We start from the raw sequence: 57,671 nt of genomic DNA, 5'->3' as shown, positions 1-57,671 counted from the left end.
ATGCAACCAGCAACGTCATGAGCGATCACGCCGATCGAATCCAGTGAGGGCGACAACGGCAGCAGACCGCGACTGTCGATACGACGGGCGGTGGGTTTATAACCGGTCAGGCCGCAGAAGGCCGCCGGAATACGTACCGAGCCACCGGTGTCGCTGCCTATCGCACCAAAGCACATGCCATCAGCCACCGCGACTGCCGCACCGGAAGACGAACCGCCGGGAATCCGGCGTGCAGAGCGATCCCAGGGATTGGCAGGCGTGCCGTAGTGGGGATTGATCCCCAGCCCTGAATAGGCAAACTCGGTCATGTTGGTTTTCCCGATGACCACCGCGCCAGCCTGCAACAACCGCACCACCACGGCAGAATGGCGGTTAGCCACCGGCGCGTCGGCCAGCACCCGTGATCCGGCGGCGGTGGCTTCCCCGGCGACATCAAACAGGTCTTTGACCGACACCGGCACGCCGTCCAGCGCCGACAAGGGGGTTCCTGCTGCACGCCGTCGATCGGCCGCCAGTGCCTGCTGCTGTGCCCAGTCGCTATAAACATAGGTAAAAGTGCGTGCGCCCTCTCCCTGCTCGTCAGCAATTTGCGCCAGCGCAGCGGCAGTCAACTGCACAGCCGTTAATTCACCCTTGGCCAACCCGGTGGCGACCTGCGTTAAAGTCAGCTTTTCCATCACGCCACCACCGGCAGTTCTATGCTGCGATAGCCGTGGCTGATGGTACGTCCCAGCACCTCGTCCACCAGTTCCATACGGAATTCGGTCGCCGGTCGGATACCGCCAATCGCCGCCACCGTGCCGCAGGCCATCGCCAGACCGTCACGCGGCTGAGGTACCGTCAGCCCGCCCTCGGGCACCTGCTGACCACTCAGATAACGATCCAGCAGATCGCCAGGCGTGCGAAGACTGGCAAGGTAACCCTGCTGATAAAGCCGGAACTCACCGTCCTCTTTGATCCAGGATCGCAAGATCAACGAATCCCAATGTGCGATCACTTCCCGCAGGGGCCACGCGGCGCGAGCTACCGGTTTGACGCAAATTTGTTTGGACAGCGCTACGCTGTGCGCCTCCAGTTGACGATCGGTATGATCCGAGGCCAGCGAAACAAACAGCTCGCCGCGATGAGTGAAGATCAGCGGTTCCGCTTCGCCGGAGCTGGCATTGCCAATCACTTCAATGCAATCGCTCTGGCTAAGCTGATTAACGGCCACCCGATAGAACAGAGGGACTGCACTGGGTTGGGGCACACCCAGCTCCGCCAACTCCCTAATGTGGTGCAGGATCGCCTCACGATCGCGGCCGGTCCAGCCGGCGATCACCAGATGATCAATCTCAACATCCAGCCCCCCGGCACCGCTGGATTCAGGTAAAGTGAAGGTCAGTCTCATGGCGTTTGTGCCTCTTTGGTTAAAATACTGTGAAATTTCACTATATCTTTAGTTACCAAATAAGCGATTTCCATGCCATGTTTTTGTGTACTATGTCTAAAAACTTTCTTCTTGCAGGAGCAGAACGTGATGACCCTTGACGCAGAGAGCCAGGAACTCCCGACGGCAGAGGAAGCCGGAATGTCACTGAATGAACTGGCCTATCGGCGCTTTAAGCAGGCGTTGGTGACGTTAAGCTATAAACCTGGTGAATACCTCAATACTGCTCAGGTGATGAGTGAGCTGGATATGGGCAGAACGCCGATCAATCAGGCGATCCACCGGCTGGCCAATGAAGGGTTACTGCAGGTGATCCCGCGTAAAGGGGTGATGGTCTCGCCGCTGTCGATGGATGACGCACTGGAACTGATTGAAGTGCGGTTGGCCAATGAAATGCTGTGTATGCGGTTGGCGAGCAAGCGCATTACCGAATCACAAGTCGCCGCACTGACGGCCCTCAATCAACAAATCGAAGCCGCCAGCCAGCGCCGTGACCGGGTACAGATGATGACGCTGGACCACCAGTTTCACCAGCAACTGGCGCAGATCGCCGGCAATAATATGCTGGCGGACATTCTGAGCGTGCTGCACGCCAGAGCGCAGCGTTTCTGGGCCAGCACCTTGTCACGCGAAGGTCATATGCGGGAGGTTATCGAGGAGCATCGGGCGATTATCGCCGCACTGGCCGCACAGGACGACGACGCCGCGGCCAATGCGGCAGAGGCGCACATTCTGTCTTTCCGCAGTGCGCTGCTGCATGAGGGCTGATTGGAGAGAGATAATGCCGCACCAAAAACCCGGCGCCTCTAAAGCTACCGGGTTTTAAACTGTGGGTAGATAATTTTACTCTTCGAGCTCTTGGCCTTTCAACATAGCGGCACGCAAGACCGCGTTCAAACGCTTCTGGTAGCCCTTACCTGGCCTCTGCAGCCATTCCAAAATGTCAGTATCGATTCTGACCGTTTTTGATACCTTCATCGGTTTGTAGAACCGCCCCTGTAATGCCGTTCCCCATTGCTCATCGCTAAGCGCGGGGGCGTCACCATAGTCAATCCCATCATCCGGCATAACCCTCAAGGAGGCTATCTGCGCTTTTTGCTCCTCCGTCAGGGGAGGAAGCACGCTATGTTGCACATTCCTAACCGAATTTTTGCGTTTCATACTTCCCCCTTTCTCGTGCATCCGCTTTGCGGGCTGAAATGATACGGATAACCTCAATAACGTCGCCGTCAGCGGCCGCCAGAGGCCTCGATAAAGCTGCCGGTGACGTAAGAAGCAGCATCGGACAGCAGCCAGGCGATGGCTTCCGCCACCTCTTCCGGCGTGCCACCACGCTGCATCGGCAGATTGCTCTTCACCCGATCAACACGGCCCGGCTCACCGCCGCTGGCATGCATCTCGGTGTAAATACACCCCGGCCGCACCGAGTTAACGCGAATACCCTGAGCTGCCACTTCCAACGCCAGCCCGGTGGTCAGCGTGTCGACCGCCCCCTTCGAGGCAGCGTAGTCGATATACTCCCAGGGTGCCCCTAAACGAGAGGCGGCGGAAGAGACGTTGACGATAGCCCCGCCCTGCCCACCATGACGCTGCGCCATGCGCTTCACCGCTTCGCGGCAGCAAAGGAAATAGCCGGTAACGTTGGTGCTCAGCACTTTATTGATACGTTCGGCAGTCAGTTGCTCGATGCTGGTCTGCTGAAACAAAATGCCCGCATTGTTGACCAGTGCACTAATAGGGCCGAGGGTGGCATCCAGTCCGGCAAACATCGCGACCACCTGGCTTTCGTCACCGATATCAGCCCGCAACGCCAGCGCCCGGCCGCCCAGGGAGGTTATCTCTGCGACCACCTGCTGCGCCGCAGCCTCATCCTTAAGATAGTTAACGCCCACCGCGTAGCCCTGACGGGCCAGCAGCAGTGCCGTGGCGCGGCCAATACCCCGGCTGGCACCGGTGACCAATGCAACTTTAGTCATGCTGTTCCTTTCTCTGGTTAGGAAATCAGAAACGGTAGCTGGCGCTCAGGAAAGCCACCCCAGCCACCTTTTTCTCGACGATCGGGCTGTTAGCCGCATCGCCCAACAGAGTATAGATACCGACTCCGCCCTGGAAAGCGATTTCCCGCGTCAATTGATAATTCAGCGCCGTGTTGAGCATCACCTGTTTAAAACCGCTGCCTGGCCGATAAGCTTCGAAAGCGCTTTGCTGTGCCTGCTGCTGGGTAACACCAAAGTAGCCCCGCTGATAGCCGCTGTTGGCCCAGGTGGTGGTCAGATCGGCGGAGAGGCTAAGAGCATCGGTTAAGGGATACAGCGCTGCCACACCCAGATCGACATAGGCGGTATGCCCCAAATCTTCATCGCCGTAGCGACGCGCCTTGGTCGCCTGCATGCCCCTGACATAAGCGCGGAAAGGCTCAAGTTTATAGCTCAGTTCAATGCCGGCCTCAAACGCACCGTCCAAATCGCCCATACCTTTCAGCCGATTGTTGTGCCCTCTCAGCGTTTTCACTTTCTCGTCTCTTCCGCCGTCATAACCGGCTAATAAGGCGATGCCAAACGGCCCCGACAACGGCAATTGCCAACTGGCGCCCCCCAACCCAATACCGAAATCGCCCCAGGCCGCCCCATCGTAGCTGGCCTGCATATCGTACAGCGGCACGGCGCTATAGGTAGACGCCCCCTGATACAGCGGCGCTACCGCCATACCTCCGCTGAGAGTCAATGAAGCTTGCCCGCCCTCTTGTGCAGACCCCTGCAGGGGAAATATTGTCAACAGCGCCGCCACGGAATAACCCAGAGTATTTTTCAACTTGTCTGCCTTATTAAATTAAATGTTGTAGCTGCACCAGACGACGCAGCTGTTTTTTAATGCGGGGTTTTAAGCTTTTATAAAAAACCGGAGGTTCGGCATGCTGAATAAACGGCAGGGGCGATGAGAGTGAAATGACATGTTTGCCACCTTGCGTGCCGACAGGGGAAGGCAGCGTAGCCAGCACCAAAAATAAAATCGCGACAGTGCAAATAGCCACCGTTGAAAATTTATCTACTCGCATTTTTCCCCACCCAAATGATTAGTGCAGGAATTAGCTTACAAGAAACAAGTCGAAGCTCCCTTAACGCCAAATTAATGCCAGATTAAGGTTTGCTTAAGAACGGGTGAGCAAAAAGGATGACGCCGTTGTCTTCACCTGATGGTTGTAGTTATATAGCCGTCGACACATCGATATTAATCGGATGGCACGTGAACATACTGTTGGTGGAAGATGACCTGCAATTAGGCAAGGCCTTATGCCGCGCATTGGAGCTGGCGGGTTTTGAGTTGTGCTGGGTGCGGCTGGTCCATGATGCCCAAAGTAAACTCTCGCAAGCCAGCTTCGATTTAATGCTGCTGGACCTGACCCTGCCTGACGGCGATGGATTAAAAAAACTGGTCGAGTGGCGGGCCGCCGGACAAAATATCCCGATCATTGTTCTGACCGCCCGCGACCGGATTGAGAGCCTGGTCAATAGCCTGGACTCCGGCGCGGACGACTTTCTGGCCAAACCTTTCGCCTTGCCTGAGCTGATATCCCGAGTGAAGGCGGTGAACCGCCGCATGGCCGGATTTGCCTCCCAAACCTGGAGCCTGGGTAATCTGTATCTGGACCCAATGAACCACCAGGTGACGCTGGATGGTGAACTGCTGCTGTTATCGAAAAAGGAGTACCGGTTGCTACATGAACTGATGCGCTGTGCCGGCACCGTGGTGCGCAAAACCGCACTGGAGCAAAGTCTTTTCGGTCATGGCGACAGCGTGGAAAGTAACTCGCTGGAGGTACATATGCATAATTTGCGACGCAAGATAGGTAGGGAGCGAATTATTACCGTGCGTGGCATCGGTTATTTATTAAAAAAAGAGACGCTGGGATGATAAGTTTTAAATCCTTTTTTATGCGCACCATTATTTTTCAGGTATTAGCCATATTACTGCTGTGGGGCGTATTGATGGGCTGGGTAAAATATTTTTATTACCCCGATGCCGAAAAATATTTGGATAATCAGCAACGAATTGTCGCTCGCGGCATTGCCAATATTCTTGATAAGACCGATGTCAACGACCACAATTTTATTGAGGTAATTAAAGACATCGAAATAATGTATATCGATTCGATCAAAAACGGTATGCAGGATGAAATAGACTATCGCCCCTTATTTGTGGTTTACGATCATAACAATCAGATGCTTTACGCCTCGCCAGCGCAGGAAAAACCGCTGTTCCTGCCGCCTTCCGTGCTGTCCGGCACCATTAGCTATGCCAATATGAACTGGCATATCGCCGGCAGTTGGAGCGATAAACAGCAATTTAGGGTGATCGTCGGCGAATCCTTTGACAATCGCACCACTATTTTCGGCAACCCGGCGGAAAGTACCGCTATCCCACTGCTGCTAACCCTGGCGGCAACCATTGCCGCCCTGCTGATCACCGCCTATTTCAGCCTGAGACCGCTACGGCAAATCGCCAGAATGATCTCTGACCGCAAGCCTGGTACTTTGTCACCGATCAATGCAACCGAGCAATATCAAGAAATCCGGCCAATAGTGTTGGAAATCAATAAATTGATGTCACGTATCGATGCAGCCAATCAACGTGAGAAGCGCTTTATGGCTGACGCGGCGCATGAGCTACGCACGCCGATCGCTGCCGTACTGGCACAGCTGCATCTGCTGACCCAGGTGGCGGATAAAACCGAACGACAGGAAATCATTGAAGACATGCAGCAGGGGCTGGATCGCGCCGCATCACTTTCGCGCCAGCTGATTGACCTGGCCAAGCTGGAATCAGAAGACTTTCCGCTGAAGATTGAAACCGTGAATATTCACGCTGAAATCAGCAAATGCATTGCCCAGCACGTGCCCTACGCGCTGGAAAAGAACGTCGAACTTTCGCTGGATGGCAGTGAAAATGTGATGATTGATACCGATCGCCAATCACTGATTACCATCTTCACCAACCTTTTGGAAAACGCCATAAAATACGCACCGGTGAATGGGCGAATCGAAGCCAATATTCGCTCGCTGTCACCGCTGGGTTGCTACATTACCTTGCGCGACAATGGCCCTGGCATCGGCCAGGAATACCACAAACGGTTGTTCGAGCGCTTTTACCGCGTGCCGGGCACCCTGCAGATCGGCAGTGGTCTGGGGCTGGCGATAGCCAAAAACCTGGCCGATAAAATCGGCGCGCAGCTGCGGATCACCGAAGGGCTTGATGAACGCGGTATCGGGTTTGTTATCGATCTGCCTGAGAATTACCTGATGCCACCAGAAAGTTAAACCAACATGAAAGCCGCTATTTTACTGCCGCGGTATCGGCTTGATTGACTGTGACAGATCAATGGGCAAAAACGTGTTTGCCCATAAACCTGAGAACAGTTATCCGGCAATACGGATCACCGATCGCACATCGCTTTTCTTGTTCAGATCCCACACTTCGGCGATCTCGGATAAGCCGTGCTCCTGAGTTTCAACCGAGATCTGACCTGCGGCCGCCAACGCCAGGATCTCACTGGCATATCGCTGCATCTCAGCCACCGGGGGGAAATTGCCAGTACCGCTGCCCAAAATCTGCAGCTGGTTGCTGCGCAGTACCGCCGCCGGCAAGCGGATATCTGGCCCAGCCATTGAACCTACGTTGACCAGGCGAATACCGCGCCCACCGGCGTAGGATGACAGGTCGTGGTTGTTCAGTGTGGCCAGCAGCGCTTCGGTAGTCGTACCCCAGATGTAATCGACAATCACCTGATAGCCGTTCGGGCCCGCAGCGGCAGCAAAAGCCTGTACCAGTGCATCGCCTTCCAGGCTGAGGTCCACCGTAGCATCGACGTCCAGCGCATCCAATACGCTCTGCCGACGCCCAGCTGCGACAATCCGCCCCGCACCCGCCTGACGAGCAGCCGCCACCGCCAATTTGCCCGAGGTGCCTGTCGCGCCAATAATCAACACCGTTTCACCCGCCTGCAGCTCGGCGCGCCAGTGCAGCGGCAGCCAGGCGGCAAATGCCGGATTAATCAAGGCCGCTGCGGTGGCATCGTCCACGCCTTTCGGCACCGGCACGCTCCAGGAAGCGACGGTGCGCTGCGCCAGTGCACCGTGCGGCTGCCGGAAAGAGGCGAAATAAACCCGCTGACCGTCCGGTGCATAGCCAACGCCATCGGTACCGGGCACGATCGGTAACACCTTCGGGCTGGAGTAATGGGTTCCCGCCACCATGGCGCGATCCAATTGTTTGATTCCGGCGACAATCACTTCGATCAGGGTCTCCCCTTCTCTGGCTATCGGCTCATCCACATCACCGACTACGGGTGCCTGGCCTAACGCGTTAACTATTGCAGCTCTCATCATTGCTCCTAATTCCGTTGGGGATGTTGCTGTTCAGCGGCAGTAAAAAAGGGACACTGCATCATGCAGTGTCCCTTGATAGTACGCTTTGCCGAACGTGTTATTGATATTAACTCATCGGCTTTTTGTTGGAGAAATCAGAACCGCCAGCTCACAGACATATTGCCCTCTAATGAATTACTGCCCTGGCGGAACAGCTCGCTGGAAAGGCCAGCCCCGACAGAAACATCTTTATTGATCTGATACTGCACACCCGCCTGTGCCGCCAGCCCATCACGCCCAGCCAAGGTGCTTTTGCTATCAAAAGCCGAGGAGTCATAACCGACGAACTGTGCACGCTGGGTAACATGGTTGCTCAGCAGCTCATGTTGCCAGCCAAGGCGCAGGCTGGCGGATAATGCCGACGTTCCCTGGTACAGCGCTTCTACGCCCAAGGTGCTTTGCAGCGAGTCGGCATAATGGCCCTTAATCTGCATCGGTAAGGTGCCGGCACCGGACTCTTTGATCGTACGATGGGTGGTGGCGGTATAATCCAGTGCCGCTACCGGGCCAAAGCTGAATGAATCGGTTAACGCAAAATGATAGCCGCCACCCAGGGTTAATGAACCGTTCCAGGCCGTCCAGTCGCTCTTGCTGGTGCCGCTCACACCGGCAACATCAAACTGACGCTTCATATGATTATCCTCCGCGCCCACCCGGCCCAGACCATAAGCAAACGGCCCAGCCATGACGTCCTGTGCAAAGTTGAACTGCAGACCGAGATCAAATGAAGTGCTGTGCGTCCGTGCCCGATCGGCACTTTTGGCATTGACGGTTTGTCCGCCCACCGCCGCGTGGAAACCGGTGGTCAACCCTGGCACCAGCACATTACGTTTCTCTGCGCCAAACAGCACACCATAACGCGATGCGTTGTAACCGGTGATATTACCCGAACTACGCTGCCAGTTACCGCCGCCATAAGGCAGGGCAAAACTGATCCAATCTTGCTCGTCGTCGACCGGGGCCAGCGTCAGATTGCGTTCCGCTGCCGTCAACGTGCGGGTTAACTGACGTTCGCGATCGAATGAGGCCTGGATCAGGCTGTTATAGGCCGACGGCTCCAGCTGTGCCAAAGCATTGTTGACCTGCTTGCCATCAGGGGCCGAGAAGTCCAGCGCCGTCAGCAACGGACGCATATCATTACCCGCCGTCGCCGCCGTACGGGCCAACGCCAGCCCGACATTTCGCTCATTCGCGCTCTGTGCATACTGGCTGTAGGCCGATGCACCACGGCTGGCGCTGATTTGATATTCCCCGGCCGCCAACGGTGTCGCACTGAAGCTTAAGGTCGGTGACTGCGTCTGCACGCTGATCTGATCGAACTCGCCGCTGGCCTGCCCCAGTTGCAACAGGGAAGTGCTGTTCAGCTTCCAATCTGATGGGTACCAGCCTTTTACCGGCATCAGCGCCAAGGCACCGCCCAGACTGGACTTCCCGCTGATGATTACCTGGTCCCCACGGCCAAGGCTGTCAAACATCAGTTGCAAACGCCCCTGTGGTCCCTGCGAGTAATCGCCGACGATCGAAACCAGACCAAAAGGTGAACCGGTGGTGAGCAAACCGTTATTGGTAAACAGCCCGGCATCCGACAGCTCATAGCGGCTATTGCCTGCCAACTGAGCGCCCGGCTCAATATCCACGCTATACACCTGATGTGCGCCGTTGAGGGTGGTTTTTCCCCCTTCAGCCACCAGCGCAAAATTATCCTTACCGCGAATATTACCGTTATAGGTGAACTCAAAACCGCTATCCGCCACCGCGGTGACCTGCCCCAGCTCATCCGGCTGCAGACCGAAGGTTAAACGGGTGAGACGCGCCTGATTATTTTCATCCCATTGTGCATAGTCAGAGATAATGTCGCCCTGAATGTCAGCTCCACGCATCACGTTGATTGCGCCGGCCAGTGCATTATCTGACTGGTAGATGGCCGCTTTGCTGCCCTTTAGCGAGCCGGTGATATCGAAATTGGACACCAGCGGCGCTGCCCGGTATTTGGACAGGTCGAGCCCGCCCCACTGCCAGATATACGAGCCACGATATTCGGCATCATTGCCCAACATGTTGTTACCGAAATCCAAACGGGCAGCGATCCCCTCTTTGCCTAGTGCCTCCAGACTACCCCGTTGGATAATATTGTGCCGATCCCCATAGGCCACCAATAAGCCGGTGCCATAATCACCGTTGGCCTGCACCCGGGTACCCGGTGCGATGCTCAGCGTGTTGCCCGCACCGTCAATGCGAATACCGGCGGCGGCAACGCCATTGGCCAATAAGTCACCACGTTGCTCTATCCGATTGTTACTGCCATAGATGTGCAACCCGACGCCCCGCGCAACGGTATTGGCTTGGCCGCCGATATAATCGCTGCCGTCAGCATTGCGCGCGAAATACCCTTGCTGATTAACCACATCCAGACCGCTGCCATAAACCGAGCGACCAAAGAAGTTACGGCGATCGATGTCGTACCCCATGTCCTGTAACAGCGCCAATTCGGCTTCCATCATCGAGGTGTAATTGCGGTAGTTTTGGTGGCTCATCAGGCTGCGATCCAGCTCGATGTGAGACATGTAATCGTCATCCAGATCGCCGAACACATCGAGAATGCGTACCGGCACCCCCGGCATCGCGCCCTCCAGCACTTCTTTGACGTGGTTACCGGCGAAATAGCCTTGATCCTTGCGCACGTCGAAGCCGGAAGGGTCATCCGGCCCCTCACAGCCTTTGCACAAAATCGCCTGGCCCGGCTGTGCCGGGTTGCCGTTGTCGTCAAACAGATGCGATGACCAGCTCCCCTGCGTCGGGCCAAATTGGGTCACACCGCCCGCGACTCCGGCATCAGCGCTGATCCCTAATGCGTGGGCAATCTCATGAAATATCGTGACTTCCAGATCGGTTCGATGATCGGTTGGGATCTGTGCCGGCTGGGCCTGTGCTGGGGTAAAGTCCAGCTTGCCAATACGGACGATGGCATGGGCACCACTGTCCAAATCACCTGCCTCCTGGCCCTGTAATACCGCCTGAAGCTGGGTCAGGCTAAAGGTATCGTCACTGACGTTAGGGCTCATCGCGCCGGCATTCTTCTCGTCAAAGGTGCCGACGTTGATTACCCCCGGCAATTGGCCCGGCTTGGGTTTGATAATATCGGCCCAGCGTTGTGCGGCGCTGATCACCTGCGCCTTTTGCGCCTCATCCAATACCCAGGATGAGTGCTGAGGGACACCCTTATCAGTAAAATAGCCGTCATCGGTGGGGGCATAGAAATTCAGTTTAAAGACCGTTTGCCCGCTGTTATTTCGCACTTCATAACTTTCAACCGCCTGCGCGGAGCAGAAGGGTAAAGCCGCAATAATTGCGATAGCCAACCTTTTCATAGGACACTCCTTGTGAGTCAATCTTCCCTGCAAAATATTTTGCTGAGACCAATTTAACCACGCGGATTTAAACGGAATGTAAACCGGACAGCGTCTTAAACCAGATGGGAAATAAACTGCGAGGAACAGCACAGAAAATAAAATAATTAGCAATTAATCAAACATATAAGCAAGAAAACCCTTAGAGTCATGACAAAAAAAAGCAGCGCATAATGCGCTGCCTATGAATCAACTACTTGCAGAGGGGCTTATTCGTATTCGCTCATCGGCACGCAAGAGCAGAACAGGTTACGGTCGCCGTATACGTCATCCAGACGTTTCACGCTCGGCCAGTATTTGTTCTCACGCACACCGGCGATTGGGAACACCGCCAGCTCACGGGTATAAGCGTGCTGCCAGTCACTGACCAGTTCCGCCTGAATGTGCGGTGCGTTCACCAGTGGGTTGTCTTCCAGCGGCCATTCACCTTTCGCCACCCGATCAATCTCACCACGGATAGCCAGCATCGCGTCGATAAAGCGATCTAGTTCTACCTTGCTTTCCGACTCGGTAGGTTCAACCATCAGCGTACCCGCGACCGGGAACGACATGGTCGGCGCATGGAAACCGTAGTCGATCAGACGTTTGGCGATATCCATTTCGCTGATGCCGGTCTCTTCTTTCAACGGACGAATGTCGAGAATACATTCATGCGCCACGCGGTGATCGCGACCGGTATACAGCACCGGGTAAGCGTCTTTCAGACGGGTTGCGATGTAGTTGGCGTTCAGGATCGCTACCTGGCTCGCCTGCTTCAACCCTTCCGCGCCCATCATGCGGATATACATCCAGCTGATTGGCAGAATTGAGGCGCTGCCGAACGGTGCCGCAGAAACTGCGCCCTGCTGAGTGGTAACACCGTCGATCTGCACCACGCTGTGGCCTGGAACGAAAGGTGCCAAATGCGCTTTGACGCCGATTGGCCCCATGCCTGGACCGCCACCGCCGTGTGGGATACAGAAGGTTTTATGCAGGTTAAGGTGTGAGACGTCCGCACCAATGTAACCTGGGGTGGTGATGCCCACCTGAGCATTCATGTTGGCGCCGTCGAGGTACACCTGGCCACCGAACTGATGAACGATCTGGCACACTTCACGGATAGTTTCTTCGTACACGCCATGGGTCGACGGGTAAGTCACCATGATACAAGACAGCTCTTCACCCGCCTGCTCGGCCTTGACGCGCAGATCGTGCAGATCGATGTTGCCATTCTTGTCACAGGCCACCACCACCACGCTCATGCCCGCCATTTGGGCAGAGGCCGGGTTGGTACCGTGTGCGGAGCTTGGGATCAGGCAGATATGACGGCCTGCTTCGTTACGGCTTTCATGGTAATGACGGATAGCCAACAGCCCAGCGTATTCACCCTGCGCGCCGGAGTTCGGCTGCATGCAAACCGCGTCGTAGCCGGTCAATTGCACCAGCCACTGTGACAGTTGGCCGATCATCTGCTGATAGCCTGCCGCCTGTTCTGGCGGACAGAACGGGTGCAGCTCAGAGAACTCAGGCCAGGTAATCGGGATCATTTCCGCCGCGGCATTCAGCTTCATAGTGCAAGAACCAAGCGGGATCATCGCCTGGTTGAGCGCCAGATCCTTGCGTTCCAGACGGTGCATATAACGCATCATCTCGGTTTCGCTGTGGTAGCTGTTGAATACCGGGTGAGTCAGGATCGGATCCTGGCGCACCATGCCCGCCGGGATCGACTGGCTATTTTTGCTCACTGCCGCGTCCAGTGCGTCGATGTCCAGACCGTGCTCGTCACCAGCCAACAAGGCGAACAGCGTTTGCACGTCTTCACGTGAGGTAGCTTCGTCCAGCGTGATGCCCACCGCACCGTGAATATCGGTACGCAGGTTGATGCCGAAGCTCAAAGCGCGTTCCAGCACCGCGGCCTTGTCTTTCACTTCCACCGTCAGGGTGTCGAACCAGGTTTTGTGGCGCAGTTGCAGCCCGGCCTGTTGCAGCCCGGCGGCCAGAATGTCGGTCAGGCGATGGATACGCCCGGCAATACGTTGCAGGCCTTGTGGGCCATGGTACACCGCATACAGGCTGGCGATGTTGGCCAGCAGTACCTGCGAGGTACAGATATTCGAGTTGGCTTTTTCGCGACGGATATGTTGCTCACGGGTTTGCATCGCCATGCGCAGTGCAGTGTTACCGGCAGCATCGCGAGAAACACCAATGATACGACCCGGCATCGAACGTTTGAATTCGTCACGACAGGCGAAGAAGGCCGCGTGTGGACCACCGTAACCCATCGGCACGCCAAAGCGCTGTGCGGAGCCGAACACCACGTCGGCGCCCTGTTTGCCCGGTGCGGTCAGCATGACCAACGCCATAATGTCGGCAGCCACGCTGGTACCGATTTTACGGGTTTTCAGCTCGGCCAGCAGTTTGCTGTAGTCGTGCAGTTCACCGGTGGTACCGACCTGTTGCAGCAGCACGCCAAACACGCCCTGCAGTTCCAGCACTTTCTCGGCTTTATCGACGATCACTTCAAAACCGAAGGTGGCGGCACGGGTACGTACCACGTCCAGCGTTTGGGGATGCACGTCGTCAGCCACGAAGAAACGGTTAGCGTCTTTCAGCTTGCTGGCGCGTTTGGCCAGCGCCATCGCTTCCGCTGCCGCAGTCGCTTCGTCCAGCAATGAGGCCGATGCCAGATCCAAACCGGTCAGATCGAGAGTCACGGTCTGGAAGTTCAACAGCGCCTCAAGGCGGCCCTGCGACACTTCCGGCTGATAAGGGGTATAAGCGGTATACCAGCCCGGATTTTCCAGCATGTTGCGCAGGATCACCGGCGGGGTCAGCACCGCGCTGTAGCCCATACCGATATAGGATTTGTAGCGCTGATTCTGCGAGGCAATCGCCTTCAGTTCGGCCAGCGCCTGATGTTCAGTAGCCGCATCGCCCACCGGCGGCGGCGCAGGCAGTTGAATGTCTGCCGGCACAATCTGTTGGATCAGCGCGTTGAGCGAGCGTGCGCCCACCGCTTCCAGCAACTGCTGCTGTTGTTCTGCAGAAGAGCCGATATGGCGTTCGATGAACGCACCGCTGTGTTCAAGTTGGCTGAGTGTCTGAGTCATTGCTACAAATTCCTGAATGCTTACGGGGTACGGGATATAGCCTGATCTATAACTAAAACGCCCCGGCCAATGGGCCTGGGGCGTTACAACAGTTACTCGTCGATAGAAGCCTGATACGCACCGGCGTCCAGCAGGTTGCCGAGTTCGGCACTGTCGGAAGCCTTGATGCGGAACAGCCAGCCTTCGCCGTACGGGTCGCTGTTAACCAGCTCCGGAGAGCTTTCCAGCGCATCGTTGGCAGCGATGATTTCACCGCTGATAGGGGCATAGATATCGGAAGCGGCTTTCACCGACTCCGCTACCGCGCAGTCTTCGCCAGCGTTAACCGCGGTACCCACGTCAGGCAGGTCGACAAACACCATGTCGCCCAGCAGTTCCTGCGCGTGTTCGGTAATGCCTACCACGTATTCGCCGTTGCCTGCGTCACGCACCCACTCATGGGATGTTGCGTATTTCAATTCTGTTGGCACATTGCTCATCGCCAGCTACTCCTTCGAAGAAATAAAGAATCAATAAACAAAAAATTAATTAGTCAGTGGCTTACCGGCGCGCACGAATCCAGGTTTGGTGACCTTGACCGGCATTTCGCGGTTGCGGATCTGAACGATGGCCCGCTCGCCAATACCGGCGGGTACGCGGGCCAGGGCAATGCTGAAGCCCAGGGTCGGTGAGAATGAACCGCTGGTGATCACCCCTTCCTGCGTCTGACCTGCTTCATCGGTAAAACGCACCGGCAGCTCATTACGTAATACGCCTTTTTCCGTCATGATCAAGCCGACCAGTTGTTCGGTGCCCACTTCACGCTGTTTTTCCAGCGCTTCGCGGCCGATAAACTGGCGATCTTCCGGCAGCCAGGCAATGGTCCAGCCCATGTTGGCAGCCAGCGGAGAAATACCTTCATCCATCTCTTGCCCGTACAGGTTCATACCCGCTTCCAGACGCAGGGTGTCGCGTGCCCCCAGGCCGGCCGGCTTCACGCCCGCCGCCAGCAGTTTCTGCCAGAAATCGACCACCTGCTCTTTCGGCAGGGCAATTTCATAACCCGCTTCGCCGGTATAACCGGTGGTGGCAATAAACAGATCCCCGGCCTGTACGCCAAAGAACGGCTTCATGCCTTCAACCGCGCTTTTTTGTTCCGGGGTAAATAAGGTGGCGGCGCGCTCTTTGGCCTGTGGGCCCTGCACCGCAACCAGCGCCAGATCGTCACGTACCGTCAGCGCTACGCCGTACGGAGCCGCGTGTTCTTCGATCCAGGCCAGGTCTTTGTCGCGCGTGGCGGAGTTCACCACCAGGCGGAAATAGTCTTCAGTAAGGAAGTAGACGATCAGGTCGTCGATCACACCGCCAGACGCATTCAGCATGCCGGTGTACAAGGCTTTGCCAGGTTGAGTGAGCTTGGCGACGTCATTCGCCAGCAGGTAACGCAGGAACTCGCGGGTGCGGGCACCGCGCAGATCCACAATGGTCATATGGGAGACGTCGAACATACCGGCATCCTGACGCACGGCGTGGTGCTCATCGATCTGGGAGCCGTAATGCAGCGGCATCATCCAGCCATGAAAATCTACCATGCGCGCACCGCACGCCACGTGCTGGTCGTACAGTGGGGTTTGCTTTGCCATCTTTTCCCTCATTTCACTCAGAAGCTGAAGATAGGGTGCTGCTACGCAATACGTCAGATAATGGCTCGCGGCCGGATTGCGTGGCGCACTGACTGCCCAACAGAAACGCTGCGCCGAACGTGCAAAAACGGCGGCTAACCGCCGCGACGCAAACGATACCTTTGTCCTGACGTTATCACTGAACGACCCCATTAACCATAAGTTAAAATAGGCTTGGCGTCGTTCAGGGCCAGTAAAAGGCCGGGCTAGTGTGCAGAGTTTTTGACTGGAAAAATGCGCTTTAAGGCACAAAACCAACAATTAAAGCACCAAAAATCCGAAGTTATATAACAAACCCAAGGCCGGATACGGAATTTCGACTTTTGATAACCGAACATGGAATTAGAAAAACTAATGGTAAAAGCAGCCTGAAATTAGATTATTTCAAATGAAGGGTTATATAAGAAAAAGCTATGGGTATAAGACGCAGGGCTGCGCCTTTGGCTATCGATGATAATGCGGGGAAAATGAGGTAGAGAGGCCGGACGACCTCTCTCAGACAGCGATCAGGCCAGCCACTCCGGCAGGTCATTCAGGCCCATTGCCTGACGCACCAGCTTGGGTTTCACGCCCGGCAGGCTGTCGGCCAGGCGTAGCCCGACATCACGCAGCAGTTTCTTCGCCGGGTGGTTGCCATCAAACAGTTCGCGGAACCCTTGCATACTGGCCAGCATCACCGCCGCACCGTGTTTGCGACGGCGTTCGTAACGGCGCAGATACAGGTGTTGGCCTATGTCCTTGCCCTGACGTTGCAGACGGCGCAGTTCAGCGATCAGCTCTGCTGCATCCATAAAGCCCAGATTCACCCCCTGCCCGGCCAGCGGATGCACGGTATGCGCCGCATCGCCCACCAGCGCCAGACGGTGCGCGGCAAAGCTACGCGCATAACGCCCGGTCAGAGGGAAGGTCTGACGTTCACTTTCCAGGGTGCAGGCGCCGAGGCGCAGGTCAAAAGCCATCGCCAACTCACGGTTAAACTGCTCCGGCTCCAGTTGTTTCAGGCGCTCCGCCTCTTCCGGTGCCACCGACCACACGATCGAGCTTAAATGCGGATCGCTGAACGGCAGAAACGCCAGAATGCCATCGCCGTGGAACACCTGCCGCGCCGTCGCCAAATGTGGTTCTTCGGTGCGGATAGTGGCCACCAGCGCATGGTGGCGGTAATCCCAGAAGGTCAGAGGGATATCGGCATGTTGACGCAGCCAGGAATGGGCACCGTCGGCCCCAATCACCAGTCGGGCGGTCAGCATGCGGCCATCTTCCAGGGTGATAAAAGCGTCGTTCTCGCCCCAGGCCACCTGCTTGAGCGTCGCAGGCGTCATCAGTGTGACGTCGCTCAGGCTTTCCGCCCGCTTCCACAACGCCTGCTGGATCACTGAGTTTTCGATGATGTGGCCAAGATGATTAAAACCACACTCGTCACCCCGAAAGGCGATCTTGCCGAAGCTGTCGCGATCCCACACTTCCATGGCGTTATAAGCACTGGCGCGCAGGGAGAGGATCTCATCCCACACGCCAATATGCTGCAGCAGGCGCTCGCTGGCGGCGTTGATGGCGGAGACGCGCAGTGCCGGTTGTGGTGGTGGCGGCGTCATATCCGGTTGCTGGTGTTCCAGCACCGCAATGCGCAGGCCGCTGCCTTGCAAACCGCAGGCCAGAGCCAGCCCCACCATACCGCCGCCGGCGATAACCACGTCAAATGATTGCATGCTGCTTAATTTCCTTAAATGACTCGCTGTGCCATTGCCCAGCGCTTTGGGCACAGCATGCTGCGCCTGTGCCTATACACCGCTTAGCGATCCACCCAGCCTAAAGTACGTTTGGCAAAGGCGTCCCGCACCGACGGCAACTGGGCCATCGCCATCAGACCCAGATTACGCCCGACCACTAGGGGACCGTAGCGATTGGCAAACAGCCGGATCAGGCCGTCTGTCACACCAATGGTGGCCTGCTGATCTTGCTGTCGCCGCTGTTGATAACGCCCCAACAGCGCATAGCCACCGGGATCTTCTCCGGCCTGCTGCGCCTCGGCCAGCGTTTCCGCCAGCGACATCACGTCACGCAGGCCAAGATTGAACCCCTGCCCGGCGATCGGATGCAGCGTCTGTGCGGCATTGCCCACCAGTGCCAGCCGGTGGCTGACATGCTGATTGGCGGTCAGCAGGCTGAGCGGGTAGCTGTGGCGTTTGCCGGCGCGAAGAATTCGCCCCAGACGCCAGCCAAACGCCTGCTGCAATTCACTGATAAAACGCTCATCGTCCCATCCGTCGACCTGCTCGCGATCTTCACGCGCATGGCACCACACCAGTGAGCTGCGCCCCTGAGACATCGGCAGTAAAGCCAAGGGCCCGTGGCGGGTGAAGCGTTCAAAAGCGCGCCCCTGCGGATGCTCTGCGGTGGTGACGTTGGCGATGGTAGCAAACTGCGGATAGTCACTCTGTTGCCACTGCAGATTACAGGCCTGCGCCAGCGCCGAACGCGAGCCGTCCGCCGCCACCAGCAGTTGCCCGCTGATACGCTGACCGTTATCCAGCAGCACTTCAGCCTGCTCCGCCGTGCGCACCACATCGACCACCCGGGCCGGACAGTGCAACGTCACACCCGGTGCCTTGGCCAGCAGCGCAAACAACCGTTGGCCGGCATCGTGCAGCTCAATCACCTGCCCCAACGCATCGACCTGGTAATCCTGCGCGTGCAAATTAACAAACCCGGCATGGCCGCGATCGCTAACATGCACCTGGGTGATGGCCGTCGCACAGTCACGCAGCGCCGGCCAAACGCCAATGCGCGTCAACTGCTGACAGGTACCCTGCGCCAGGGCAATGGCGCGGGCGTCAAACCCCGGATGGCTGCGGTCGTCCGGTCGGGTCGCTTCGACCAGGTCAACCGCCAATCTTCCCTGAGTCAGCGAGGAAATGGCCAGCGCCAGAGTCGCGCCCGCCATACCGCCGCCAACGATGATTACGCTCATGTTGTTACCTTGCCGCTGCCATCAGTGCTTCAATGGCATCAGCGTCTTTCACTACGCTGGCCGTCAGATTCTCAATACCGGTCGCGGTGATCAGGATGTCGTCTTCAATACGAATGCCCATGCCGCGATATTCTTCCGGCACATCGGCATTCGGCGCAATGTACAGCCCCGGTTCGACGGTCAGCACCATGCCCGGCTCCAGCGTACGGTCACGATCCGGCGTACCGTAATGGCCGACATCATGCACATCCAGCCCCAGCCAGTGACCCAGGCCATGCATGTAGAACGGACGATGTGCCTGCTCGGCAATCAACTGTTCGACTTCGCCTTTCAGGATCCCCAACTCCACCATCCCGGTAATCATGATGCGTACGACTTCATCGTTGACCACGCGGATGCTGATGCCCGGTTTGAACATCTCCAGCGCCCGTTGCAACGACGCCAGCACGATGTCATACACTGCGCGTTGCGGTCGGCTGAATTTACCGTTGACTGGGAAGGTGCGGGTGATGTCGCCAGCATAGCCTTTATACTCGCAGCCGGCGTCGATCAGCACCAGGTCGCCATCGCGCAATTCACTTTCGTTCTCGGTGTAGTGCAGGATACAGGCATTGTCCCCCCCACCGACGATGGTGTTGTAGGACGGGTAGCGGGCGCCGAAGCGGGTAAACTCATGATGAATTTCCGCCTCAAGCTGATATTCAAACATGCCTGGACGGCATTTTTGCATCGCACGGGTATGGGCCAGCGCGCTGATCTCACCGGCACGGCGCATAATCACCATCTCTTCCGATGACTTGAACAGGCGCATTTCGTGCAGCCACGGACGCCAGTCGGTCAGGGTTGCCGGTGCCTGCAGGTTCTGGCGGAAGCCCTTGCGCAGCTTGTCCAGCGCAGCAAACAGGATTTGGTCGGCATAGTCGTATTGGCCCTGCGCGTGGTAGATCACGTCCAGGCCATTGAGCAACAGGGGTAATTGGTCGTTGATTTCATCGAACGGCAGCGCGCGGTCCACACCCAGCTTCGCCGGGGCGGCCTCTTGGCCCAGACGGCGGCCAAACCAGGTTTCCGCCGTCAAATCGCGCACCCGGTTGAACAACACGCTGTGGTTATGCGTCTCATCGCTCTTCACCAGAATCAATACCGCGCCCGGCTCGTTGAAGCCGGTCAGGTACCAGAAATCGCTGTTCTGACGGTAAGGATATTCGGTATCTGCACTGCGCGTTGCTTCCGGCGCAGAGAAAATAATTGCCGCGCTGGCCGGAGCCATTTTCGCCAACAGCGCCTGACGGCGGTTGTTGAATTCCTGCTGAGTCATCACCTTCTCCTGAAATCAATCTGCCTGTGCTCACGGCCTCAAGGACGTGAAATAGGGTGTTTAGTGCAAGGTCGGTTTGGCATTTTCCGGCGCCGTCGGCTTGCGGCGAGTAAATTCGGTGTGGCACAAAATGGCCGCCATCCGCACATACTCCACCACTTCCTCCAGAGAGTGCTCAAGCTCTTCCTGGTCTTCATCTTCTTCGTAACCGAGTTGGGCGATGTTGCGCAGATCGTCGATCGCCTCACCCAGTTCGTCTTTCACCTGAGCCAGTTTCGGCTGCATCATGCCAAGGCCGAGCAGGAAATGGTTCACCCAGCCGCTCAGCGCGTCGGCGCGATCAAACACGCTGACCGTTTCGCCCTCCGGCATCATCAGTTGGAACATGAAATCGTCGTCTTCCAGCGTTTCACGCGTAATTTCATGAAGTTGCTGAAGCGGCAAGCTTAGCGCCTGCGGGAAGGCCACGCCTTCATTAGTCAGATCATAGACCAGTGATTGCCAGCCGGCGTCACGGCTGCCACCGCACAACAGGCCACTGATCAGGCCGTGCATTTCTGCTGCGGTCAACGCCACCGCTTGCTGGTTAAGGGCAAGGGTCAAAGATTGGTAACTTGGAAATGTATTCTGTATAGACATGCGCATTCGTCATCGTTGGCAGGATAAGTTCGTGTTATGCTACCACCAAGGTCCGTCGCTGTGCCAGATAAGCACGACACCTCAGTGGCTAGTTATAATCGTGATGTGTCAGAATTCACACAGTACCGGCAGGGAACAAAATGAAGCTAAATACGCATTTTGAAACCCTTTTTTGACTGGTAATGTCTGTCGCGGTAGATTACAACCAGGTACTGAAAAAGGGGTTGTATCTTGGTACCGAGGTATATATAGTGGCGCCCGCTTTGGTGGCCCGGTAAGGGTAGACTGGGGCTGGCGCGAAATTTAGGCAGGAAGGTGGCATGTCTGCACAACCGGTAGATATTCAAATTTTTGGTCGCTCTTTAAGAGTCAATTGCCCGCCAGAACAACAAGATGCGTTGAACATGGCAGCGGTCGATCTTAACGAACGGTTGCAAGATCTTAAAGTTCGCACTAGAGTCACAAATACTGAGCAGCTCGTTTTCATCGCAGCATTGAATGTTTGTCACGAACTTGCTCAAGAACGGTTGAAAACCCGTGATTATGCGTCCAATATGGAACAACGCATTCGCATGCTACAACAGACCATTGAACAGGCTTTGCTTGAACAGGGTCGCATCTCTGAACGTCAGGATGCACAATTCGAATAACTTAAGTTGCTGAAATCCAAGGTTTCGGCAATGAGTAAAAAATTTCTCTGAGATGTTCGCCAGCGGGCCAGTCCCCTGAGCCGATAATTAGTACCAACAGAATGTGATGATCCGCGATCGGTGTGCATGCTCGGCCCGCCGAGAAGCCTTAAGATTGCGACAGCACGTTCACCTTGAACCATGGGTTCAAGGGTTACAGCCTGCGACGGCATCTCGGAGATTCCCCTTCCTCAGCGGTAAGTGTGCTGACTATGTCTTTTCAAGCCCAGTATGCCCAACAGCGGCAAAGCATCCGAAACCAAATCCGTCAGCTTCGACGCGCCCTAACACCCGAACAACAAAATAATTTCGCCCTGCAGACAGCTGAACGCATCGCTGCGCATCCGCGTATCCAGGCGGCACAAAGCATTGCGGTGTTTTTGTCGTTCGATGGCGAGCTCGATACCCGTCCGCTGATTGAACGGTTATTGCAGCAAGGCAAACAGGTTTATCTGCCGGTGTTGCACCCGTTTAGCCCCGGCAATCTGCTGTTCCTGCGCTACACCCCGGAAACGCCGCTGGTTAACAACCGCTTCAATATCCTTGAGCCACAGCTCGATGTTCGCAACGTCTTGCCGGTCGGCTCGCTCGACGTGGTGCTGACGCCACTGGTGGCGTTTGACAGTACGGGTCAGCGTTTGGGGATGGGTGGAGGTTTTTACGATCGCACTCTGCAAAATTGGCAACATGTCGGCCCCTACCCGATCGGGTTGGCACATGACTGCCAGCAGGTGGAACAACTGCCGGTGGAACATTGGGATATTCCGCTGCCGGAGATCGTTACCCCATCGCAGAATTGGGTATGGCGGATGGCCGAATAGCAAAAGGCCGGATAAATCCGGCCTTGGTTGTTACAACGCGTTCAATCAGAGCAGCAAGCGAGCACGGATAGTGCCGGCAATCGCCTTCATACGTTGCAGTGCCGCGTCGGCACGTTCGGTTTCAGCTTCGATGTCGATAACCACGTAGCCGATTTCCGGACCGGTTTGCAGGTACTGCGCAGCGATGTTCACCCCTTCTTCAGCGAAGATCTGGTTAATCTGCGTCAGTACGCCAGGGCGGTTTTCATGGATGTGCAACAGACGGCTGGCATTAGGGCCATGCGCCGGCAGTGACACTTCCGGGAAGTTAACCGCCGACAGGGTCGAACCGTTGTCGGAGTATTTCGCCAGCTTACCGGCTACTTCGTCACCGATGTTCTCCTGCGCTTCCTGAGTCGAACCGCCAATGTGCGGGGTCAGGATCACGTTATCGAACTCGCACAACGGTGAGTTGAACGGCTCACTGTTGGTCGCAGGTTCTTCCGGGAAGACATCGATCGCCGCACCGGCCAAATGCTTGCTGGCCAATACTTTGCACAGTTCAGGAATATCCACCACGGTACCGCGCGAGGCGTTGATCAGAATTGAGCCCGGCTTCATCAGTGCCAGCTCTTCTGCGCCCATCATATTCTTGGTCGACAGGGTTTCCGGCACGTGCAGCGTCACTACGTCGCTCATGTTGAGCAAATCGGACAGGTGGCGTACCTGTTGGGCATTGCCCAACGGCAGCTTGTTCTCGATATCGTAGAAGAACACTTTCATGCCCAGGCCTTCGGCCAGGATACCCAACTGGGTGCCGATATGGCCGTAGCCGATAATCCCCAGCTTCTTGCCGCGTGCCTCAAACGAGCCTACGGCCAGTTTCTGCCATTCACCGCGGTGTGCCTTGGCGTTGGCGGACGGAATGCCGCGCAGCATCAGCAGCAACTCGCCCAGCACCATTTCGGCCACGGATCGGGTATTAGAGAAAGGTGCGTTAAACACCGGAACGCCGCGCTTGGTCGCCGCCTTCAGATCAACCTGGTTAGTACCGATACAGAAACACCCTACCGCCACCAGCTTTTCTGCAGCGGCGAAAACCTCTTCGGACAGATGTGTACGCGATCGGATGCCGACGAAGTGAGCATCGCGGATCGATGCCTTAAGCGATTCGGTGTCTAACGCACCTTTGTGATATTCAATGTTGGTATATCCGGCTGCCAGCAGATTATCTACCGTGCTCTGATGAACCCCTTCCACCAACAGGAATTTAATCCTGTCTTTCTCCAATGATACTTTTGCCATTTACCCGACCCTATGTTCAGACTTCAGAAGCGGCTGTTGTGAAACAGCACGTATCCAACATAACAAAAATAACGCAGGCGGCAATACAAACGATTGCCCGCCCGTCAGGACAAGGCTCAGCGTTGTTGCTGGTTTCTGGCAGAAAATGCCATAGGGAAAGAAATAGGCAGAAGCTTCGTGGAGCTATCGCTCGTAATGTGACATATGTCACCAAATTTGGCGCTTTTAATAAAAGATATTTTAACCAGTGAATTATGCGGCCCGGTGGGATCCAAGACCGCATACCTGTAGAGGACTCTACATTAGCCGATGACCTTCACGCCATCAGGCGTGCCGACCAGCGCCACATCGGCGCCACGGTTGGCAAACAGCCCCACTGTCACTACACCGGCGATGCCGTTGATTTTGTTTTCCAGCGCAATGGCGTCGATGATGCTCAGGTTATGCACATCCAGGATCACATTGCCGTTATCGGTCAGGACATTCTGACGATACTCCGGCAGTCCGCCCAGCTTCACCAGCTCACGCGCCACGTAGGAGCGTGCCATTGGGATCACTTCTACCGGCAGCGGGAATTTACCCAGCACGTCAACCTGTTTGGTGGAATCAACAATACAGATAAACTTGCGCGCGATGGCGGCAATGATTTTTTCACGCGTCAGCGCAGCGCCGCCGCCTTTGATCATCTGCATCTGGCGGTTGATTTCATCCGCACCGTCGACATAAATATCCAGCGAATCCACTTCGTTGCTGTCGAACACGTGGATGCCGAGACTTTTCAGCTTGGCGGTGGAGGCGTCGGAGCTGGACACCGCGCCTTCGATCTGGTGTTTGATCGAGCCGAGCGCGTCAATAAAGTGGGCGGCGGTCGAGCCGGTACCCACCCCGACGATGGTGCCCGGGGTCACGTAATCCAGCGCTGCCCAGCCAACCGCTTTTTTCAGTTCATCCTGCGTCATAATATGTCCATTGCCTCTGTACGAAAACGTGTGCGTATTATAGGGTAAATCGCTATTTTTCACTTAGGCAGGATCACACTTCTTCACCCCGAGCCGCATTTTTAGGCGCGCCGCGGCAAGATGGCCCGGTGATTTTCCACCTGTAAAACACCAGAGATGTGGCATAGTGCCAGTATCAATTTACTTTAAGGGATATCTTTCCGATGAAACGCCCAGACTATCGAACGCTACAAGCGCTGGACGCGGTGATCCGTGAGCGTGGCTTTGAGCGCGCCGCGCAAAAACTTTGCATCACACAATCGGCAGTATCCCAGCGCATCAAGCAGTTGGAAAACCTGTTTGGCCAACCGTTGTTGGTGCGTACCGTACCGCCACGCCCGACCGAACAGGGTCAGAAGCTGTTGGCGCTGCTGCACCAGGTAGAATTGCTGGAAGAAGAGTGGCTGGGCAACGACACCGGCATTGATACGCCGCTGCTGCTGTCGCTGGCGGTTAACGCCGACAGTCTGGCAACCTGGCTGCTGCCGGCGCTGAAACCGGTGCTGACCGATTCCCCGATCCGCCTGAACCTGCAGGTAGAAGACGAAACCCGGACTCAGGAACGCCTGCGCCGCGGTGAAGTAGTGGGTGCGGTGAGTATCCAGCCGCAGCCACTGCCAAGCTGTCTGGTGGACCAACTGGGCGCGCTGGATTATCTGTTTGTCGCCTCGAAAGGTTTTGCCGAGCGCTACTTCCCAAACGGGGTTACGCGATCCGCGCTGCTGAAAGCACCGGCGGTGGCATTCGACCATCTCGACGACATGCACCAGGCTTTCCTGCAGCAGAACTTTGATCTGTCGCCAGGTAGCGTGCCCTGCCATATCGTCAACTCATCGGAAGCCTTCGTGCAGTTGGCGCGTCAGGGCACCACCTGCTGTATGATCCCGCATCTGCAGATTGAGAAAGAGTTGGCTTCGGGCGAACTGATCGATCTGACGCCGGGCCTGTTCCAGCGCCGCATGCTGTTCTGGCACCGCTTCGCGCCGGAGAGCCGCATGATGCGTAAAGTGACCGATGCCCTGCTGGAGCATGGTCGCCAGGTTCTGCGCCAGGATTAAATAGAAAAGGTTGCTGTTCAGGTTGTTTTTAAGCCCGAGATACCCGGGCCTAGCGCACCGAGGGGCGCTCCGGCAGCTAAAGCTGCTACGACCCCATCGGCACGCTCTCCCTAATAACGGGCTTTATCAGTAGTCTGAAAGACCCATCTTATACCCTAAATAATTGGAGTTGCATCAAGGCGGCCAAGGCAGGAGTCCCCAGGAGCTTACTCAAGTAAGTAACTGGGGTGACTGCCTGCAGCCAACACAGATGCAGCTTCAAGTATGACGGGTATATTATTGCGCCGCGTTGCGCTGCAGCTCAAACACTACATCCACCTGATCGTCAAAGTGAATGCTTTGCTGTTCGTAGGTTTGCGCCGCGTCGCTTTCCGCCGCTGCACCCGCCGATTTATACATGCGTGCTACCGGCATCGGCTGGTAGTTGGCAACGTGATAACGAATGCTGTAAACCGGCCCCAGCTTGGCGTTAAAGCCTTTCGCCAGTGAAGCGGCCTGCTGAGTGGCGTTCTCAATGGCTTTCTGACGCGCCTGCTCACGGTAAACGTCCGGTTTCGCCACGCCCAGCTCAACGGCGCGGATCTCATTCAGCCCGGATTTCAACGCGCCGTCCAGCAGCTCGTTCAACTTATCCAACTGACGCAGCGTCACCTGTACCTGGCGTACCGCACGGTAGCCTTTCAGCACCGATTCACCGGTTTTCAGATAATCATATTCCGGCTGGGTGCGCAGGTTGGCAGCGCTGATGTCTTTCTTCTCAATGTTATTTTTCTGCAGGAAATCAAAATATTGCGCTACGCGCTCATCAACCTGCTTCTTCGCCTGTGCGGCGTCTTTGGAAGAGACGCTGACCTCGATCGCCAGGGTGGCGATGTCTGGAATTGCGTCGACGCTGGATGTGCCCGAGGTCACCACGTGCGGCCCTTCCGGCACTTCCGCCGCTTGCAGCGCCAGAGGTAACGTCCCTAATCCAACCATTGCGGCCATAGCCAATGCTTTAAGCTTCACAGTGTCTCCTTGATGACAGGCTGTAACTGATTACCGGCCTTTCTCTACTGAGAACAGCCGGTTCCTTGGCATCAAACGTAGCATATTGCACGGGCTTTTGAATTCGGATTAGTGACAAATTCTTATAAACTTGCCCCCTGCCAGGCCAACTGCAAAGCGATGCCCCACATCACCACGCCGACCAGCGTATTGATGATGCGTTGTGCCATTTGGGTGTTCAGCCAGGGCGCCAGCCAGGAAGCCAACAACGCCAGCGCGAAGAACCAAACGATGGAAGCGCTCACCGCACCCAACGCAAACCAGGAACGAACATCCGGCGTCAGTTGGCCGCCCAGGCTGCCCAGCACCACAAAGGTATCGAGATAAACATGTGGATTCAGCCAGGTCACCGCCAGCATGGTGACCACCAGCCGCCAGCGGCTCTGCTTCAGTTCCTCAGCGGTTGCCATCGCCAGTTGCCTGCTGAATGCTGTGCGAAACGCACCCCAGCCGTACCACAGCAAAAAGGCGACGCCGCCCCAGGTCACCAGTGCCAATAACAACGGCGAACGGCTCAGCAAGGCGCTGCCACCGAAAATACCCCCGCAGATCAGCACAATATCACTCAGCGCACACAGCGACGCGACCATCAGGTGGTACTGACGGCGAATACCCTGATTCATAACAAAAACGTTTTGCGGGCCCAGCGGCAGGATCATCGCGGCACTCAGGGCAAAGCCCTGTAAAAAGACAGCTAGCATGGTATTCCTCACAGAGAACAAAGCGCCGGGCAGCGGCGCGTATCGGTCAATACGCGCATCATAGGAGGAAAAAATTATTAGGTGAAATTGATATTTCTAATCAACTATCAGCAATGCTAATAGTCAGGCCGGAGTAACAAACCCCAGCTCCTGAGAAATGCGCTGCGCGGTCGCCAGCACCGGCTTAATCAGCGCTTTGACGCCAATCTGCTGCAGCTTGGCTGTCGGTAGCGAAACCGACACCGCATAGGGCACCCGCTGCTGAATATCAAACACCGGCGCCGCCACGCAGGACACTCCCAGCTCATTCTCTTCGCGATCCATCGCCATACCGCGCAGGCGGATATCGGCCAGCTCTTCATACATCTTCGGCAGTTCGGTGATGGTATTGCGTGTCAGCGTCTGGATCTCATGCTGATGGGTTTGCCAGTAACGATCGGGATAATCACTGTTGCCGTAGGCCATAAAAATCTTGCCCATCGCCGAGCAGTACAGCGGCATATGCTGGCCGATATAGGCACGGGTACGCATCATGCCGGTAGTCGGCTCCAGCTTGTAGATCAAAATGACGTGGTCGTCTTCGCGGCTAGAGAAGTTGACCGTCTCCCCCACTTCCAGATTGAGCTGCTCCAGGTGCGGCGCAGCGACATGGATAATATTCAGCGAGGAAAGCGCCTTCTGACCGATAGAAATAAACTTGGTGGTCAGGCGATAGCTGCCGGGCGACGGGGCCTGGGTGACATAGCCGCTGGTATGCAGCCCTTGCAGCAGGCGGTGGACGGTACTTTTGTTCATGCCGGCCAACTCAGACAGGTGCGCCAGTGGGCAGCCGTTAGGGAAGTTGCTCAGGATCTCAATCAGTTGCAAACCGCGGAACAGGCTTTGGCTGCCCAGGGGTTTGTCTTTCTTGTCATCTTTCTCGTCGACAGCTTTCAGGCTCATAGCGCAATTTCTCCAGTGTCGAGCCGCCAGCCAACGCCACGGCGTGGTAAACGGACCCTTTGCCGGGAATGTTACCCCAAGGCCCGCATCAGGTGAAGACGGAACGCCGTTTCATTGTCGGTAGCAGGTTAAAAATCCGCAACATTCCGCTAACTTCCGAAGTGAGTTGTGCGTCACAATTCCGCAAAGATATAAATAACCAATTGTTTTAAAAAGATAATTAAAACCCCTTCGGCTTTGCTTTAGATCGGCAATCGGCATATTATTTTTGAAATTGAATTTCGCATATTGAAATTTAAAGGCGATATAACCACCAATCAGCATCTCGCGGATCGCGGATGCAGGGACCAGGGGCGCATCACATGACACCAGATAATGCGGAACAACCCATTCTTAGCCTCAGCCATATCGTTAAACGCTTTGGCGGCAACGTCGCGGTAAATGACGTCAGCCTGCAGGTGATGCCGGGCGAAGTCCTGGCCCTGCTGGGCGAAAATGGCGCGGGCAAATCGACGCTGATCAAAGTACTGGCCGGGGTTTACCCACGCGACGGTGGCGATATTCAGTTTCAAGGGGCCAGCATAGCCTCCGCCGCGGCAATAAAAAGTGACAGCCGCCAGCCTATTGCCTTTATTCATCAGGATCTCGGGCTGATCGAGTGGATGACGGTGGCGGAAAATATGGCGCTGGTGATGGGTTTCCCGCGCCGCTTCGGTCTGATTGACTGGCGTGCCAACCGTCGCCGCGCCGTTCAGGCACTGCAGGATGTCGGCATAGAGCTGGATCCCGATGCCAGGGTTTTTGAGCTGTCACGCACCGAAAAATCGCTGCTGGCGATCGCCCGAGCGGTCGCGGTTAACGCCGAACTGCTGGTGCTGGATGAACCCACCGCGTCCTTGCCCGCCAACGATGTGCGCCATTTGTTCGCAGTGATTAACCGGCTACGTGCCAAAAAGGTCGGCATGATTTACGTCACCCACCGGCTGGATGAAGTGATCGAGATCGCCGATCGGGTGTGTGTCATGCGCGACGGACGTTACGTGGCGGGCGGCAATACTGCTGACTACTCGCTGCGCGATCTGGTGCAGATGATCGTGGGTGAAGCGATGGCAGACGATCAGCGTGAACCCTTACCGGAGGATCGTCCACCGGTGCTACAGCTCAATAACGTGGCGGTAGGCGATATCGGCCCGGTCAGCTTCACTCTGCAGCCTGGGGAAATGCTGGCGCTGGCGGGGTTGCGCGGTGCCGGTCAGGAAGAGATTGGCCGGTTGCTGTTCGGCCTGCGTCACGCCGATGAAGGCGAAATTCGTTTTCGCGACCAGCCTTACACCGCCAGCAGCCCACAGCAAGCCATGGCCTGCGGCGTCTCGCTGGTTGCGGGCGACCGCACCGGCGAAAGCCTGGTGATGTCGATGAGCGTGCGTGAAAACCTGTTTATCAACCCTGTGGCCAGCGGCCACAAACTGCTGTCACGCTACAGCCGCCGGGCCGAAATTGGCGCCAGTTGGTGGAAAGTCCAATTGTTCGACGTGCGGCCCAAGGACGTCAATATCGATATCAGCGCCCTGTCCGGCGGTAACCAGCAAAAGGTGGTGATGGCACGCTGGATGCACCTGGGCACCCCGCTGCTGATCCTGGAAGACCCCACCGCCGGCGTCGACGTGGGCGCACGGGCGGAAATTTATCATCTATTAAATAAATCCCTGGAAGCAGGCGTGGCGGTATTGGTGATCTCCAACGACTTTGAGGAGATCGCCCATATCTGCAACCGCGCACTGGTGTTTAACCGGGGAAAAGTGGTCGGCGAGCTGAAAAATCAGCAGGTGTCATTCGCCAATTTATTGGAACTGGCCTCCGCCAGCTCCGGGGAAACCCTCGCGACAACGTTAGAATCTGAGGTGGGTCATGTCTAAAACATCTGTTAAATCAACGGCACTGGAGCAAAGAGTCAGCCTGTCACAGGACGGTACCGGCCCGTGGCTGATGCAGGTTCTCACCCGCTACGGCCTGCTGCTGCTGTGCATTGCGCTGGTGATCCTGTTTTCGCTGATCTCTCCCTCTTTCGCCTCGATGCTAACGCTGCAGGCGATCCTCTCCAGCAAGGCCAAGATCGCCCTGTTGGCGCTGGCGGCGACCATCCCGATGATCGTCGGCAAGATTGACCTTAACGTCGGCTTCGGCATCGTGCTGTGGCATATCCTGGCCATCACGCTACAGGTGGAATACGGCTTTTCGTGGCAGATGGCGGTGCTGACGGTGCTGGTACTCTCCGCGCTGTACGGCCTGTTGAACGGCATTCTGGTGGCGCTGGCGGATATCGACAGCTTTGTCGCCACCCTGGGATCCGGCACCGTACTTTACGCCATTGCGCTGTGGCACTCCGGCGGGCGACAGATCGTCGGCGATCTGCCTGACGCCTTTACCGCCTTGCACCACACCGAGATCGGCGGGATCCCGATCGTGGCCTTCTACGTGTTGATCGTCGCGGTGGTGCTGTGGTTGATCACCGAACACACCCCACTGGGCCGTTGCATGTACGCGGTGGGCGGTAACCCGGCGGCCGCGCGGCTGAATGGCATTTCGGTCAATCGCTTCACCATCGGCGCCTTTATTGCCTCCAGCGTGCTGACCGGCTTTAGCGGAGTGTTGATCGCCGCCGAGCAAGGGGTTGGCCAGGCCAGCGTCGGCATGGACTACCTGTTACCGGCGCTGGTTGGCGCCTTCCTCGGCAGCACCACTATTCGTCCCGGCCGGGTTAACGTCTGGGGCACCGTAGTCGGCATCGCCATACTGGCCATCGGCATCGCCGGTATCCAGCAGTTCGGCGGCGAATTCTGGGTCGAACCGCTGTTTAACGGCGCGACGCTGTTGCTGTCGATCACCCTGGCGGGCTATGCCCAGCGCCGCCGGTTACTCAACCAAAAAGCGGTACAACGCAGCCCAGCCACTCCGGCTGATAAAAATAACCAAAAAGCGATCAATCCTTAACCAGGAGTTCACCCTATGAAACGTCTTTGGATATTACCGACTACCCTGCTCCTGGCTGGCGCGGCCTCATCCGCCTGGGCCGATGCCTATCTTGATCAGGCTACGGCGGCGGTCACCAAGGCCACTGCCAGCGTGACCCAATGGGACGGGCCAACCAGCGGACCGAAGTTACAGGCCAACAAGAAAATCATTTTTATCGCTTCGGACATGAAAAACGGCGGCGTGCAGGGCGTGCAGGAAGGGCTGAGTGAAGCGGCGAAAGCGGCCGGCTGGAAATTGGAAACCCTGGACGGCGGCGGCTCGGTAAAAGATCAGCTGGCGTCGCTGAACCAGGCGATTGCCCAGAAGCCGGACGGCATCGTCATCGGCGGCTGGAACCCGAACGTGGCCAAGATCCCGCTGAAGAAAGCCATCCAGCAAGGGATCGTGCTGACCGCCTGGCACGCGGTGCCTGAGCCGGGGCCAATCGCCAAATACAACGTATTTTACAATGTCACCTCCGATTCCAACGAAGTGGCGCGCATCGCTGCCCAGTATGCGGTGGTGCAGTCCGGCGGCAAGGCCAGCGTGCTGATCTTTACCGATTCGCTGTACCAAATCGCGTTGGACAAGGCCAATGTGATGAAAGAGGAAATCGGTAAATGCAGCGGCTGCAAGGTGGTTGAGTTTATTGACACCCCGCTGGCCGATACCGCTAACCGCATGCCAACCATGACCTTCAGCCTGCTGCAAAAATACGGCGACCAGTTCCAGTACGCGCTGGCCATCAACGATCTGTATTTTGATTTCATGGCACCGGCGCTGAAAACCGCCGGTAAAGGCGGCAAAAATGCGCCCTACAGCATCTCCGCCGGCGACGGCTCTATTTCTGCCTACCAGCGCATCCGTTCCGGGGGCAGTCAGTCGGCCACGGTACCGGAACCGCTCAAACTGCACGGCTGGCAGCTGCTGGACGAGTTCAACCGCGCCTTCGCCAAACAGCCGCCTTCCGGCTACGTTACCCCGGCGCATCTGGTGACCCGCGACAATATCACTGCCGACGGTGGCAGCAGCAACCTGTATGACCCGCAGAATGATTATCAGGGCCACTACAAAGCCATTTGGGGCGTGAAGTAAGCGGAGGTCAACATGAATGAACTGATGGCGGACCACCTGCTTGAACGCCTGTGCTCACCGGCCATTTGGGCCGAGGGGCCGGTGTGGCTGCCGCAGCAGGATGCGGTGGTGTTCAGCGATGTGAAGGGCAACCGCATGTTCCGCTGGTCGCGACAGGGGGAACTGAGCCTGTGGCGTTCCCCGTCGCATTACGCCAATGGCAATGCGCGCGACGCCGAAGGCCGGGTGGTCAGTTGCGAACACGGGCGGCGCAGCATCAGCCGCACTGAAAGTAACGGCGAGGTGCAGATACTGGTCGATCGGGTAGACGGCAAGCGTTTCAACTCCCCCAATGACCTGGTAGTTCGCTCCGACGGCACCCTTTGGTTTACCGATCCGCCCTATGGCATTACCGGTGATGAAGAGGGCTACAAGTCGGAAAGCCAGGTGATCGGCTGCTACCTCTACTGTTTTGATCCGCGCGACGGCTCGCTGAACATTGCCGCCAGCGATCTACAGCGGCCGAACGGCCTGGCGTTCTCACCGGATGAGTCGCTGCTGTATGTGGCAGACATGTCGATCGTCGATTTCCCAACCCTCGGGCGCAGTGAACTGCGGGTATATCAGGTCAACGGACGTGAACTGGAAGCCGGTCGGCGTTTCGCCCAGGTTGCCCCCGGTTTCCCGGACGGTTTTTGTGTCGACAGGGCCGGAAACCTGTTTTGCAGCTGTGCCGACGGGGTGCTGATCTTCGACAGCCAGGGTAAACCGCTCGGTAAAATCAATCTGCCGGAACGCGTCTCTAACTGCACCTTCGGCGGGCCGGACGGCAATGAGTTATACATTACCGCCACCACCTCGTTATACCGCATGGTGCTGAATACTCGCGGATAATGGGCAAAAATGAAGATCGCAGAGCGGGCCTGTTCCGCTCTGCTTTGCCACGTCTTAAACGCACCAGCAGGCCAAAACGTGCCGCCGATCACAAATTCACCAAGTTAATTTAACACACTGTTTTATATAAATAACTTTCTCCCCCCTGGCTTTGACTTCATCTAACCGCAGGTATAGCATTTATTTGAAATGTGATTTCGTATAATGAAATTTAAAGAGCATAAAACAAACAAATGCGCCGTAGCGGAGAATCAGCATGAGAGTGAGTTACCCCGATCTGAAACAGCAATTCAAACGCGTGCTACTGGCGCGAGGTGTGACGGAAGCCACCGCCGATGACTGTGCCGGTATGTTCGCCGATACCTCCGCCAGCGGCGTTTACTCCCACGGCGTTAACCGGTTTCCACGCTTTATCCAGCAGTTGGACGCGGGCGATATCGTGCCAGACGCCGAACCCAGCAAGCTGCTGTCGCTGGGTGCCATTGAACAGTGGGATGCCCATCAGGGCATCGGTAACCTCACCGCCCGCAAAATGATGGATCGCGCCATGCAGTTAGCCGACAACCACGGCATCGGCCTGGTGGCCCTGCGTAACGCCAACCATTGGATGCGCGGTGGCGGCTACGGCTGGCAAGCGGCGGAGAAAGGGTATATCGGCATTTGCTGGACCAATTCGGCAGCCGTGATGCCGCCCTGGGGGGCCAAAGAGTGCCGCATCGGCACCAACCCGTTGATCGTGGCGGTGCCGGGCAACCCGATCACCATGGTGGATATGTCGATGTCGATGTTCTCCTATGGCGCGCTGGAGCTGAACCGGCTGGCGGGCAAAACCCTGCCGGTGGACGGCGGCTTTGACAACGACGGACAGCTGACGCGCGATCCCGCCGCCATTGAAGAAAACCGGCGCATTCTGCCGATGGGCTACTGGAAAGGATCGGCGCTGTCGATCGTGCTGGATATGATCGCCACCCTGCTGTCCGGCGGATCTTCGGTGGCGGAAGTGACCGAAGACAACCGCGATGAGTACGGTGTGTCGCAGGTGTTTATCGCCATTGAGATCGAACGGCTGATCGACGGTGCCACCCGCGATGCAAAACTGCAGCGCATCATGGACTACATCACCAGCGCCGAACGCGATAACCCGGAAGTGGCTATCCGCCTGCCGGGCCATAAATTCCCGCGCATTCATGCAGAAAACATGCGTGACGGCATCCCGGTGGATGAGCGCATCTGGGCGCGCATTCAGGCGCTGTAACAGGAGAATAACCATGATCTTCGGCCATATCGCCCATACCTCACCGGAGCAGTATCCAGCACCGGTGGCTAGCGCCATCGCCTATTTGCAAAGCACCGACTTCAGCGCCCTGCCCGCCGGACGCTATCAGGATCCCGCCACCGGCTACGTGGTGCAGGTGCTGGATCTGTACACCCAGCAGCCGAGCGATCTGCGGCCTGAAGTGCACCGCAAAAATGTCGACGTGCAGTTTCTGGTCAGCGGCACCGAATTGATCGGCGTGGCGGCAGATCGCGGCGATAACCTGATCCACCAGGAGTTACTGGCGCAGCGCGACATCATTTTTTATCAGGAGGTCGCGGATGAATCCTGGTTAACCCTGCAGCCCGGTAACTTTGCGGTATTTTTCCCGCAGGACGTTCATCGCCCGGCCTGCATTAATCAACAGCCCGGCGCTATTCGTAAAGTAGTGGTGAAAATACCGCTGGAATTATTTAGCGCCTAACCGACAGCAAAGAAATTAAAGATAAAAAACATCGGCCTGCGGGCCGTTGCGGGCGCCCCTACGCCTTAAACCACCAAAACAATAAAATCTGACTCTACAGGTGTACATATGAACACTGCCTCTGTTTCTGTCACTCAAAGCCAGGCGATCCCTAAATTACGCTGGTTGCGGATCGTGCCGCCGATCCTGATTACCTGCATTATTTCCTATATGGACCGGGTGAATATCGCCTTCGCCATGCCCGGCGGCATGGATGCCGAGCTGGGTATTACCGCCTCGATGGCCGGGCTGGCCGGCGGCATCTTCTTTATCGGTTATCTGTTCCTGCAGGTGCCCGGCGGCAAGCTGGCGGTGTACGGCAACGGCAAAAAATTCATCGGCTGGTCGCTGCTGGCCTGGGCGATCATTTCAGTGCTGACCGGGCTGGTCAGTAACCAGTACCAACTGCTGTTCCTGCGCTTTGCCCTGGGCGTCTCCGAGGGCGGCATGCTGCCGGTGGTGCTGACCATGATCAGCAACTGGTTCCCGGACAAGGAACGCGGGCGCGCCAATGCCATCGTCATCATGTTCGTACCGATTGCCGGTATTCTCACCGCCCCGCTGTCCGGCTGGATCATCACCGTCTGGGACTGGCGCATGCTGTTCCTGGTGGAAGGTGCACTGTCGCTGGTAGTGATGGTGCTGTGGTATTTCACCATCAGCAACCGCCCGCAGGAGGCCAAGTGGATTTCAGCAGCGGAAAAAGACTACCTGATCAAAACGCTGCATGACGAACAACTGCTGATCAAAGGCAAAACGGTGCGCAACGCCTCGCTGCGCCGGGTTCTGGGCGACAAGATCATGTGGCAACTGATCCTGGTGAACTTCTTCTACCAGACCGGGATTTATGGCTACACCCTGTGGCTGCCCACCATCCTCAAGGGGCTGACCAACGGCAATATGGAACAGGTGGGAATGTTGGCGATCCTGCCTTATATCGGCGCCATCTTCGGCATGCTGGTGATTTCCTCACTCTCTGATCGTACCGGCAAACGCAAAATTTTCGTCGCACTGCCGCTGGCCTGCTTCGCCATCTGTATGGCGCTGTCGGTGCTGTTGAAGGATCACATCTGGTGGTCCTACGCCGCGCTGGTCGGCTGCGGCGTCTTCATCCAGGCGGCGGCCGGGGTGTTCTGGACCATTCCGCCCAAACTGTTCAACGCCGAAGTCGCCGGCGGCGCACGCGGTGTGATCAACGCACTGGGCAATCTGGGCGGCTTCTGTGGCCCCTATATGGTCGGCGTATTGATCAGCCTGTTCAGCAAGGACGTCGGCGTTTACAGCCTGGCGGTATCGCTGGCCATCGCCTCGGTGCTGGCGCTGATGCTGCCGAACAAATGTGACCAAAGTGCGAGGGCCGAATAATGGACTATTGGCTGGGACTGGACTGCGGCGGCACCTTCATTAAGGCCGGGCTGTATGACCGTCAGGGCGCTGAGCTGGGTATCGCTCGCCGCAACCTGGAGATTATCTCGCCCCAGCCCGGCTGGGCGGAACGGGAGATGCCCGCGCTGTGGCACACCGCTGCCGAGGTGATCCGTGAGTTGTTGACCCGCAACCAGATCGCTGCCGGAGATATTCAGGCGGTGGGTATCTCGGCGCAGGGCAAAGGCGCGTTTCTGCTGGACAAGCAAGGGCAGCCGCTGGGCAACGCCATGCTGTCTTCCGATCAGCGCGCCCTGACGCTGGTGCAGGAGTGGCAAAAACAGGGCATGCCGCAAGCGCTGTATCCGCAGACCCGGCAAACGCTGTGGACCGGTCACCCGGTGTCGTTACTGCGCTGGGTTCGGCAACATCAACCGGAACGTTATCGCCAGATTGGCAGCGTGCTGATGGCGCACGATTACCTGCGCCACTGCCTGACCGGCGAGCTGGCCTGTGAAGAAACCAATATTTCCGAATCCAATCTGTACCAGATGGCCGCTGGCCGCTATGACCCGGCGCTGGCACAGCTGCTGGGCATCGGCGACATCATGCCGGCACTGCCACCGCTAGTCGGTTCAGCCGAGATCGCCGGGCGAGTTAACACCGCCGCCGCGGCGGCAACCGGGCTGCTGGCGGGTACGCCGGTGGTCGGCGGGCTGTTCGACGTGGTGTCCACCGCGCTGTGTGCTGGGTTACGGGACGAAACGCGGCTCAACGCGGTAATGGGCACCTGGTCGGTCACCAGTGGCATTACCGACAAAATCACCGAGGGATTCGATTATCCGTTTGTCTATGGCCGCCACGCCGAAGCCGGTCAATACATTGTGCACGAAGCCAGCCCGACCTCGGCCGCCAACCTGGAATGGTTCTGTCGCCAATGGGGACTGCAGGACTACGCCCAGCTCAACGACTGGGTGGCAACGCTGCCGAAGGCCGACAGCAGCCTGCTGTTTGTTCCCTTCCTGTACGGCTCCAACGCCGGGCTGGGCCTGAGCGCCAGCTTCCATGGCCTGCAGGCCTTCCACCAGCGCGAACATCTGGTGCAGGCAATTTACGAAGGCGTGGTGTTCTGCCATATGACCCACCTCACCCGCATGCGGCAACGCTTCCCTGCGGCCACCGCTCTGCGCGTCACCGGTGGCCCGGCCAAATCCGCCCCCTGGATGCAGATGTTCGCCGACGTCAGTGGCCTGCCGGTGGAACTGCCGCAGGTGGAAGAAACCGGCTGCCTGGGTGCGGCCATGGCGGCGATGGTCGGCAGCGGCGCCTTCAGCGATTTCACCGCCGCCCAGCAGGCGCTGGCACCGCGTATCGAGCGGGTGCTGCCGGATATCGCCGCCGCAGAGGCTTACGGTAAAAAATATCAACGTTATCAGGCGCTGGTGGCAACGCTGCAAATGCTCAATCAACCCGGTCAGGAGGCCCTATGAGCAATAAACCGCGCCTGCAACTGGCGCTCGATCACACCCGGCTGGACGCCGCCCTGCAGACGGCAGAACGCCTGCAACCGCACGTCGACATCATCGAGGCCGGTACCATTTTATGCATCAGCGCCGGTATTCAGGCGGTGAGCGCGCTGCGTGAACGCTGCCCGCAACATACGCTGGTGGCCGACCTGAAAGTGGCCGATGCCGGCGGCACGCTGGCGCAGCAGGCCTTCAGCCACGGTGCCAACTGGATGACGGTGATCTGCGCCGCCCCGTTAGCCACCATGGCCAGTGCGCTGGAAGTGGCGCAACAACACCAGGGGGAGATCCAGATTGAGCTGTTCGGCCGCTGGACGCTGGACGACGCCCGGCAGTGGCGCGAACTCGGTATCCGCCAGGCGATCTACCACCGTGGCCGCGACGCGCAGGCCAGCGGGCAAACCTGGAGCCAACAAGATTTGGATCTGATGAAAGCCCTGTCGGATCTGGGCATTGAGCTGTCGGTCACCGGCGGCATCATACCAACCGACTTACCGCTGTTTAAAGACATCGCCGTCACCGCCTTTATCGTCGGCCGGGCGCTGGCGGAGGCCGCCGATCCGCTGGCCGCCGCCGGTCAGTTCCGCACCGTCATTGATGACATCTGGAGAAGTTGATATGCGCCAGCACCCGTTGGGAATCTATGAAAAAGCCTTGCCGAAACACCTGACCTGGCCCGAGCGGCTGGCACTGGCCAAGGCCTGCGGTTTTGATTTTGTCGAAATGTCGGTGGATGAAAGTGACGAACGGCTGGCACGCCTAAGCTGGAGCAAGGAACAGCGGCTGTCGCTGGTCAGCGCCATGCTGGAAACCGGCATCAGCATCCCGTCGATGTGCCTGTCCGGCCATCGGCGCTTTCCGTTCGGCAGCCATGACGACGCGCTGCGCCAGCGTGCCTTCGAGGTGATGGAACAGGCGATTCAACTGGCAAAGGACGTGGGTATCCGCACCATCCAGCTCGCCGGTTATGACGTCTATTACGAGCAACAGGACGAAAGCACCCTCGCCCGCTTTACCGAAGGCATGCAGTGGGCGGTCGAACGCGCCGCCGCCGCCCAGGTGATGCTGGCAGTGGAAATCATGGACACCGCGTTTATGAACTCAATCAGTAAATGGAAAGCCTGGGACGCCTGCCTGGCATCACCGTGGTTCACGGTCTATCCGGACGTCGGCAATCTCAGCGCCTGGGGCAATGACGTGGCGCAGGAGCTGGCACTGGGTATTGATCGCATCGCCGCCATCCATCTGAAAGACACCTATCCGGTCACCGAAAGCTCGCCGGGACAGTTCCGCGATGTGCCGTTTGGCGAAGGCTGTGTCGACTTCGTCGCCGTGTTCCGCACGCTGAAACAGCTTAACTATCGCGGTGCTTTCCTGATTGAAATGTGGACCGAAAAAGCCGAAGAACCGGTGGCCGAAATCGTTCAGGCACGCCGTTGGATCGAACAAAAAATGCAACAAGGGGGTATGACATGCTAACGCTGCCGCAACTGAAACAACAGGTACTGGAAGCCAACCTCGAGCTGCCGCGCCACAATCTGGTGACCTTCACCTGGGGCAACGTCAGCGCGGTGGATCGCGAATGCGGACTAGTGGTGATCAAGCCTTCCGGCGTGGAATATGAACACATGACGGCAGAGGACATGGTGGTGGTCAGTCTCGCCAGTGGGCAAACCGTCGAGGGCAGCAAAAAGCCCTCTTCGGACACCGCCACCCACCTGGCGCTGTACCGTGAATTTGCCGATATTGGCGGCATCGTGCACACCCATTCGCGCCATGCCACCATCTGGGCACAGGCCGGGCTGGACATCCCCGCCTGGGGCACCACCCACGCCGACTACTTCTACGGTGCCATTCCCTGCACCCGGCTAATGACCGAGGCCGAGATTGAGCAGGATTACGAACTGGAGACCGGCAAGGTGATTATCGATACCTTCCGTCGCCGTGGCATCAGCCCGAACGCCATTCCGGCGGTGCTGGTCAACTCACACGGCCCCTTTGCCTGGGGCAAGGACGCGCACAGCGCGGTGCACAACGCGGTGGTGCTGGAAGAAATTGCCTATATGGGGATTTTCTCGCGCCAACTGACGCCGGGCATCAACAGCATGCAACCCGCGCTGCTGGATAAACACTACCTGCGTAAGCACGGCAAGAATGCTTACTATGGGCAGTAGATTGGCCGGGATCACCATGATGGTTTTCGGGGCTTAACACTCTCTAATCGCGGTAAAAGTGCACGGCAATGTTTTTATCACCTACCACCTTTTTCAGACCCTCTGGCGCAATAACCTTGCCAATGGGGGTGTAGCTGTAGGATGTCTGAAACGTTTCGTAGAAAAGTACCAGGGTCTGGTGGCCGTAGAGCATCAGATCCCCTGCATGGAGGGCGCCCGGTCTGCTCTGGCGGGCGGGTAAGCTATGAGCGAGATCGGCAAATTTCTCATTGCCGTTAAGCTCTTCCATGTTCAGCGTCAGAGGGAGTTGTTCAACAAAATCCTTGGCCGCCGCTGTATCCGACAACGAAATTTCGTATGTCTGCTGATTGATACTCATATTGATTGTCATAGGGTTTTCCTTTTCCGTCTGACCTGGGGTAATAGCATAAACGGGAAACAGGCCATTCGCGACCAGGCAAAGTAACAGAAAGCACGGTTTATTCATTCCGTCTCCTCCGAAATATGCCGCGCCTTTTCGGGCGCGGCTTTTGTCATTATTTCAGGTTAGTCTTGAAGAACGATGTCAGCTTAGCAAAAGGGATCAGGTCAGTGCGGTCATACAGATCGACATGGCCAGCCCCTGGAACCACAAACAGTTCCTTCGGCTGCCCGGCGCGTTTATACGCATCTTCACTGAATTCTTTCGAATGTGCCTGGTCGCCAGTAATAAACAGCATTGGGCGTGGTGAAATGGTTTCAATATCATTGAACGGATAGAAATTCATAAAATTGCCGATGCTGCTCAACACAGGCTTCGTAGTCAGTTCCTCTTTATCGCCCTTAGGCGTATAGCCGCCGCGCTCAGTACGGTAGAAGTCAAAGAATTCACGCTGGATTGCCGGTGTAGCATCATCCAGTTTATTAACCGTTCCAGGGATGTAAACCGTAGCGCCGCCTTTAAATTCGGCAAATCGCTGTTCGATGGCAGACTTAATAAAGGCCTGGCGTTGTGCTAACGACTGAGAATGGTTCAGTCCATTACGGAAAGCTGAACCCATATCGTACATGCTGACCGTGGCGATCGCTTTCATGCGAGGGTCTATTTTGGCGGCGCTAATAACAAAACTGCCACTGCCGCAAATACCCAACACACCGATTTTCTCTGGATCCACATACGACTGCGTGCTCAGGTAATCGACTGCCGCGCTGAAGTCGTCAGCATAGATTTCCGGCGAGATTAAGTGCCTCGGTTTACCTTCACTTTCCCCCCAAAATGACAGATCAATCGCCAGCGTCACAAACCCCTGCTCCGCCAGTTTTTGCGCGTACAGGTTTGAACTCTGCTCTTTCACTGCGCCCATCGGGTGGCCAATAACGATCGCCGGATTTTTCACATGACGGTTGATCTCTTTCGGAATAAACAGATTGCCGACGACGTTCATCTGGTACTGATTTTTGAAGGTCACTTTTTCCAGTATGACCTTATCGCTTTGGTAGAAGTTATCCGCGCCATTGGACATATCGGCAGCAGTGGCGGCGAACGAGCTGATTAACAGCCCCAGCGCCAGGGTCATATTTTTCATAAAGCTAATCCTCTAATGTGTGTTGTGTTTTTGACGTGCGGTGAGAAAGGTCAGTGCGGCCGCGATGAGAAGCAACCCGCCGCTCAGGGCAAATGTGCTTTGCCAGCCGAGATGGTCAAACGCAAAGCCACCGGCGGTGGATCCCAGTGCTATGGCAAGCTGAATGGCTGCCACCATCAGCCCGCCCCCCGCCTCAGCATCATTCGGCAGCGTTCGTGCGACCCATGCCCACCATCCGGTTGGCGCGGCTGTCGCAATCAGTCCCCAGATACCCAGCAGAGGGGCAACTACCCAAACGCTGTGCCCGGCCAGGATCAACATCCCGGCAATGCTCGCCATCAGCAGAGGAATGGCAATCAGTGTCGGGTAAAACCCGGCTTTCAAAAATGCGCCAATGACCAGTGTGCCAATAAAACCCGCCACGCCGATGATGAGCAGAATGAGGGTTAAGGTGCTGACATCGACCCGGGTCACCGTCTCAAGGAACGGGCGTAGGTAGGTAAATAGCGCGAACTGGCCCATGAAGAACAGTCCACAAGCCAACAGGCCAGTAGAAACACCGGGGTAGCTGAACAGACGGAAAATCGAGCCGCGTGACTGGCGGCCTTTATCGGCTTCCATTGAGGGCAGGCTGAACCACTGCCAGATGAAGGCCACTATCGCCACCGGCAACAGACAGAAAAAGGCCCCGCGCCAGCCGATGGTTGCCCCCAGATAGCTACCCAAAGGGGCTGCCACAACGGTAGCCAGCGCATTACCCCCGTTAAAAATGGCTAATGCACGTGGCACCAGACGCTGAGGGACCAGGCGAATGGCGGTCGCAGCGGACATCGACCAGAATCCCCCGATAGCGATACCAATCAGCGCTCGCCCCACCATATAGACCAGGTAGCTGGAGGACAGGGAGATAATCATCCCCGACATTGCCATCAGAACCGTCATCCCCAACAGAAGAACTTTACGGTTCAGATTTCCGACAACGCTGGACATTGTCAGGCTGGTCAATAGCGCCAGCCCACCGGAAATGGCAATGCCCTGCCCTGCCAAGCCCTCAGTCACGCCCAGGTCCCTGGCAATGGGTGTCAGCAAGCTGACCGGCATAAATTCCGACGCAATCAGCACAAACACACACAGGGTCATGGCAAAAACGCCGCTCCAGCATGCGCGCTCTTGGTTATGCGGTGTTTCACCGCTCAATGTGGACATAATCAACCTCTCTGACGCTTCCCAGGCCAAATTCAGACAAGCCGGGGGCGGACGCTATGCACGGGAATAGCGACTCAAAATGTGTATCAAGAATGAAGAGCGATAGTTGTTTATCGCCGGGGTTATCTCTTACTGAAATTTTCACACGACAGGTGTAGCCTGACTAGCTAATGAATACTTAATGGGCTTATAAGCTGTGATTATTAATCCTGAGGACCTCGCTAATGAAACGTAACCTGAATGACCTGCTTTATTTCGTTACCGTGGCCCGTGAAGGGAGTTTCACGCGTGCAGCGGCTCATCTGGGTGTGACGCAACCGGCCCTCAGCCAGGCGATTTCAGCCCTGGAAGAGCGTATGCAGATCCGCATGCTCACCCGAACCACCCGAAGCGTCTCGCCTACGGTTGCCGGAGAACGTCTCTTGCAGGCTATCGGCAATCGCTTCGACGAGATTGAAGCTGAGCTGGATATGCTCACGGAGCTGCGCGATAAACCCGCAGGCACCGTGCGAATCACCTGCGGCCCGGATGTCCTGCGCACCACACTGTTGCCAAAGCTGACGCCGCTGCTGCATGAATACCCGGATATCCGTATCGAGTTCGATGCTAACCACGGCTTCCGCGATATCGTCGCCGACCGTTTTGATGCCGGGGTTCGCCTGGGAGATACCATCGATAAGGATATGATTGCCCTGCCGATCGGCCCGAAATTACGCATGGCGGCCGTCGCCTCGCCGGACTATTTTTCACGTTATCCCATCCCGCAAACGCCTCATGAACTGACGCAACATCAATGCATTAATCAGCGCATGGTCCGATCTGGCGGGCTCTATGTCTGGGATTTTGATCAGGATGGGGGCGATCTGAATGTGCGGGTGAGCGGACAGCTTACGTTCAATACATCCGAACATATTGTCGATGCGGCGCTGGCAGGCTTGGGCATTGCTTTTCTTCCGGAAGAAGAGTTTGGCTCACACATCAGGGAGGGCCGCCTGCTCCGGGTCCTCGAAGCCTGGTGTCAGCCTTTTCCCGGATACTACCTCTACTATCCCAGTCGCAAGCAAGTCTCTCCCGCATTTTCATTGGTGGTTGATGCCCTGCGCATATCCCGGAAACGACAACCGGCAAATTTAATCAAATGAAACAGAGAACTGAGATAACCCTTCTGGCTCTAAAATTGTTGGCATGATGCTTTCGTCACAACGCCAGCTTATGACAGCAAACTGCCCACAGGCGGTTTTGAACGATACAGGGTCGTCATTCGCCTGTCGGTTTAAAATTCGTTATCATCCACACCCACTCTCCCTCTGGTTGGCCTGATGTCCAAGATTATCGATACCTTTATTGCCCCACCGTGCCATGACCAGATCGAGATCCTCTATCAGGACGAGAGTCTGGTGCTGATCAATAAACCCACCGGGTTACTCAGCCTGTCGGGGAAAAATCCGCAAAATCTCGATTCGGTGCATCATCGGCTGGTACAGCAATTCCCCGGCTGTACTTTGATCCACCGCCTGGATTTCGGCACTTCCGGGCTGATGGTGATTGCCCGCAATAAGGCTATCAATGCCGCCCTCTGCCAACAGTTCAGCCAGCGCACAGTGACCAAAGTGTACAGCGCACTGCTGTGTGGGCATCTGGACGACAACGAAGGAGTGATAGACGCAGCGATTGCCAAAGATCCGGCGCTGTTCCCGCTGATGTCGATTTGTGCCATCCACGGCAAGCCAGCTCGCTCCGGCTATCGGGTCATTGAACGCTTTTACCACGAGTTGGAAGACGGGAGATCACTGCCATTGACGCGGGTACAGCTAACCCCGGAAACCGGGCGTACCCATCAACTGCGCATCCACTGCCAGCAGTTGGGTCACCCTATTTTGGGCTGTGACCTGTATGGCGGTCGCCTGCTGCCGGGTACCGAACAGACCCCGCGGCTGATGCTGCATGCCAGTGAGCTGCATTTTGTTCATCCTGTCAGCCAAGAGCCGATCAAAGCCCATAATGCCAGCCCGTTCTGAATGCGTTTCTCTGGAATCTGCTCACTTCTGGTGATTATAAGAAAAATATATTCATGATTATGGTTGCCCGTGCATATTCCAGCGCGCAGACCCCATCACGTCGTAAACATGCTGGTCAGTAAATGCTGGAAATTTGGCTAATTTTGCCGCCTCAGCCAGGGCATGACAATATTCCTTATCGCCGCTCTTTATGATGAAATTCTGAAGGGTGCCATCAATTTTGAAATCCAGATGCACATTACATCTTTTACCGTCCCAGACATGCGGCTTTTTAAGCGCAGCATCCAAGGCCTTTTTAATGCCAGACGCTTGCTCACCATAGATATCTTTATCAGTGACTTTACCAGAGCGCTCATAAGTACATAAATCGAGCGCACCCGTTTTCTGGCAATCTTTGGGGGTGAGAGGGGAACAGCCGACCACTGTGGTTGATAGTAGTATCAGAATCGCTATTTTTGTCATGGTTAAGTCCGTTTATGATGATTGCCCAGAAGCTACGACTCCTGTCAGTTATTCAGATTATCATGCCACGTGTGTTAGATAGGCCGTTAATCTGGCTTACGCCCCCGCAAGCCCCAGGCTCTGGTGTATACTCGGGGTTCTACGCCATGCAAGCCAAAGCGGCTTTGGATCAGGCCCGTTTCAGCAGGAACCTGACGCCTACATTGCCCTCCAGCCAGCTCCACATTCGTCTATTCAAGTGGAACCTCCATGAGCCAAAACACCGCTCGTATCAGTGAGATCATCGACAACGCGAAGATCTCGCCTTACCAGATCCTGATCCTCAGCCTGTGCTTTCTGATCGTCCTGCTGGACGGTTTTGATACCGCCGTCATTGGTTACATTGCTCCTGCCCTGCGTGAAGAGTGGAGCCTGCTGCCTGCACAGTTATCTCCTGCCTTCGGCGCGGGGTTGCTGGGCCTGTTAATCGGCAGTCTGATCTTCGGTCCGGTCGCCGATGCCATTGGCCGTAAACGCGTGCTGCTGGTCTCGATACTGATCTTTGGCGGGGGTACTCTGGCCTCGGCCTATACCCATTCCATCGAGTCGCTGACCCTGCTGCGTTTAATCACCGGTATTGGTTTGGGTGGCGCAATGCCCACCTGTATCACCCTCAGTTCGGAGTACTCCCCGGCACGTCGGCGGATGATCATGGTCACTCTGAGTTGGAGCGGTTTCACCGCAGGTCTGGCTCTGGGCGGTCTGCTTGCCGGGCAGATTATTCCCGAATTCGGCTGGCGTGGCGTACTGATGCTCGGCGGCATTGTACCGTTGCTGTTGCTACCGTTGCTGGCCTGGCAGATGCCCGAGTCCGTGCGCTTTATGACTTCCAGCCCAAAACATGCCGATAGGTTACGTCTGGTGGTTGAACGCATTACCGGTAAAAGCTGGGCCGGCGTGGCAATTATCGATGACGAGCCCCCAACGCAGGTCAGATCGCCGATATCACACCTGTTCATCGAAGGCCGCGCGGTGCGTACCCTGTTGCTGTGGCTGGCCTTCTTCTGCTCGCTGTTCGTGTTTTACCAGCTCACCAGTTGGCTGCCGAGCATTCTCAAGGATGCCGGTTACGATATCGTCCACGCATCACGCATTGGGGCGATGGTGCCACTGGGCGGTACCCTCGGAGCCATCCTGATGGCGCTGCTGATGGACCGCGTTGGACCATACCGGGTGCTGGCCCTGTCCTACCTGGGTGCCGCGCTGGTTATCGGTGCCACCGGCTATTTGATGGGTGATGTCTATACGCTGGCCGCCACCGTGTTCCTCATCGGTTTCGGCGTAGCCGGCGCGCAGAACGGTTTGAATCTGGTTTCCGCCACTATCTACCCCACTGCGGCTCGCGTCACCGGGGTAAGCTGGGCAATGGCCAGCGGCCGCTTCGGCTCCATCGTCGGCTCGATGCTCGGTGCCTGGATGATTGCCGCTGCCGGTTCCTCTGAAGTGTTCTTTATCTGGCTGGCGCTGCCGGTGTTGGTGGGCTCTGCCGCCATCTTCCTGCTCTACAGACTCAGTTTACACCGCCTGGCACCTGCGGCTGATTCTGCATTACCCAACTGACCCAATAAAAAAGGGGCCAAGGCCCCTTTTCGTTATTCCGCTTTCGCGGTGGTCGCATCGTTGCGATACAGATGAACGTCCATCTGCGGGAACGGAATACCGATGTTGTTGGCATCCAGCGCGCGCTTGAAGTTCTCCATCAGATCGAAGTACACGTTCCAGTACTCGGCATTGGTGGTCCAGGAGCGGGTCACGAAGTTCAGTGAAGAAGGTGCCATCTCGTTCAGACGCACGGTCACGCCTTTGGCGTGCATGATGCGCTTGTCGGCGGCGATCACATCACCCAGCACTTTTTTCACCACATCGATGTCGGCGTTATAAGCCACGCCAACCACGATATCCACACGACGGTTCGGCTCGCGGGAAAAGTTGATGATGTTACCGGCGATGATTTTACCGTTCGGCACCACGATGGTTTTGTTGTCTGCGGTACGCAGCGTGGTGGAGAAAATCTGCACCTGATCCACGGTACCGGCTACGCCGCCCAGATCAACATACTCACCGGCACGCAGTGGACGGAAGGCCACCAGCAACACGCCTGCGGCGAAGTTGGACAGCGAGCCCTGCAACGCCAAACCGACGGCCAAACCAGCGGCACCCAGCACGGCGATCACTGAGGTGGTCTGTACGCCAACGCGCCCCAGTACAGCGATAAAGGTGAAGGCCAGAATGCCGTAACGCGCCATGGCCGACAGGAAATCCGCTACCGTGGCATCGATGCCGCGCATCTTCATCACGCGGTTTACCGCATTGCTGACTACCCGGGCAATGATCGAACCAATGATGAAAATAACGATCGCTGCGACGATGTTCACCGCATACTGAATCAATAAATCCTGGTTCTGCACCAGCCAGTTACCGGCACCGTTGATGCCGTCTACTACGTTCAGATCTTTCATTCGTGTCGTCCTAACTTTTCCCTAAGGGGATAAACTCGCAAAAAAACTGACATAGGGCGTCAGTCGGAAACCACCGCCCTAGGTTAACTAACATTTCCGCAGCATGCCAACCGTAAGCGGTAAAAATAGCCGAACTTCCTCTATGCTGAACACAGCGCTCTCACCTTTATCAGGATAAGGAACTTCGCTCGTTATGCACATTCCCTCGTCAATTAAACACTATTGGCAGGTTCGCCCCAGGCTGCTGCTTTCCGTCGCCGCGGGCATCCTGTGTTACTTGCTGCTGCCGGACAGGCTCAATCAATTGCAACGATTGATGCTCGGCTGGAACATGTTGGCCTGGATTTACCTGCTGTCGCTCTGGCGGCTGATGTTGGTCAGTACGCCGAAGCACATCCGCCAACTCGCCCGCAGGCAGGATGAAAGTGCCAGCATGGTGCTGGCGCTGGTCAGCATCGGCTGTCTGGTGAGTATTCTGTCGATTCTGTTCGAGCTGAGCACCGCCAAGCAGGTCAGCGACTCGCTGAAAACGCTGCATCTGGTGCTGACCGGTGCCACGCTGGTGGTGTCCTGGCTGCTGCTGCCCACCGCATTCACCATGCACTATGCCCATCAGTTTTACCGTCAGGGCGCACAGCAAGATCCGCTGCCGCTGCTGTTTCCCGGCGATCTCAAAGAACCGACCTATTGGGACTTCGCCTATTTCTCATTCACCATTGCCGTGGCGTCGCAAACCGCCGACGTGGCGGTTGGCGCGGCCGAAGTGCGCAAAATCGCCCTGCTGCAATCGGTGATTTCCTTTGTCTTCAACCTGGTGATCCTGGGGCTGTCGATTAACGTCGGCGCCAGCCTGTTGAGCTAGAAACGAAAAAGGCTCCCCGAGGGGAGCCTTTATATCAGCAACTAACCGAGATTACAGAACGTCTACTGCGTTCAGATCTTTGAAAGCCTGTTCCAGACGAGTAATCATCGAAGTCTGGGCTGAACGCAACCATACGCGTGGGTCATAGTATTTCTTGTTCGGCTTGTCAGCACCTTCTGGGTTACCCAGTTGGCCTTGCAGATAGCCTTCGTTCTTTTTGTAGTACTGCAGGATGCCGTCCCAGGTTGCCCATTGGGTATCGGTATCGATGTTCATTTTGATCACGCCGTAACCTACGGACTCTTTGATCTCTGCATCGCTAGAACCAGAACCGCCGTGGAACACGAAGTTCAGGCTGTTGTGCGGCAGGTTATATTTCTTGGAAACATAGTCCTGAGAATCACGCAGAATGGTCGGGGTCAGTTTCACGTTGCCTGGCTTATAAACGCCGTGCACGTTACCGAAGGACGCCGCGATAGTGAAACGTGGGCTGATCGCATTCAGTTTTTCGTAAGCGTAAGCCACGTCTTCTGGCTGAGTGTACAGGGAGGATGCGTCCATATGGCTGTTGTCCACGCCATCTTCTTCACCACCGGTGCAACCCAGTTCGATTTCCAGGGTCATACCGATTTTCGCCATGCGAGTCAGGTATTTGCTGCAAATCTCGATGTTTTCTTCCAGAGACTCTTCAGACAGGTCGATCATGTGGGAAGAGAACAGTGGTTTGCCGGTAGTCGCGAAATACTTCTCGCCGGCGTCCAACAGGCCGTCAAGCCATGGCAGCAGTTTCTTCGCGCAGTGGTCGGTGTGCAGAATAACCGGCACGCCGTAATGCTCAGCCATCTGGTGAACATGGTGTGCACCGGAGATAGCGCCCAGAATTGCTGCACCCTGTGGAACGTCAGTCTTCACGCCTTTGCCGGCGATAAACGCGGCACCGCCGTTGGAGAACTGAACGATAACCGGAGCGCGTACCTTCGCGGCTGTTTCCAGCACGGCGTTGATAGAGTCGGTACCTACACAGTTCACTGCTGGCAGAGCAAAGTTGTTCTCTTTAGCTACTGCGAATACTTTCTGAACGTCATCACCAGTGATGACACCCGGTTTTACGAAATCAAAAATTTTAGACATGTTACTTTGTCCTGTTTCGTCGGCCGTAGATGGATGTAAATCGATTTTTTCATGCCGCGCCGCCTATGCCGCGCGGTATAAAATAAACGGGCGACTTTCGCCTCCCGCTGTCTGAATTACTGCTTGGCGCGCTCTTCCAGCATGACTACTGCCGGTAACGCTTTACCTTCCACAAATTCAAGGAAAGCACCGCCGCCGGTAGAGATATAAGAGATTTTATCTTCAATACCGAACAGATCGATAGCCGCTAGCGTATCACCACCACCAGCGATAGAGAATGCATCGCTGTCTGCGATAGCACGTGCGACAATTTCGGTGCCCCGGCGGAAGTTAGGGAACTCGAATACGCCAACCGGGCCATTCCACAGAATGGTTTTGGCTTCTTTCAGCAACTTGGCCATAGCCAGCGCAGTTTCGTCACCGAAGTCCATGATCTCTTCATCATCTTTCACTTCACTGACTTTTTTCAAGGTAGCAGGGGCAGTTTCAGAGAACTCCGTGCCTACGCGAGAATCGGTAGGAACCGGAATTTTAAACTCGTCACGCAGTTTTCTCGCTGCATCGACGAAGTCAGGTTCGTACAGGGATTTACCAACGTTGTTATCGATAGCCACGAAGGTGTTGGCGATACCGCCGCCCACGATCACCGTATCGGCGATTTTCACCAGCGAGTTCAGCACATCGAATTTGGTAGAAACCTTAGAACCACCCACCACGGCAACCATCGGACGAGCCGGGCTTTTCAGCGCTTTGCCCAGGGCTTCCAATTCTGCTGACAACAGCGGGCCCGCACAGGCGACAGGAGCAAACTTGCCCACGCCGTGAGTGGAAGCCTGCGCACGGTGTGCAGTACCGAAGGCGTCCATCACGTACACGTCGCACAGCGCTGCATATTTCTTGGACAGGGTTTCGTCGTCTTTTTTCTCGCCCTTGTTGAAACGGACGTTTTCCAGCACGACCAATTCACCTTCTGCAACGTCAACACCTTCCAGGTAGTCTTTAGCCAGACGAACCGGGTTTTTCAGGTGGTCTTTCAGATAGTTGACAACAGGCAGCAGGGAGAATTCTTCGTTGTATTCGCCTTCGGTAGGACGACCCAGGTGGGACGTTACCATCACGCGGGCGCCTTGTTTCAGCGCAGCTTCAATAGTCGGCAGGGAGGCACGGATACGTGCATCGGAAGTCACTTTACCGTCTTTCACTGGAACGTTCAGATCGGAGCGGATCAGAACGCGTTTACCGGCCAGATCCAGATCGGACATGTTAATTACAGACATGGTGAACCCTCTTGGTTGATTCTCTATAAACTATAAAGTTGCCTGGGCGGCGCATCGGTCATGCCAATGCCGCCGTACTAGAAACCGCTAGCGGCCATTGCCCGTGTTGTATCCAACATCCGGTTGGCAAAGCCCCATTCATTATCACACCAGACCAAGGTCTTGATCAGGTGCTGACCGCTGACCCGGGTCTGCGTACCGTCGACGATAGCGCTGTGCGGGTCATGGTTAAAATCGATCGAGACTAATGGTAGTTCCGTATAGTCAACTATACCACGAAATGATCCCCGTGCGGCCATTTGCAACAGCTGGTTGACCTCTGCCACCTTCACCGCCGAGCTAACGCTGACGCTGAGATCGATGGCCGTCACGTTGATGGTTGGCACGCGTACCGAAATCGCTTCGAAACGATCGCAAAACTGCGGAAAAATGCGGGTAATGCCCGCGGCCAGCTTGGTGTCGACCGGAATAATCGACTGGCTCGCCGCGCGGGTACGCCGCAAATCCTGATGATAGGCGTCTATCACCGGCTGATCGTTCATCGAAGAGTGAATGGTGGTCAGGGTGCCCGATTCGATGCTGTAGGCATCGTCCAGCAGCTTGATCACCGGAATAATGCAGTTGGTGGTGCATGACGCATTGGAAACAATACGGTGTTCTGCCAACAGCGTCTGATGGTTGACCCCAAACACAATGGTAGCATCCAGATCGTTACCACCAGGGTGGGCGAACAACACTTTTTTCGCCCCCGCCGCCAGATGGGCTTCACCATCCGCCCGGCTGCCGTACACACCGCTGCAATCCAGCACCACATCGATGCCCAACTCGCCCCAGGGAAGCTGTTCCACCGCTGGCTGATGCAGCAAACGAATGGTGTCGTCCCCGACGGTTAGCATGTCGCATTCCTGGCGGACATCCCAGGCAAAGCGGCCATGGCTGGAGTCGTATTTCAGCAGGTGGGCCATCCCCTCGGCGTTCGCCAATTCGTTGATCGCCACCACGGAAATTTCCGCTCTTCGTCCCGATTCATACAGTGCGCGTAAAACGCTGCGGCCTATGCGGCCAAAGCCGTTTATCGCTATGCGGATTGTCATGCTGCTCCTGAAAAAGGGCCTTCTCTCACCGGGCATATTCACCGTGTTCAAGAGGGCGCTGACTGGTTATCAAGCGAACCCGCATAGAGTACTTTAGCGCACCACCTGCTGTGAATCGGCACATCACATTATTCCTTCGGCCCGGCACTGTTTCACCGGTCTCATTCCGCCGTTTCTGTTGAACACCGTCACAACTGAAACGCTTCAGCCGAGCATAAACCAAAGTTTTAGCAAAAGGAACAGGTGCGGCAGCCTGCCCGACAACGGAACGACACTTTGCGAGAATAAGATGATCTGGCGCACACTTTTTCATATCCAATCCTTGGTCGTGCGCCAGATATTTTGACAATAACCAAGCTAGCAGCCTTAAGCTTTAGGGAAAATCCACAGGTGCTCGGCCGGCAGGGAAAGCCGACACAGGGTTTGACCACGCACTTCGGTGCCATAAGCGCGTACCACAAAATCCTCGGCGACGGTGCGGAACAGGTATTCCCAACGGTCGCCGAGATACATGCTGGTCAGCAGCGGCAGCTCAAGCTGATTGCCCTGCGGGTCATCCCCCAGGCGCACGCGCTCTACACGGATCACCGCAGTGGCTTCTTCGCCGACTTTTACCCCTGCGCCCGCCATGCCCCACAGCGTCCAGTCTTTGCCTTCTATGCGCGCTTTGCCCTCACTCACCTCGCTGATCTTGCCGTGCAGACGGTTATTGCTGCCCATAAACTCGGCGGTAAACAGGGTCGACGGCGAACCGTACATTTCCTGCGGCGTGCCCTGCTGCTCGATTTTTCCGTTGTTGAGCAACAGGATACGATCGGAGATTGCCATCGCCTCGTTCTGGTCGTGAGTGACCATCAGTGCCGAAAGCCCCAGCTTGATAATCAGCTCACGCAAGAACACCCGCGCCTCTTCACGCAGCTTGGCGTCGAGGTTCGACAAGGGCTCATCCAGCAGGATCACCGGCGGGTTGTACACCAGCGCCCGGCCAATCGCCACACGCTGCTGCTGACCACCGGACAACTGGTGCGGGTGACGCTTGCCCAAATGCCCCAGCCCAAGCTGGTCCAGCACTCCCTGTACCCGCTGGTTGATTTCCGCCGAGGCGACCTTGCGTAATTTCAGCGGATAGGCGACGTTTTCAAACACGGTTTTATGCGGCCACAGCGCGTAGGACTGAAACACCAGCCCCAGATTGCGCTCTTCCGCCGGGATTTCGCTGCGCGCGCTGCCGTCGTAAACGGTATTACTGCCGATGATAATGCGACCCTGGGTCGGTTTTTCCAGCCCGGCGACCGCACGCAGCAGCGTGGTTTTACCGCTGCCCGACGGCCCCAACAACGAAACTACCTCGCCGCGCTTCAAGTCCATCGAGACCCCCTTCAGCACCGGGTTGTCGCCGTAGGTCAAATGCAGGTTTTCTACCGAAAGTTCAATCATGTAATTTCACTCCAAATCGCAGGGCGATACCCAGACCCAACACCACCAGCAGGATGTTAATAAACGAGAGCGCGGCAACGATATCAATGGCGCCCGCCGCCCATAGGGAAACCAGCATCGAACCTATGGTTTCGGTACCCGGAGACAACAGATACACCCCGGTGGAATACTCACGTTCGAAAATCAGGAACATCAGCAGCCACGAGCCAATCAGGCCGTAACGCGATAGCGGAATGGTGACGTGACGGGTGATCTGTCCCCGGGTCGCACCAGCGCTGCGTGCCGCCTCCTCCAGCTCCGGGCCCACCTGCAGCAGCGTCGAAGAGATCAGCCGCAGGCCATAAGCCATCCACACCACGGTGTACGCCAGCCAGACGCTGAAGATGGTGCTGCGCAAAGACCGCAACCAGACGATCAGGTGCTCCCGCAGCCACTCGGCCACCGGCAACGCCGACAGCCAGCCCTCTTTCAATGATTTATCCAGCCACATCGGCAGGAACAGGAACACCCACAGGAACGCCAGCCCCGCCAGCAGACCGGGCACCGCACGCGGCACCAGTACGCTGTAATCGAGGAAACGGGTGGCACCGTCGGGTTTGCGGTGCATGGCAATGCCGATAAACAGGTAGCAAACCACCGCCAGCGCGCCACCGAACACCCCAATCGCCATCGAGTTGACGATCGCCCGCAGCAGGTTCGGCTGCTGCCAAATGGTGCGGAAGGTATTGAGCGACAGCTCGTCCCAGATTGAAACGCCCACGCCCCAGTTGGAGATAAAGGCGCGCAGCACCACTCCCACCAGCGGTACGCCGATGGTCACCGTCAGCCAGAACACCACTACCGCACCGGCAACCCAACGCCATTTACCCAGCGGCAGCGCCCGCGCCTGCGACGCCTTGCCCTTGACGGTGACGAAGCGGTTCGCGGTTCGCATCAGACGGCGCTGTAACATCACCAGCGGTATGGTGATACAAATCAGCACCACCGCCACCGCCGCCATCAGATGGTAAGACGGCGTGCCTAGCTTATTGGTCAATTGATACAGGTAGGTCGCCAGCACCAGGTTGCCTTCCGGATCGCCCAGCACCAGCATCAGGCCAAACACTTCCAGCCCGAGGAAAAACAGCAGCACCCCGGCATACAAAATCGACGGTCGCACCATCGGTAAACTGACCGCGGTCATCACCTGCAAAGGCGAGGCCCCCGCCGTTCGTGCAGCCTCCTCCACGTCAGAGCCGACGCTGCGCAAGGCCGAGGAAATATAAAGATAGGCGTGCGGTACGTGCGTCAGCCCGGCGATCACCACAATGCTGGCCATCGAGTAGATATTCCACGGCACAAAGCCGAACAGCGCTTCCGCCCACAGCGAGAAGAAGCCGACCGGCCCGGCAGCCACCACGTAGCCAAAGCCCAGAACCATCGGCGAGACAAAGATCGGCACCAGGATCAGCGGCTCAATAAAACGGCGGCCGGGCAAATCGGTTCTGACCATCAAAAAGGCCAGAATGCCTCCCAGCGGAATGGCAATCACCACCAGGCCGAAAGCCAGGATAAACCCGCTTTTCAGTGCTTTGTAAAAGTCCGGATCGGTGAAAATAAACTGGAACGCCTCCAGGCTGAAGACCTTGGAGGGGGAGAAAAAGGGAGCGGAGAGGAAACTTTGAATCACGATAAACGACAACGGCACATAGATAACCAGTGCGGTTATCAGCACCACCAAGCCGCGCGGCAGACTCTGCCACTTTCTGCGCCATGCTTCCATAATATATCCCGATGGTTGTAAACGACGACGACCAAAGGGCGCGCGCCACAATGGCAGACGCGCGTCCGTATCCTGTTATACCCAAAATAATTGGCGCTGCATCAAGGCGGCAAGAGCGCTTATCCCGATGAGCTTACTTCAGTAAGTGATTCGGGTAAGTGAGTGCAGCCAACACAGAGGCAGCGCCAAGTATGACGGGTATATTATTTTGCTGCGGCGGTACGCCACTGCTTGATGTAATCCAGGCGTTTGGCCGGTTGCAGATACTCCAGCAGGCTTTCATCTACCGGGATCGGCTTCAGCGCTTTGCCAAGCATTTTGGTCATACCGTCAATGTCGTTTTTGCCTTCAATGTCATTGCGAATCGAAGGAATATCGGCCTGGTTGGCAAGAATGCTCTGGCCCTTTTCCGACAGCACATAGTTAAGCCACAGTTTTGCCGCATTGGCGTTGGCCGCTTCTTTGCTGATAAAGGACACGCGCGACAGCACCAGGGTGTAATCCTTCGGATAAGAGATACCCAGTGAAGGATCTGTTTTGGCGCGGGCCTCGGCATAGGAACCCAGGATATTGAAACCAATCAGGTTCTCACCGGATGACACCCTTTCCATCATGGTACCGGTAGAGGACTGCACCGCCAGCCCCCCTTTGGCGACCTCAGCCAGCGTGGCGAAATAATTTGGATCGGCCTTGAAGTCCTGCACCGAAAGCATGAAACCCAGCCCTGACTTTTCAATGTCATAGGTGGTGACTTTCTTTTTGAATTTGTCGGTCTGGCTGGCGATCAGCTTGGCCAACGCGGCATGAGAATCAGGCACTTCGCCCTGCGGGATCAGCCGTTTGTTATAGATGAAAACTACCGGCTCGTAGGTGGTGCCGTAGGCTTTCTCTTTCCATACCGCCCACTTGGGCAGTTGACCCTGTTCCGGCGAAGCGTATTCCTGCGCATAGTCGGTCGCCAGCTTCAGCGCGGTATCCATCGACGAACTCCATACCACGTCGCCGCTGGTGCCACCCGCCGCCTGTTCGCTGATATACCGGTTGTACAGCTCGGTGCTGTTCATGTCGTTGTATTCGACCTTCACGCCCGGATACTCCGCTTCGAACCCCTGGATCAGCGGGCCGGCAGCCTTGGTATCGGTAGTGGAGTACACCACTACCTTGCCCTCTTTCTTCGCGCCGTCCACAATTTTCTGATAGTCGGCTGGATAGCCTGCCGGAAATTCAGCGTAAGCAGGCACTGCACCCAGTACCGCCATCGCCACCACCGACGCGCCGATTCTTGTCAACATGATCAACTCCTGGTTACATTTAAGAAACTAAAAATTAACATATAGTTAATAAGTGTTCCTAAGCAACGCCGTTGATTTTTTATCTTCGGGTTTTGTGAGGTTGACCGATTTTTAGGCAATAAAAAGCCCGGCAATTTGCCGGGCTCGGGTAAAGCGATGCAATACAGCTTATTTCAGCAGTGCCTGCGCCTTGGCCACCACGTTTTCCACGGTGAAACCAAACTCTTTGAACAACTGCTCCGCCGGGGCAGACTCGCCGAAGCTGGTCATGCCCACGATGGCGCCGTTCAGGCCCACATACTTGTACCAGTAGTCCGCGATACCCGCTTCCACGGCCACACGGGCGCTCACCGCCGCCGGCAGCACGGATTCACGGTAGGCCGCATCCTGCTTGTCGAACGCGTCGGTAGACGGCATGGAAACCACGCGCACCTTACGGCCCGCCGCGGTCAGCTGGTCTGCCGCTTCCACGGTGATGCCCACTTCCGAACCGGTGGCAATCAGGATCACGTCCGGCGTACCGGCACAATCCTTCAGCACGTAGCCGCCACGGTAGGCGTTAGCCAGTTGCTCTGCGGTACGTGGTTGCTGAGTCAGGTTCTGACGCGAGAAAATCAGCGTGGTCGGGCCGTCGTTGCGCTCGATACCGTACTGCCAGGCAATCGCCGACTCCACCTGGTCACACGGACGCCAGGTGCTCATGTTCGGGGTCACGCGCAGGCTGGCAATCTGCTCAACCGGCTGGTGCGTCGGGCCGTCTTCGCCCAG

At 56.6% G+C, this 57,671-nt stretch carries 53 protein-coding genes and 1 other RNA gene (1 of these 54 running past the window's edge); 22 read left to right on the top strand and 32 right to left on the bottom strand.

The genetic code is table 11. The annotated features are described in order from the left end of the window. Positions 1 to 677, bottom strand: partial view of an amidase gene (locus OC597_RS21655; RefSeq protein WP_262210436.1) — the 5' portion only. The gene continues 673 nt to the left of window position 1, outside the view; only the first 677 of its 1,350 coding nucleotides appear in the window; it begins with the start codon at positions 675 to 677; the stop codon falls past the left edge of the window. Beyond that, entirely contained in the window at positions 677 to 1,390 is a 714-nt protein-coding gene (locus tag OC597_RS21650) for a DUF2848 domain-containing protein (protein WP_262210435.1), read from the bottom strand. The genes OC597_RS21655 and OC597_RS21650 overlap by 1 nt, the downstream gene beginning before the upstream one ends. A 129-nt stretch (positions 1,391 to 1,519) precedes the next feature. On the opposite strand from OC597_RS21650, the gene OC597_RS21645 reads away from it, so the two are divergent. After that, positions 1,520 to 2,197 carry a GntR family transcriptional regulator gene (locus tag OC597_RS21645; RefSeq protein ID WP_261462627.1) on the top strand — a complete coding sequence of 226 codons (678 nt, stop codon included), beginning with the start codon at positions 1,520 to 1,522 and terminating at the stop codon, positions 2,195 to 2,197. Positions 2,198 to 2,272: 75 nt separating this feature from the next. Here the strand turns inward: OC597_RS21645 and OC597_RS21640 are convergent, their stop codons facing one another. The 4 genes from OC597_RS21640 to OC597_RS21625 all read right to left on the bottom strand — a co-directional run bounded on the left by OC597_RS21640 (position 2,273) and on the right by OC597_RS21625 (position 4,484). Continuing rightward, complete coding sequence (locus tag OC597_RS21640; RefSeq protein WP_262210434.1) at positions 2,273 to 2,590, bottom strand: BrnA antitoxin family protein; 318 nt, start codon at positions 2,588 to 2,590, stop codon at positions 2,273 to 2,275. A 68-nt stretch (positions 2,591 to 2,658) separates the two neighbouring features. Beyond that, positions 2,659 to 3,405, bottom strand: coding sequence for an SDR family oxidoreductase (locus OC597_RS21635; RefSeq protein WP_262210433.1), 747 nt, complete (start codon positions 3,403 to 3,405; stop codon positions 2,659 to 2,661). A gap of 25 nt (positions 3,406 to 3,430) precedes the next feature. Continuing rightward, positions 3,431 to 4,240, bottom strand: a complete 810-nt coding sequence (locus tag OC597_RS21630; protein WP_261425292.1) for a MipA/OmpV family protein — start codon at positions 4,238 to 4,240, stop codon at positions 3,431 to 3,433. A gap of 13 nt (positions 4,241 to 4,253) precedes the next feature. Further along, entirely contained in the window at positions 4,254 to 4,484 is a 231-nt protein-coding gene (locus OC597_RS21625) for a hypothetical protein (RefSeq protein WP_261425293.1), read from the bottom strand. A 188-nt stretch (positions 4,485 to 4,672) separates the two neighbouring features. Here OC597_RS21625 and OC597_RS21620 point away from each other — a divergent pair, with 188 nt between their 5' ends. Together OC597_RS21620 and OC597_RS21615 are read left to right on the top strand one after the other, a co-directional pair. Further along, positions 4,673 to 5,341, top strand: a complete 669-nt coding sequence (locus OC597_RS21620; protein WP_085118723.1) for a response regulator — start codon at positions 4,673 to 4,675, stop codon at positions 5,339 to 5,341. Beyond that, on the top strand, positions 5,338 to 6,744 hold the full coding sequence (locus OC597_RS21615) for a sensor histidine kinase (RefSeq protein ID WP_261425294.1): 1,407 nt from the start codon (positions 5,338 to 5,340) through the stop codon (positions 6,742 to 6,744). The genes OC597_RS21620 and OC597_RS21615 overlap by 4 nt, the downstream gene beginning before the upstream one ends. 99 nt (positions 6,745 to 6,843) lie before the next feature. On the opposite strand, the gene OC597_RS21610 is transcribed toward OC597_RS21615, so the two are convergent. The 9 genes from OC597_RS21610 to OC597_RS21570 form a co-directional block, all read right to left on the bottom strand. Then, entirely contained in the window at positions 6,844 to 7,809 is a 966-nt protein-coding gene (locus OC597_RS21610; protein WP_262210432.1) for a quinone oxidoreductase family protein, read from the bottom strand. A 137-nt stretch (positions 7,810 to 7,946) separates the two neighbouring features. Continuing rightward, entirely contained in the window at positions 7,947 to 11,219 is a 3,273-nt protein-coding gene (locus OC597_RS21605; RefSeq protein ID WP_262210431.1) for an autotransporter outer membrane beta-barrel domain-containing protein, read from the bottom strand. Between the two features lie 248 nt (positions 11,220 to 11,467). After that, positions 11,468 to 14,347, bottom strand: coding sequence for an aminomethyl-transferring glycine dehydrogenase (gene gcvP / locus OC597_RS21600; RefSeq protein ID WP_261258703.1), 2,880 nt, complete (start codon positions 14,345 to 14,347; stop codon positions 11,468 to 11,470). 92 nt (positions 14,348 to 14,439) lie between these two features. Then, on the bottom strand, positions 14,440 to 14,826 hold the full coding sequence (gcvH, locus tag OC597_RS21595) for a glycine cleavage system protein GcvH (protein WP_085118731.1): 387 nt from the start codon (positions 14,824 to 14,826) through the stop codon (positions 14,440 to 14,442). A 45-nt stretch (positions 14,827 to 14,871) separates the two neighbouring features. Next, positions 14,872 to 15,969 carry a glycine cleavage system aminomethyltransferase GcvT gene (gcvT, locus tag OC597_RS21590; protein ID WP_262210430.1) on the bottom strand — a complete coding sequence of 366 codons (1,098 nt, stop codon included), beginning with the start codon at positions 15,967 to 15,969 and terminating at the stop codon, positions 14,872 to 14,874. A 545-nt stretch (positions 15,970 to 16,514) separates the two neighbouring features. Beyond that, positions 16,515 to 17,717, bottom strand: a complete 1,203-nt coding sequence (gene ubiI / locus OC597_RS21585; RefSeq protein WP_262210429.1) for an FAD-dependent 2-octaprenylphenol hydroxylase — start codon at positions 17,715 to 17,717, stop codon at positions 16,515 to 16,517. Positions 17,718 to 17,800: 83 nt separating this feature from the next. Continuing rightward, on the bottom strand, positions 17,801 to 18,979 hold the full coding sequence (gene ubiH, locus OC597_RS21580) for a 2-octaprenyl-6-methoxyphenyl hydroxylase (RefSeq protein ID WP_207979445.1): 1,179 nt from the start codon (positions 18,977 to 18,979) through the stop codon (positions 17,801 to 17,803). Positions 18,980 to 18,983: 4 nt separating this feature from the next. Further along, positions 18,984 to 20,297, bottom strand: a complete 1,314-nt coding sequence (gene pepP, locus OC597_RS21575) for a Xaa-Pro aminopeptidase (RefSeq protein ID WP_085118737.1) — start codon at positions 20,295 to 20,297, stop codon at positions 18,984 to 18,986. Positions 20,298 to 20,357: 60 nt separating this feature from the next. Beyond that, positions 20,358 to 20,936, bottom strand: coding sequence for a YecA/YgfB family protein (locus tag OC597_RS21570; RefSeq protein WP_099065323.1), 579 nt, complete (start codon positions 20,934 to 20,936; stop codon positions 20,358 to 20,360). A gap of 320 nt (positions 20,937 to 21,256) precedes the next feature. On the opposite strand from OC597_RS21570, the gene zapA reads away from it, so the two are divergent. The 3 genes from zapA to OC597_RS21555 all read left to right on the top strand — a co-directional run bounded on the left by zapA (position 21,257) and on the right by OC597_RS21555 (position 22,446). Continuing rightward, positions 21,257 to 21,586: a cell division protein ZapA gene (gene zapA / locus OC597_RS21565; RefSeq protein ID WP_012146623.1), complete on the top strand. Its 330-nt coding sequence runs from the start codon at positions 21,257 to 21,259 to the stop codon at positions 21,584 to 21,586. Positions 21,587 to 21,627: 41 nt separating this feature from the next. Beyond that, a non-coding RNA gene (gene ssrS / locus OC597_RS21560) (6S RNA) lies at positions 21,628 to 21,810 on the top strand. 27 nt (positions 21,811 to 21,837) lie between these two features. Further along, on the top strand, positions 21,838 to 22,446 hold the full coding sequence (locus OC597_RS21555; protein ID WP_262210428.1) for a 5-formyltetrahydrofolate cyclo-ligase: 609 nt from the start codon (positions 21,838 to 21,840) through the stop codon (positions 22,444 to 22,446). A 45-nt stretch (positions 22,447 to 22,491) separates the two neighbouring features. Here the strand turns inward: OC597_RS21555 and serA are convergent, their stop codons facing one another. Then, on the bottom strand, positions 22,492 to 23,730 hold the full coding sequence (gene serA, locus OC597_RS21550) for a phosphoglycerate dehydrogenase (protein WP_099065321.1): 1,239 nt from the start codon (positions 23,728 to 23,730) through the stop codon (positions 22,492 to 22,494). A gap of 302 nt (positions 23,731 to 24,032) precedes the next feature. Beyond that, entirely contained in the window at positions 24,033 to 24,689 is a 657-nt protein-coding gene (rpiA, locus tag OC597_RS21545; RefSeq protein ID WP_261258710.1) for a ribose-5-phosphate isomerase RpiA, read from the bottom strand. Between the two features lie 203 nt (positions 24,690 to 24,892). Here rpiA and OC597_RS21540 point away from each other — a divergent pair, with 203 nt between their 5' ends. Then, positions 24,893 to 25,786, top strand: a complete 894-nt coding sequence (locus tag OC597_RS21540; protein WP_012146627.1) for a LysR family transcriptional regulator ArgP — start codon at positions 24,893 to 24,895, stop codon at positions 25,784 to 25,786. Positions 25,787 to 26,062: 276 nt separating this feature from the next. Here the strand turns inward: OC597_RS21540 and OC597_RS21535 are convergent, their stop codons facing one another. From OC597_RS21535 to OC597_RS21525, 3 genes are all read right to left on the bottom strand, one after another. Beyond that, positions 26,063 to 26,794, bottom strand: a complete 732-nt coding sequence (locus OC597_RS21535; RefSeq protein WP_085118745.1) for an oxidative stress defense protein — start codon at positions 26,792 to 26,794, stop codon at positions 26,063 to 26,065. Positions 26,795 to 26,916: 122 nt separating this feature from the next. Beyond that, positions 26,917 to 27,534, bottom strand: a complete 618-nt coding sequence (gene argO, locus OC597_RS21530; protein ID WP_261258711.1) for an arginine exporter ArgO — start codon at positions 27,532 to 27,534, stop codon at positions 26,917 to 26,919. A gap of 123 nt (positions 27,535 to 27,657) precedes the next feature. Continuing rightward, positions 27,658 to 28,476, bottom strand: a complete 819-nt coding sequence (locus OC597_RS21525; protein WP_099065318.1) for an IclR family transcriptional regulator — start codon at positions 28,474 to 28,476, stop codon at positions 27,658 to 27,660. A gap of 362 nt (positions 28,477 to 28,838) precedes the next feature. Here OC597_RS21525 and OC597_RS21520 point away from each other — a divergent pair, with 362 nt between their 5' ends. The 11 genes from OC597_RS21520 (at position 28,839) to araD (ending at position 40,299) form a co-directional block, all read left to right on the top strand. Continuing rightward, positions 28,839 to 30,392, top strand: coding sequence for a sugar ABC transporter ATP-binding protein (locus tag OC597_RS21520; RefSeq protein ID WP_261258713.1), 1,554 nt, complete (start codon positions 28,839 to 28,841; stop codon positions 30,390 to 30,392). Beyond that, complete coding sequence (locus OC597_RS21515) at positions 30,385 to 31,467, top strand: ABC transporter permease (protein WP_261258715.1); 1,083 nt, start codon at positions 30,385 to 30,387, stop codon at positions 31,465 to 31,467. The genes OC597_RS21520 and OC597_RS21515 overlap by 8 nt, the downstream gene beginning before the upstream one ends. 15 nt (positions 31,468 to 31,482) lie before the next feature. Beyond that, positions 31,483 to 32,583: an ABC transporter substrate-binding protein gene (locus OC597_RS21510; protein ID WP_099065316.1), complete on the top strand. Its 1,101-nt coding sequence runs from the start codon at positions 31,483 to 31,485 to the stop codon at positions 32,581 to 32,583. Positions 32,584 to 32,595: 12 nt separating this feature from the next. Next, the gene (locus OC597_RS21505) at positions 32,596 to 33,456 is read left to right on the top strand and encodes an SMP-30/gluconolactonase/LRE family protein (RefSeq protein ID WP_262210426.1); all 861 of its coding nucleotides are present in this window, start codon (positions 32,596 to 32,598) and stop codon (positions 33,454 to 33,456) included. 256 nt (positions 33,457 to 33,712) lie between these two features. Further along, positions 33,713 to 34,711 (top strand): 3-dehydro-L-gulonate 2-dehydrogenase, encoded by a 999-nt coding sequence (gene yiaK / locus OC597_RS21500; RefSeq protein ID WP_261258718.1) that lies wholly within the window; start codon positions 33,713 to 33,715, stop codon positions 34,709 to 34,711. 13 nt (positions 34,712 to 34,724) lie between these two features. After that, positions 34,725 to 35,195 carry a NanQ anomerase/TabA/YiaL family protein gene (locus OC597_RS21495; RefSeq protein WP_261428345.1) on the top strand — a complete coding sequence of 157 codons (471 nt, stop codon included), beginning with the start codon at positions 34,725 to 34,727 and terminating at the stop codon, positions 35,193 to 35,195. Positions 35,196 to 35,303: 108 nt separating this feature from the next. Then, positions 35,304 to 36,599, top strand: coding sequence for an MFS transporter (locus OC597_RS21490; protein ID WP_262210424.1), 1,296 nt, complete (start codon positions 35,304 to 35,306; stop codon positions 36,597 to 36,599). Continuing rightward, the gene (locus OC597_RS21485) at positions 36,599 to 38,089 is read left to right on the top strand and encodes an FGGY-family carbohydrate kinase (protein WP_316044874.1); all 1,491 of its coding nucleotides are present in this window, start codon (positions 36,599 to 36,601) and stop codon (positions 38,087 to 38,089) included. The genes OC597_RS21490 and OC597_RS21485 overlap by 1 nt, the downstream gene beginning before the upstream one ends. Further along, on the top strand, positions 38,086 to 38,742 hold the full coding sequence (ulaD, locus tag OC597_RS21480) for a 3-keto-L-gulonate-6-phosphate decarboxylase UlaD (protein ID WP_262210423.1): 657 nt from the start codon (positions 38,086 to 38,088) through the stop codon (positions 38,740 to 38,742). The genes OC597_RS21485 and ulaD overlap by 4 nt, the downstream gene beginning before the upstream one ends. Position 38,743: 1 nt before the next feature. Next, on the top strand, positions 38,744 to 39,604 hold the full coding sequence (locus OC597_RS21475; RefSeq protein WP_261258719.1) for an L-ribulose-5-phosphate 3-epimerase: 861 nt from the start codon (positions 38,744 to 38,746) through the stop codon (positions 39,602 to 39,604). Then, positions 39,598 to 40,299 (top strand): L-ribulose-5-phosphate 4-epimerase, encoded by a 702-nt coding sequence (gene araD, locus OC597_RS21470; protein ID WP_262210421.1) that lies wholly within the window; start codon positions 39,598 to 39,600, stop codon positions 40,297 to 40,299. Before OC597_RS21475 ends, araD begins: the two co-directional genes overlap by 7 nt. Before the next feature lie 43 nt (positions 40,300 to 40,342). Here araD and OC597_RS21465 read toward each other — a convergent pair whose 3' ends face one another. The 3 genes from OC597_RS21465 to OC597_RS21455 are packed head-to-tail and all read right to left on the bottom strand — an operon-like array spanning position 40,343 to position 43,070. After that, positions 40,343 to 40,786, bottom strand: a complete 444-nt coding sequence (locus OC597_RS21465) for a cyclophilin-like fold protein (RefSeq protein ID WP_261425301.1) — start codon at positions 40,784 to 40,786, stop codon at positions 40,343 to 40,345. Between the two features lie 49 nt (positions 40,787 to 40,835). Then, positions 40,836 to 41,864 (bottom strand): alpha/beta hydrolase, encoded by a 1,029-nt coding sequence (locus OC597_RS21460; RefSeq protein WP_261425302.1) that lies wholly within the window; start codon positions 41,862 to 41,864, stop codon positions 40,836 to 40,838. Positions 41,865 to 41,876: 12 nt separating this feature from the next. Beyond that, positions 41,877 to 43,070 carry an MFS transporter gene (locus OC597_RS21455; RefSeq protein WP_262210419.1) on the bottom strand — a complete coding sequence of 398 codons (1,194 nt, stop codon included), beginning with the start codon at positions 43,068 to 43,070 and terminating at the stop codon, positions 41,877 to 41,879. Positions 43,071 to 43,294: 224 nt separating this feature from the next. On the opposite strand from OC597_RS21455, the gene OC597_RS21450 reads away from it, so the two are divergent. Together OC597_RS21450 and OC597_RS21445 are read left to right on the top strand one after the other, a co-directional pair. Beyond that, positions 43,295 to 44,212, top strand: a complete 918-nt coding sequence (locus OC597_RS21450; protein ID WP_261425304.1) for a LysR family transcriptional regulator — start codon at positions 43,295 to 43,297, stop codon at positions 44,210 to 44,212. 177 nt (positions 44,213 to 44,389) lie between these two features. After that, entirely contained in the window at positions 44,390 to 45,088 is a 699-nt protein-coding gene (locus OC597_RS21445) for an RluA family pseudouridine synthase (RefSeq protein ID WP_261425305.1), read from the top strand. 57 nt (positions 45,089 to 45,145) lie between these two features. Here OC597_RS21445 and OC597_RS21440 read toward each other — a convergent pair whose 3' ends face one another. After that, positions 45,146 to 45,550, bottom strand: coding sequence for a cell envelope integrity TolA C-terminal domain-containing protein (locus OC597_RS21440; RefSeq protein WP_261285236.1), 405 nt, complete (start codon positions 45,548 to 45,550; stop codon positions 45,146 to 45,148). A gap of 249 nt (positions 45,551 to 45,799) precedes the next feature. Here OC597_RS21440 and OC597_RS21435 point away from each other — a divergent pair, with 249 nt between their 5' ends. Further along, positions 45,800 to 47,149 carry an MFS transporter gene (locus OC597_RS21435; protein ID WP_262210416.1) on the top strand — a complete coding sequence of 450 codons (1,350 nt, stop codon included), beginning with the start codon at positions 45,800 to 45,802 and terminating at the stop codon, positions 47,147 to 47,149. Between the two features lie 32 nt (positions 47,150 to 47,181). On the opposite strand, the gene mscS is transcribed toward OC597_RS21435, so the two are convergent. Then, a complete protein-coding gene (gene mscS, locus OC597_RS21430) occupies positions 47,182 to 48,048 on the bottom strand; it encodes a small-conductance mechanosensitive channel MscS (RefSeq protein ID WP_261285238.1) in 867 nt (288 codons plus the stop codon). A gap of 193 nt (positions 48,049 to 48,241) precedes the next feature. Here mscS and OC597_RS21425 point away from each other — a divergent pair, with 193 nt between their 5' ends. Continuing rightward, positions 48,242 to 48,910: a DUF1345 domain-containing protein gene (locus tag OC597_RS21425; RefSeq protein ID WP_261258730.1), complete on the top strand. Its 669-nt coding sequence runs from the start codon at positions 48,242 to 48,244 to the stop codon at positions 48,908 to 48,910. Between the two features lie 51 nt (positions 48,911 to 48,961). On the opposite strand, the gene fbaA is transcribed toward OC597_RS21425, so the two are convergent. From fbaA to OC597_RS21390, 7 genes are all read right to left on the bottom strand, one after another. Beyond that, on the bottom strand, positions 48,962 to 50,041 hold the full coding sequence (gene fbaA, locus OC597_RS21420) for a class II fructose-bisphosphate aldolase (protein WP_099065300.1): 1,080 nt from the start codon (positions 50,039 to 50,041) through the stop codon (positions 48,962 to 48,964). A 116-nt stretch (positions 50,042 to 50,157) separates the two neighbouring features. After that, a complete protein-coding gene (gene pgk, locus OC597_RS21415) occupies positions 50,158 to 51,318 on the bottom strand; it encodes a phosphoglycerate kinase (RefSeq protein ID WP_261258731.1) in 1,161 nt (386 codons plus the stop codon). Between the two features lie 77 nt (positions 51,319 to 51,395). Next, the gene (gene epd, locus OC597_RS21410) at positions 51,396 to 52,412 is read right to left on the bottom strand and encodes an erythrose-4-phosphate dehydrogenase (RefSeq protein ID WP_085118986.1); all 1,017 of its coding nucleotides are present in this window, start codon (positions 52,410 to 52,412) and stop codon (positions 51,396 to 51,398) included. Positions 52,413 to 52,778: 366 nt separating this feature from the next. After that, on the bottom strand, positions 52,779 to 53,849 hold the full coding sequence (locus tag OC597_RS21405; protein ID WP_261258733.1) for an ABC transporter ATP-binding protein: 1,071 nt from the start codon (positions 53,847 to 53,849) through the stop codon (positions 52,779 to 52,781). Then, positions 53,842 to 55,611: an ABC transporter permease gene (locus OC597_RS21400; RefSeq protein WP_085118997.1), complete on the bottom strand. Its 1,770-nt coding sequence runs from the start codon at positions 55,609 to 55,611 to the stop codon at positions 53,842 to 53,844. Before OC597_RS21400 ends, OC597_RS21405 begins: the two co-directional genes overlap by 8 nt. A 203-nt stretch (positions 55,612 to 55,814) precedes the next feature. Beyond that, complete coding sequence (locus OC597_RS21395; RefSeq protein WP_261258735.1) at positions 55,815 to 56,903, bottom strand: ABC transporter substrate-binding protein; 1,089 nt, start codon at positions 56,901 to 56,903, stop codon at positions 55,815 to 55,817. A 168-nt stretch (positions 56,904 to 57,071) separates the two neighbouring features. Further along, positions 57,072 to 57,671, bottom strand: a 600-nt coding sequence (locus OC597_RS21390; RefSeq protein WP_315904207.1) for a transketolase-like TK C-terminal-containing protein, incomplete at its 5' end; no start/stop codon positions are given.

Origin of the sequence: Serratia proteamaculans, from assembly GCF_946227095.1 — a bacterium.
GTDB lineage: Bacteria > Pseudomonadota > Gammaproteobacteria > Enterobacterales > Enterobacteriaceae > Serratia > Serratia proteamaculans_E.
The sequence above is the reverse complement of the archived record's forward strand: the minus strand, read 5'-3'. Positions and strand labels throughout refer to the sequence as shown.

Bases quoted from the DNA above. Each gene is read 5' to 3' on its own strand.
- OC597_RS21650 (WP_262210435.1), bottom strand. From the start codon at position 1,390: ATGAGACTGACCTTCACTTTACCTGAATCCAGCGGTGCCGGGGGGCTG.
- OC597_RS21645 (WP_261462627.1), top strand. From the start codon at position 1,520: ATGACCCTTGACGCAGAGAGCCAGGAACTCCCGACGGCAGAGGAAGCC.
- OC597_RS21640 (WP_262210434.1), bottom strand. From the start codon at position 2,590: ATGAAACGCAAAAATTCGGTTAGGAATGTGCAACATAGCGTGCTTCCT.
- OC597_RS21635 (WP_262210433.1), bottom strand. From the start codon at position 3,405: ATGACTAAAGTTGCATTGGTCACCGGTGCCAGCCGGGGTATTGGCCGC.
- OC597_RS21625 (WP_261425293.1), bottom strand. From the start codon at position 4,484: ATGCGAGTAGATAAATTTTCAACGGTGGCTATTTGCACTGTCGCGATT.
- OC597_RS21615 (WP_261425294.1), top strand. From the start codon at position 5,338: ATGATAAGTTTTAAATCCTTTTTTATGCGCACCATTATTTTTCAGGTA.
- OC597_RS21610 (WP_262210432.1), bottom strand. From the start codon at position 7,809: ATGAGAGCTGCAATAGTTAACGCGTTAGGCCAGGCACCCGTAGTCGGT.
- OC597_RS21605 (WP_262210431.1), bottom strand. From the start codon at position 11,219: ATGAAAAGGTTGGCTATCGCAATTATTGCGGCTTTACCCTTCTGCTCC.
- gcvP (WP_261258703.1), bottom strand. From the start codon at position 14,347: ATGACTCAGACACTCAGCCAACTTGAACACAGCGGTGCGTTCATCGAA.
- gcvH (WP_085118731.1), bottom strand. From the start codon at position 14,826: ATGAGCAATGTGCCAACAGAATTGAAATACGCAACATCCCATGAGTGG.
- gcvT (WP_262210430.1), bottom strand. From the start codon at position 15,969: ATGGCAAAGCAAACCCCACTGTACGACCAGCACGTGGCGTGCGGTGCG.
- ubiI (WP_262210429.1), bottom strand. From the start codon at position 17,717: ATGCAATCATTTGACGTGGTTATCGCCGGCGGCGGTATGGTGGGGCTG.
- ubiH (WP_207979445.1), bottom strand. From the start codon at position 18,979: ATGAGCGTAATCATCGTTGGCGGCGGTATGGCGGGCGCGACTCTGGCG.
- pepP (WP_085118737.1), bottom strand. From the start codon at position 20,297: ATGACTCAGCAGGAATTCAACAACCGCCGTCAGGCGCTGTTGGCGAAA.
- OC597_RS21570 (WP_099065323.1), bottom strand. From the start codon at position 20,936: ATGTCTATACAGAATACATTTCCAAGTTACCAATCTTTGACCCTTGCC.
- zapA (WP_012146623.1), top strand. From the start codon at position 21,257: ATGTCTGCACAACCGGTAGATATTCAAATTTTTGGTCGCTCTTTAAGA.
- OC597_RS21555 (WP_262210428.1), top strand. From the start codon at position 21,838: ATGTCTTTTCAAGCCCAGTATGCCCAACAGCGGCAAAGCATCCGAAAC.
- serA (WP_099065321.1), bottom strand. From the start codon at position 23,730: ATGGCAAAAGTATCATTGGAGAAAGACAGGATTAAATTCCTGTTGGTG.
- rpiA (WP_261258710.1), bottom strand. From the start codon at position 24,689: ATGACGCAGGATGAACTGAAAAAAGCGGTTGGCTGGGCAGCGCTGGAT.
- OC597_RS21540 (WP_012146627.1), top strand. From the start codon at position 24,893: ATGAAACGCCCAGACTATCGAACGCTACAAGCGCTGGACGCGGTGATC.
- argO (WP_261258711.1), bottom strand. From the start codon at position 27,534: ATGCTAGCTGTCTTTTTACAGGGCTTTGCCCTGAGTGCCGCGATGATC.
- OC597_RS21525 (WP_099065318.1), bottom strand. From the start codon at position 28,476: ATGAGCCTGAAAGCTGTCGACGAGAAAGATGACAAGAAAGACAAACCC.
- OC597_RS21520 (WP_261258713.1), top strand. From the start codon at position 28,839: ATGACACCAGATAATGCGGAACAACCCATTCTTAGCCTCAGCCATATC.
- OC597_RS21515 (WP_261258715.1), top strand. From the start codon at position 30,385: ATGTCTAAAACATCTGTTAAATCAACGGCACTGGAGCAAAGAGTCAGC.
- OC597_RS21510 (WP_099065316.1), top strand. From the start codon at position 31,483: ATGAAACGTCTTTGGATATTACCGACTACCCTGCTCCTGGCTGGCGCG.
- OC597_RS21505 (WP_262210426.1), top strand. From the start codon at position 32,596: ATGAATGAACTGATGGCGGACCACCTGCTTGAACGCCTGTGCTCACCG.
- yiaK (WP_261258718.1), top strand. From the start codon at position 33,713: ATGAGAGTGAGTTACCCCGATCTGAAACAGCAATTCAAACGCGTGCTA.
- OC597_RS21495 (WP_261428345.1), top strand. From the start codon at position 34,725: ATGATCTTCGGCCATATCGCCCATACCTCACCGGAGCAGTATCCAGCA.
- OC597_RS21490 (WP_262210424.1), top strand. From the start codon at position 35,304: ATGAACACTGCCTCTGTTTCTGTCACTCAAAGCCAGGCGATCCCTAAA.
- OC597_RS21485 (WP_316044874.1), top strand. From the start codon at position 36,599: ATGGACTATTGGCTGGGACTGGACTGCGGCGGCACCTTCATTAAGGCC.
- ulaD (WP_262210423.1), top strand. From the start codon at position 38,086: ATGAGCAATAAACCGCGCCTGCAACTGGCGCTCGATCACACCCGGCTG.
- OC597_RS21475 (WP_261258719.1), top strand. From the start codon at position 38,744: ATGCGCCAGCACCCGTTGGGAATCTATGAAAAAGCCTTGCCGAAACAC.
- araD (WP_262210421.1), top strand. From the start codon at position 39,598: ATGCTAACGCTGCCGCAACTGAAACAACAGGTACTGGAAGCCAACCTC.
- OC597_RS21465 (WP_261425301.1), bottom strand. From the start codon at position 40,786: ATGAATAAACCGTGCTTTCTGTTACTTTGCCTGGTCGCGAATGGCCTG.
- OC597_RS21460 (WP_261425302.1), bottom strand. From the start codon at position 41,864: ATGAAAAATATGACCCTGGCGCTGGGGCTGTTAATCAGCTCGTTCGCC.
- OC597_RS21455 (WP_262210419.1), bottom strand. From the start codon at position 43,070: ATGTCCACATTGAGCGGTGAAACACCGCATAACCAAGAGCGCGCATGC.
- OC597_RS21450 (WP_261425304.1), top strand. From the start codon at position 43,295: ATGAAACGTAACCTGAATGACCTGCTTTATTTCGTTACCGTGGCCCGT.
- OC597_RS21445 (WP_261425305.1), top strand. From the start codon at position 44,390: ATGTCCAAGATTATCGATACCTTTATTGCCCCACCGTGCCATGACCAG.
- OC597_RS21440 (WP_261285236.1), bottom strand. From the start codon at position 45,550: ATGACAAAAATAGCGATTCTGATACTACTATCAACCACAGTGGTCGGC.
- OC597_RS21435 (WP_262210416.1), top strand. From the start codon at position 45,800: ATGAGCCAAAACACCGCTCGTATCAGTGAGATCATCGACAACGCGAAG.
- mscS (WP_261285238.1), bottom strand. From the start codon at position 48,048: ATGAAAGATCTGAACGTAGTAGACGGCATCAACGGTGCCGGTAACTGG.
- OC597_RS21425 (WP_261258730.1), top strand. From the start codon at position 48,242: ATGCACATTCCCTCGTCAATTAAACACTATTGGCAGGTTCGCCCCAGG.
- fbaA (WP_099065300.1), bottom strand. From the start codon at position 50,041: ATGTCTAAAATTTTTGATTTCGTAAAACCGGGTGTCATCACTGGTGAT.
- pgk (WP_261258731.1), bottom strand. From the start codon at position 51,318: ATGTCTGTAATTAACATGTCCGATCTGGATCTGGCCGGTAAACGCGTT.
- epd (WP_085118986.1), bottom strand. From the start codon at position 52,412: ATGACAATCCGCATAGCGATAAACGGCTTTGGCCGCATAGGCCGCAGC.
- OC597_RS21405 (WP_261258733.1), bottom strand. From the start codon at position 53,849: ATGATTGAACTTTCGGTAGAAAACCTGCATTTGACCTACGGCGACAAC.
- OC597_RS21400 (WP_085118997.1), bottom strand. From the start codon at position 55,611: ATGGAAGCATGGCGCAGAAAGTGGCAGAGTCTGCCGCGCGGCTTGGTG.
- OC597_RS21395 (WP_261258735.1), bottom strand. From the start codon at position 56,903: ATGTTGACAAGAATCGGCGCGTCGGTGGTGGCGATGGCGGTACTGGGT.